Annotated in this window: 57 protein-coding genes, 3 tRNA genes and 1 pseudogene (1 of these 61 cut by a window edge); 55 read left to right on the top strand and 6 right to left on the bottom strand. The window is 68.5% G+C overall.

What is annotated here, in order from left to right; genetic code table 11:
• Nucleotides 1-140: 140 nt before the first annotated feature.
• Complete coding sequence (locus ACGFI9_RS27930; protein WP_393182489.1) at nucleotides 141-563, bottom strand: GntR family transcriptional regulator; 423 nt, start codon at nucleotides 561-563, stop codon at nucleotides 141-143.
• Nucleotides 564-1187: 624 nt separating this feature from the next.
• Between ACGFI9_RS27930 and ACGFI9_RS27925 the strand changes: the two genes are divergently transcribed.
• The 4 genes from ACGFI9_RS27925 to ACGFI9_RS27910 all read left to right on the top strand — a co-directional run bounded on the left by ACGFI9_RS27925 (nucleotide 1188) and on the right by ACGFI9_RS27910 (nucleotide 3520).
• The gene (locus ACGFI9_RS27925; protein WP_393182487.1) at nucleotides 1188-1445 is read left to right on the top strand and encodes a hypothetical protein; all 258 of its coding nucleotides are present in this window, start codon (nucleotides 1188-1190) and stop codon (nucleotides 1443-1445) included.
• Complete coding sequence (locus ACGFI9_RS27920) at nucleotides 1438-1782, top strand: precorrin-4 C11-methyltransferase (RefSeq protein ID WP_393182485.1); 345 nt, start codon at nucleotides 1438-1440, stop codon at nucleotides 1780-1782. Before ACGFI9_RS27925 ends, ACGFI9_RS27920 begins: the two co-directional genes overlap by 8 nt.
• Nucleotides 1783-1931: 149 nt before the next feature.
• Nucleotides 1932-2753 carry a GntR family transcriptional regulator gene (locus ACGFI9_RS27915; protein WP_393182483.1) on the top strand — a complete coding sequence of 274 codons (822 nt, stop codon included), beginning with the start codon at nucleotides 1932-1934 and terminating at the stop codon, nucleotides 2751-2753.
• Nucleotides 2741-3520 carry a glycosyltransferase family 2 protein gene (locus tag ACGFI9_RS27910; protein WP_393182481.1) on the top strand — a complete coding sequence of 260 codons (780 nt, stop codon included), beginning with the start codon at nucleotides 2741-2743 and terminating at the stop codon, nucleotides 3518-3520. The genes ACGFI9_RS27915 and ACGFI9_RS27910 overlap by 13 nt, the downstream gene beginning before the upstream one ends.
• Here the strand turns inward: ACGFI9_RS27910 and ACGFI9_RS27905 are convergent.
• From ACGFI9_RS27905 to ACGFI9_RS27895, 3 genes are all read right to left on the bottom strand, one after another.
• Complete coding sequence (locus ACGFI9_RS27905; protein WP_393182480.1) at nucleotides 3501-3953, bottom strand: hypothetical protein; 453 nt, start codon at nucleotides 3951-3953, stop codon at nucleotides 3501-3503. The genes ACGFI9_RS27910 and ACGFI9_RS27905 overlap by 20 nt on opposite strands.
• A 74-nt stretch (nucleotides 3954-4027) precedes the next feature.
• Nucleotides 4028-6676 carry a tetratricopeptide repeat protein gene (locus ACGFI9_RS27900; protein WP_393182478.1) on the bottom strand — a complete coding sequence of 883 codons (2649 nt, stop codon included), beginning with the start codon at nucleotides 6674-6676 and terminating at the stop codon, nucleotides 4028-4030.
• Nucleotides 6673-7110, bottom strand: a complete 438-nt coding sequence (locus ACGFI9_RS27895; protein WP_393182476.1) for a hypothetical protein — start codon at nucleotides 7108-7110, stop codon at nucleotides 6673-6675. The genes ACGFI9_RS27900 and ACGFI9_RS27895 overlap by 4 nt, the downstream gene beginning before the upstream one ends.
• Nucleotides 7111-7321: 211 nt before the next feature.
• Between ACGFI9_RS27895 and ACGFI9_RS27890 the strand changes: the two genes are divergently transcribed.
• The 9 genes from ACGFI9_RS27890 (at nucleotide 7322) to ACGFI9_RS27850 (ending at nucleotide 15258) form a co-directional block, all read left to right on the top strand.
• On the top strand, nucleotides 7322-7717 hold the full coding sequence (locus tag ACGFI9_RS27890) for a transcriptional regulator (RefSeq protein WP_209963292.1): 396 nt from the start codon (nucleotides 7322-7324) through the stop codon (nucleotides 7715-7717).
• Nucleotides 7718-7898: 181 nt separating this feature from the next.
• Complete coding sequence (locus ACGFI9_RS27885; RefSeq protein WP_393182474.1) at nucleotides 7899-9494, top strand: FtsK/SpoIIIE domain-containing protein; 1596 nt, start codon at nucleotides 7899-7901, stop codon at nucleotides 9492-9494.
• Entirely contained in the window at nucleotides 9491-9745 is a 255-nt protein-coding gene (locus tag ACGFI9_RS27880) for a hypothetical protein (protein WP_393182473.1), read from the top strand. The genes ACGFI9_RS27885 and ACGFI9_RS27880 overlap by 4 nt, the downstream gene beginning before the upstream one ends.
• Nucleotides 9746-9748: 3 nt before the next feature.
• The gene (locus ACGFI9_RS27875) at nucleotides 9749-9937 is read left to right on the top strand and encodes a hypothetical protein (protein WP_393182471.1); all 189 of its coding nucleotides are present in this window, start codon (nucleotides 9749-9751) and stop codon (nucleotides 9935-9937) included.
• Nucleotides 9934-10473 (top strand): DUF2637 domain-containing protein, encoded by a 540-nt coding sequence (locus ACGFI9_RS27870; protein ID WP_393182469.1) that lies wholly within the window; start codon nucleotides 9934-9936, stop codon nucleotides 10471-10473. Before ACGFI9_RS27875 ends, ACGFI9_RS27870 begins: the two co-directional genes overlap by 4 nt.
• Entirely contained in the window at nucleotides 10470-12239 is a 1770-nt protein-coding gene (locus ACGFI9_RS27865; protein ID WP_393182467.1) for a replication initiator, read from the top strand. The genes ACGFI9_RS27870 and ACGFI9_RS27865 overlap by 4 nt, the downstream gene beginning before the upstream one ends.
• The gene (locus tag ACGFI9_RS27860; RefSeq protein WP_091594889.1) at nucleotides 12236-12421 is read left to right on the top strand and encodes an AlpA family transcriptional regulator; all 186 of its coding nucleotides are present in this window, start codon (nucleotides 12236-12238) and stop codon (nucleotides 12419-12421) included. The genes ACGFI9_RS27865 and ACGFI9_RS27860 overlap by 4 nt, the downstream gene beginning before the upstream one ends.
• Nucleotides 12418-13854 carry a tyrosine-type recombinase/integrase gene (locus ACGFI9_RS27855; RefSeq protein WP_393182465.1) on the top strand — a complete coding sequence of 479 codons (1437 nt, stop codon included), beginning with the start codon at nucleotides 12418-12420 and terminating at the stop codon, nucleotides 13852-13854. Before ACGFI9_RS27860 ends, ACGFI9_RS27855 begins: the two co-directional genes overlap by 4 nt.
• Before the next feature lie 78 nt (nucleotides 13855-13932).
• Nucleotides 13933-15258, top strand: a complete 1326-nt coding sequence (locus ACGFI9_RS27850; protein WP_393182463.1) for a pentapeptide repeat-containing protein — start codon at nucleotides 13933-13935, stop codon at nucleotides 15256-15258.
• 487 nt (nucleotides 15259-15745) lie between these two features.
• Here the strand turns inward: ACGFI9_RS27850 and ACGFI9_RS27845 are convergent, their stop codons facing one another.
• Nucleotides 15746-16243 (bottom strand): DinB family protein, encoded by a 498-nt coding sequence (locus ACGFI9_RS27845; protein ID WP_393182461.1) that lies wholly within the window; start codon nucleotides 16241-16243, stop codon nucleotides 15746-15748.
• A gap of 543 nt (nucleotides 16244-16786) precedes the next feature.
• Entirely contained in the window at nucleotides 16787-17035 is a 249-nt protein-coding gene (locus ACGFI9_RS27840) for a hypothetical protein (RefSeq protein WP_393182459.1), read from the bottom strand.
• Here ACGFI9_RS27840 and ACGFI9_RS27835 point away from each other — a divergent pair.
• The 42 genes and pseudogenes from ACGFI9_RS27835 to rpsH all read left to right on the top strand — a co-directional run.
• Nucleotides 17034-17411 carry a hypothetical protein gene (locus ACGFI9_RS27835; RefSeq protein ID WP_393182457.1) on the top strand — a complete coding sequence of 126 codons (378 nt, stop codon included), beginning with the start codon at nucleotides 17034-17036 and terminating at the stop codon, nucleotides 17409-17411. The two genes, ACGFI9_RS27840 and ACGFI9_RS27835, sit on opposite strands and share 2 nt — an antisense overlap.
• 302 nt (nucleotides 17412-17713) lie before the next feature.
• A complete protein-coding gene (locus tag ACGFI9_RS27830) occupies nucleotides 17714-17860 on the top strand; it encodes a hypothetical protein (protein ID WP_393182456.1) in 147 nt (48 codons plus the stop codon).
• Nucleotides 17861-17895: 35 nt separating this feature from the next.
• Entirely contained in the window at nucleotides 17896-20424 is a 2529-nt protein-coding gene (locus ACGFI9_RS27825; RefSeq protein ID WP_393182454.1) for a putative bifunctional diguanylate cyclase/phosphodiesterase, read from the top strand.
• Nucleotides 20425-20520: 96 nt separating this feature from the next.
• A tRNA-Thr gene (locus ACGFI9_RS27820) sits at nucleotides 20521-20593 on the top strand.
• A gap of 25 nt (nucleotides 20594-20618) precedes the next feature.
• A tRNA-Met gene (locus ACGFI9_RS27815) sits at nucleotides 20619-20691 on the top strand.
• 131 nt (nucleotides 20692-20822) lie between these two features.
• The gene (rpmG, locus tag ACGFI9_RS27810; protein ID WP_013288652.1) at nucleotides 20823-20990 is read left to right on the top strand and encodes a 50S ribosomal protein L33; all 168 of its coding nucleotides are present in this window, start codon (nucleotides 20823-20825) and stop codon (nucleotides 20988-20990) included.
• Nucleotides 20991-21116: 126 nt separating this feature from the next.
• Complete coding sequence (locus ACGFI9_RS27805) at nucleotides 21117-21563, top strand: MaoC family dehydratase N-terminal domain-containing protein (protein ID WP_393182452.1); 447 nt, start codon at nucleotides 21117-21119, stop codon at nucleotides 21561-21563.
• 3 nt (nucleotides 21564-21566) lie between these two features.
• Nucleotides 21567-21959 (top strand): MaoC family dehydratase, encoded by a 393-nt coding sequence (locus ACGFI9_RS27800; RefSeq protein WP_393182450.1) that lies wholly within the window; start codon nucleotides 21567-21569, stop codon nucleotides 21957-21959.
• Between the two features lie 128 nt (nucleotides 21960-22087).
• Nucleotides 22088-22160: transfer RNA gene (locus tag ACGFI9_RS27795), tRNA-Trp, on the top strand.
• Nucleotides 22161-22377: 217 nt separating this feature from the next.
• The gene (gene secE / locus ACGFI9_RS27790) at nucleotides 22378-22773 is read left to right on the top strand and encodes a preprotein translocase subunit SecE (RefSeq protein WP_393182448.1); all 396 of its coding nucleotides are present in this window, start codon (nucleotides 22378-22380) and stop codon (nucleotides 22771-22773) included.
• 35 nt (nucleotides 22774-22808) lie between these two features.
• Nucleotides 22809-23528: a transcription termination/antitermination protein NusG gene (gene nusG / locus ACGFI9_RS27785; protein ID WP_123240595.1), complete on the top strand. Its 720-nt coding sequence runs from the start codon at nucleotides 22809-22811 to the stop codon at nucleotides 23526-23528.
• Between the two features lie 185 nt (nucleotides 23529-23713).
• Nucleotides 23714-24145, top strand: coding sequence for a 50S ribosomal protein L11 (gene rplK / locus ACGFI9_RS27780; protein WP_073828960.1), 432 nt, complete (start codon nucleotides 23714-23716; stop codon nucleotides 24143-24145).
• 82 nt (nucleotides 24146-24227) lie between these two features.
• Nucleotides 24228-24944, top strand: coding sequence for a 50S ribosomal protein L1 (gene rplA, locus ACGFI9_RS27775; protein WP_393182445.1), 717 nt, complete (start codon nucleotides 24228-24230; stop codon nucleotides 24942-24944).
• A gap of 79 nt (nucleotides 24945-25023) precedes the next feature.
• Nucleotides 25024-25932: an ATP-binding cassette domain-containing protein gene (locus tag ACGFI9_RS27770; protein WP_393182443.1), complete on the top strand. Its 909-nt coding sequence runs from the start codon at nucleotides 25024-25026 to the stop codon at nucleotides 25930-25932.
• Nucleotides 25929-26618, top strand: a complete 690-nt coding sequence (locus tag ACGFI9_RS27765; protein ID WP_393182441.1) for a hypothetical protein — start codon at nucleotides 25929-25931, stop codon at nucleotides 26616-26618. Before ACGFI9_RS27770 ends, ACGFI9_RS27765 begins: the two co-directional genes overlap by 4 nt.
• A 527-nt stretch (nucleotides 26619-27145) precedes the next feature.
• On the top strand, nucleotides 27146-27691 hold the full coding sequence (gene rplJ, locus ACGFI9_RS27760; RefSeq protein ID WP_130320445.1) for a 50S ribosomal protein L10: 546 nt from the start codon (nucleotides 27146-27148) through the stop codon (nucleotides 27689-27691).
• Between the two features lie 55 nt (nucleotides 27692-27746).
• A complete protein-coding gene (gene rplL / locus ACGFI9_RS27755) occupies nucleotides 27747-28133 on the top strand; it encodes a 50S ribosomal protein L7/L12 (protein ID WP_393182439.1) in 387 nt (128 codons plus the stop codon).
• A 574-nt stretch (nucleotides 28134-28707) separates the two neighbouring features.
• Complete coding sequence (locus tag ACGFI9_RS27750; RefSeq protein WP_393182437.1) at nucleotides 28708-32139, top strand: DNA-directed RNA polymerase subunit beta; 3432 nt, start codon at nucleotides 28708-28710, stop codon at nucleotides 32137-32139.
• 83 nt (nucleotides 32140-32222) lie between these two features.
• The gene (locus ACGFI9_RS27745; RefSeq protein ID WP_393182435.1) at nucleotides 32223-36110 is read left to right on the top strand and encodes a DNA-directed RNA polymerase subunit beta'; all 3888 of its coding nucleotides are present in this window, start codon (nucleotides 32223-32225) and stop codon (nucleotides 36108-36110) included.
• Nucleotides 36111-36187: 77 nt separating this feature from the next.
• A pseudogene (locus ACGFI9_RS27740) lies at nucleotides 36188-36294 on the top strand (VOC family protein); the annotation flags it as partial.
• 26 nt (nucleotides 36295-36320) lie between these two features.
• Nucleotides 36321-36689 (top strand): hypothetical protein, encoded by a 369-nt coding sequence (locus tag ACGFI9_RS27735; protein ID WP_393182433.1) that lies wholly within the window; start codon nucleotides 36321-36323, stop codon nucleotides 36687-36689.
• 571 nt (nucleotides 36690-37260) lie between these two features.
• Nucleotides 37261-37659, top strand: coding sequence for a hypothetical protein (locus ACGFI9_RS27730; RefSeq protein WP_393182502.1), 399 nt, complete (start codon nucleotides 37261-37263; stop codon nucleotides 37657-37659).
• A 532-nt stretch (nucleotides 37660-38191) separates the two neighbouring features.
• Entirely contained in the window at nucleotides 38192-38566 is a 375-nt protein-coding gene (rpsL, locus tag ACGFI9_RS27725) for a 30S ribosomal protein S12 (RefSeq protein WP_007465318.1), read from the top strand.
• Between the two features lies 1 nt (nucleotide 38567).
• A complete protein-coding gene (gene rpsG, locus ACGFI9_RS27720) occupies nucleotides 38568-39038 on the top strand; it encodes a 30S ribosomal protein S7 (protein WP_358069101.1) in 471 nt (156 codons plus the stop codon).
• Nucleotides 39039-39113: 75 nt separating this feature from the next.
• Complete coding sequence (gene fusA / locus ACGFI9_RS27715; protein WP_393182431.1) at nucleotides 39114-41210, top strand: elongation factor G; 2097 nt, start codon at nucleotides 39114-39116, stop codon at nucleotides 41208-41210.
• Between the two features lie 223 nt (nucleotides 41211-41433).
• A complete protein-coding gene (gene tuf, locus ACGFI9_RS27710) occupies nucleotides 41434-42627 on the top strand; it encodes an elongation factor Tu (RefSeq protein WP_393182429.1) in 1194 nt (397 codons plus the stop codon).
• A 356-nt stretch (nucleotides 42628-42983) separates the two neighbouring features.
• Entirely contained in the window at nucleotides 42984-43292 is a 309-nt protein-coding gene (gene rpsJ, locus ACGFI9_RS27705) for a 30S ribosomal protein S10 (RefSeq protein ID WP_007073037.1), read from the top strand.
• A gap of 11 nt (nucleotides 43293-43303) precedes the next feature.
• Nucleotides 43304-43969: a 50S ribosomal protein L3 gene (rplC, locus tag ACGFI9_RS27700; RefSeq protein ID WP_393182428.1), complete on the top strand. Its 666-nt coding sequence runs from the start codon at nucleotides 43304-43306 to the stop codon at nucleotides 43967-43969.
• Entirely contained in the window at nucleotides 43966-44616 is a 651-nt protein-coding gene (gene rplD, locus ACGFI9_RS27695; RefSeq protein WP_393182426.1) for a 50S ribosomal protein L4, read from the top strand. Before rplC ends, rplD begins: the two co-directional genes overlap by 4 nt.
• Entirely contained in the window at nucleotides 44613-44915 is a 303-nt protein-coding gene (gene rplW / locus ACGFI9_RS27690; protein ID WP_393182424.1) for a 50S ribosomal protein L23, read from the top strand. Before rplD ends, rplW begins: the two co-directional genes overlap by 4 nt.
• A gap of 12 nt (nucleotides 44916-44927) precedes the next feature.
• Nucleotides 44928-45767, top strand: coding sequence for a 50S ribosomal protein L2 (gene rplB / locus ACGFI9_RS27685; protein WP_393182422.1), 840 nt, complete (start codon nucleotides 44928-44930; stop codon nucleotides 45765-45767).
• A 12-nt stretch (nucleotides 45768-45779) separates the two neighbouring features.
• Nucleotides 45780-46061 (top strand): 30S ribosomal protein S19, encoded by a 282-nt coding sequence (gene rpsS / locus ACGFI9_RS27680; protein WP_091290357.1) that lies wholly within the window; start codon nucleotides 45780-45782, stop codon nucleotides 46059-46061.
• A gap of 40 nt (nucleotides 46062-46101) precedes the next feature.
• Entirely contained in the window at nucleotides 46102-46557 is a 456-nt protein-coding gene (gene rplV, locus ACGFI9_RS27675) for a 50S ribosomal protein L22 (protein ID WP_357438197.1), read from the top strand.
• A complete protein-coding gene (gene rpsC, locus ACGFI9_RS27670; RefSeq protein WP_393182420.1) occupies nucleotides 46557-47429 on the top strand; it encodes a 30S ribosomal protein S3 in 873 nt (290 codons plus the stop codon). Before rplV ends, rpsC begins: the two co-directional genes overlap by 1 nt.
• A 3-nt stretch (nucleotides 47430-47432) precedes the next feature.
• On the top strand, nucleotides 47433-47858 hold the full coding sequence (gene rplP / locus ACGFI9_RS27665; protein ID WP_073834927.1) for a 50S ribosomal protein L16: 426 nt from the start codon (nucleotides 47433-47435) through the stop codon (nucleotides 47856-47858).
• Nucleotides 47858-48094, top strand: a complete 237-nt coding sequence (rpmC, locus tag ACGFI9_RS27660; RefSeq protein ID WP_007073028.1) for a 50S ribosomal protein L29 — start codon at nucleotides 47858-47860, stop codon at nucleotides 48092-48094. Before rplP ends, rpmC begins: the two co-directional genes overlap by 1 nt.
• Nucleotides 48091-48366 (top strand): 30S ribosomal protein S17, encoded by a 276-nt coding sequence (rpsQ, locus tag ACGFI9_RS27655; RefSeq protein WP_091262798.1) that lies wholly within the window; start codon nucleotides 48091-48093, stop codon nucleotides 48364-48366. Before rpmC ends, rpsQ begins: the two co-directional genes overlap by 4 nt.
• Before the next feature lie 98 nt (nucleotides 48367-48464).
• Nucleotides 48465-48833, top strand: coding sequence for a 50S ribosomal protein L14 (gene rplN, locus ACGFI9_RS27650; protein ID WP_020520472.1), 369 nt, complete (start codon nucleotides 48465-48467; stop codon nucleotides 48831-48833).
• Nucleotides 48830-49150, top strand: a complete 321-nt coding sequence (rplX, locus tag ACGFI9_RS27645; RefSeq protein ID WP_172896341.1) for a 50S ribosomal protein L24 — start codon at nucleotides 48830-48832, stop codon at nucleotides 49148-49150. The genes rplN and rplX overlap by 4 nt, the downstream gene beginning before the upstream one ends.
• Nucleotides 49150-49719 (top strand): 50S ribosomal protein L5, encoded by a 570-nt coding sequence (gene rplE / locus ACGFI9_RS27640; RefSeq protein WP_393182418.1) that lies wholly within the window; start codon nucleotides 49150-49152, stop codon nucleotides 49717-49719. Before rplX ends, rplE begins: the two co-directional genes overlap by 1 nt.
• A 1-nt stretch (nucleotide 49720) precedes the next feature.
• Nucleotides 49721-49906, top strand: coding sequence for a type Z 30S ribosomal protein S14 (locus ACGFI9_RS27635; RefSeq protein ID WP_007465272.1), 186 nt, complete (start codon nucleotides 49721-49723; stop codon nucleotides 49904-49906).
• A gap of 96 nt (nucleotides 49907-50002) precedes the next feature.
• Nucleotides 50003-50281: the 5' portion of a 30S ribosomal protein S8 gene (gene rpsH / locus ACGFI9_RS27630; protein WP_013288624.1), read on the top strand. 129 nt of this gene lie beyond the right edge of the window; only the first 279 of its 408 coding nucleotides appear in the window; the start codon lies at nucleotides 50003-50005; its stop codon lies off the right edge, out of view.

Raw genomic sequence — 50281 nt, 5'->3', positions numbered from 1 at the left:
GCAGCACCGCCCACTGAGCGTCGGTCAGGTCGAACCGCCTCGTCACCGTTAAGGTGGCCACGAGGTCTCCGGTGTTCAGGTTCTTCTTGGTCGATAAACCCTCTACCGGAGACCTCGCCATCTATCGACCACCGACACACCTACTTCGAGACACGCCCTAGTCGGTAGGTTCTGACGACTGTTCTGACGACTCCATTGGTTCGGTCGACCCGCTGTTGTTCGATAAGAACCGCGCCTACATCGACATCGAAGAGGGCTGCAAGCTCGGGGTCCGCGGGGATCTGCCGTTTTCGTGTTTCCGAGGCGGACCCCTCTTCTAGTCCGCTCTCGTGCCGTCGGGCACTCGCGTAGGTGCCGCGGCCGTGTTCGGTGGCCACCAAGCCTGCCTCGCGTAGTACGGCTATGGCCTGACGAATCGTGCCGCGGGCTGCCCGGAATTCGGCGGTGAGGGTGCTCTCGGTCGGCAAGAGGGTGCCCGGCGGGATCAGGCCGCTCTCGATGCGTTCCCTCAGCTCGTCGGCGATCACGCGGTAGCGGGGCTGTCCGTAGTGCGGGGTGGGCACCTGCTCACCGTACCTGGCACTTGTCTTACCAAGTGCCAACCAAGCGATCCACTTCGACGTCTAGACAACTCATCCACTTGTAGATACGTTTCCTTTGGTGCGGCCAGGGTGACGGTTCGTATCAGGGGTGGTGCCGCGCCGGCCCTGGTTGCACCTGACGCGCGGCGTCCTGTCGGACCGGTTGCGGTAGCCGCGCGGACAAGTTGGCTCGGCGATACCCGACCCGTCTGCGTCGGACGGTGCGCCGTGCCTCATCCGGGCCGGTGGCCGGCCGCATTCCCCCGTGGTCGGCCACCGGTCCCCTTCTACCTGTGGAGGTGCGATGTCTGGCTCTCATCGTCGGCACCGGTGGTTCTCGTTCTGGTGGTCCCGGAAGCGCCCGGCGGCCCGGACGGCCAGCAGCAACGCTCTGCCGGGTCCACGCCCGGCGTCCGTCCCGCCGTTGCCCTGGTGGTCGGTAGGGCCGACGCGGGAGTTGCCAGCGCTGCGGTGCGCGCCGCTGATGACGCTGGCTCAGAACTATCGGGGCAATGGTGGGCGGTGGCCGCGGTGACGCGTACGAGCAAGCCGGCCAGTGTCACGAGCCACCCGGACTGGTGCGCCCCGGACCGCTGTGGTCACCTGGTGCCGCCGCTGATGACGCACATGGCCCGCCGCCATCGCGGCCCGATGTACCGGTTCGGCGACGCCAGGGCAGGTGGCATGGTCGTCGCGTACCTCATCGGTGTCGACGCCCGGACGCCGCTGATCGCGGTGCACGCGATCAGCCGGGCCGGGAACGCCTGGGCAGAGTTGTCGCTGACTCAAGCTGCCCAACTGGCCGAGCGTCTTCGCGGTCTGCTGGCCCAGGCCGGTGGCGGAGCCGGGAGCGACGATGACTGAGCACGTGAGCGCGGCCGAGAGCAAGCAGAAGTCATCCACCCCGGCTGTCGCGTGCCCGGGGTGGTGCCGGGGCTGCGGGCCGAACGATCCGATGCATCGGGGCTTCATCGCCACCATCGGGCGGGAGCGCACCGGCTGGATCAGCGTCCAACTGCTCGTCGACCGCTTCGCGCGTCGGGACCTGGCCCTCAAGCTCGACGCGAGCCGCTACGGCGCCACCCAAACCGTGCTCCTCTCGGCGGCGCAACTGGACCGGCTCATCGGCGAACTGACCCAGGCCCGCCAGGCAATGCGGGCGCCGGATGATCGGTGCGGACGGGCGGAGGAGACGCGGTGAACACCGGCGGCCGTCGGGGCATGACTACGCCTCGCACTCCAGGCCCGCGCCGCGCGCCGTCATCGCGAGCGGCGGTAACGGTCCCTCCGGTGCCGGAGCGGCCGGCCGGGGGGACCACCTGGCAGACGTTGGAACGTCTAGGGGGTACGGTGACCGGTGTGCATGCCCGGGACTGGCGCCCTCGCTACCTGCAACTCGCGGAGGAGTTGCGGGCGAAGATCATGCGCGGTGAACTGGCCCCCGGCACGCTGATGCCGAGCGAGACCGAGTTGGCCGACTCATCCGGCCTGTCCCGCACCAGCGTCCGCAACGCCATCCGACAGCTCCGGGAATGGGGCCTGGTCCGGGCCGAGCAGGGGCGCGGCACCTACGTGCGAGCGCCCCGGCAGCGGGTACGCCGTCGCAACGCCGAGCGGTACCAGTGGGAGAAGGACCGGGTCCTGCTCGACGAGGCCGAGCGGTTAAAGACCGGCGCCACCGAGCACGACACCGGCCTGACCGTCGATGACCTCAAGTTCCATGCCGAGTACACCCGCGTGGAAGCGGACGAGGACATGGCGGCGGCTCTTCGGGTCGAGCCGGGTACGCCGCTGCTGCGCCGGGTGTACTGGACGTCCTCTCGGCATGAGAACGCGCCGCTGACCATGTCGTACTCGTATCTGCCTTACGACCTGGTGGCCGCGAACCCGGACCTGCTCGACGAGAGCAAGGAGCCCTGGCCGGGCGGCACTCAGCATCAGCTTCACACGCTCGGCGTCGAGGTGGACCGGATCGACGACGAGATCCGTGCCCGCCCGCCGTCGCCGGACGAGGCCGAACTGTTGGACATCGACCCGGGCGTCTCGGTGCTCACCGTCCGCAAGACCTCGATCGACACCACGGGCCGCGTTGTTGAGGTCGCCGACGTGGTGATGCCGGGTGACCGGACCGAGCTTGTCTACTCCCACAAACTCCAGCGGTGGAAAACTTGACGCAGATCGTCTCGGTCATCACGCCCGTCCATGCGCCCAGCATCGAGCACCTCGCTGGCGCTTACACGTCGTTGGCCAAGCAGGAGATGCCCGACGGGTGGGACTGGCAATGGCTGGTCCAAGAGGACGGCCAGAGCGGCGCGCTGGCCGACGCGCTGCCCGACGACCCTCGGATCAGCCTCGGTACGGGCCGTTCTGGTGGGCCTGGTGTCGCTCGTACCTTGGCGCTGTCACGAGTGTCTGGGGACCTCATCAAGGTCCTGGACGCCGACGACCAGTTGACGCCCGGAGCGCTGGCCCGGGACATCGCCGCGTTCGACGCACACCCGCAGATCGGCTGGACCACCTCGCGGGTACTCGATCTGCTGCCCGACGGGTCTACCACCGGCTGGGACAAAGATCCGGCCGGCGGCCTCGTCGCCCGCGGCTCCGTCCTGTCCTTCTGGCAGGCCAACGGCTACCGGGCTTCCGTTCACCCTGCAACGCTGTGCCTGCGGCGTGACCTCGTCTTCGCCCTGGGCGGCTGGATGGCCCTACCCGCCTCCGAGGACACCGGCCTCCTGCTCGCCGCCAACGCGGTCAGCGACGGCTACTTCACCCGGGAATACGGCCTGCTGTACCGGAAGTGGCCCGGCCAGGTGACCAGCCAAGCCGCGCACCGGGAGCCCACCGAGTACCAGGGACGCATGAAAATCATCGAGGCCAGAGCGAAAGCCCTGACTTCGATGCTGCCCAACGGGCTGCCGCTCACGCCTCCGCTGGCGTAGCCTCATGCCCCGGCATGCCGTGGGTGCGGCGCCGCTGCTTCATCTCGGCCTCGTAGATGTGTCGCCGGCCGCCGGCTAGCTTCTCGCGGGCGTCTCGCTCGATCTCCTGGAAGGCGGCGTAGTAGCCATCGTCGAACTCCTCCATGATCTGGAACGTCCAGCGGCCTGGGAGCAAATTCCTTCCCAATAGTTCGTTAGCAACTCGATCGGCTACCTCCGCGTGTCCTGCTGAACGCAGCAAACCCACCACACGGTCGAGTGTCAGGTCCGCGCCTCCTACAAGTTGGTGAGCGGCGTACAGATGCCCCCTTACCCGGTGGATCGTCTCCAAAGCCTTGCTCAGTTCACCCAGAGCTTCGACAGTAGCGTCATCGACTCCGGTCGGACGTGCATGTGTCTCGTCGACTGCCCGGCGTTCATGGTCCATGCTCATCTCTTACCCGGAGCTCGATGGCCCTACCGTCCGACTAGCCTCTGGCGCCACCGCTGTGGATCGACGCACTTCCTCTAGCTTGAAATGTTCGCCTTCAGGAAAGCTATCATTTGCTCTGTGTCGCGCGGAATCGGATGGTCGTTTCCGTATATTCGCCTTCTGGCGGATAGGATTCGTTCGAGCTCCTCGAATGCTCTGGGCCACTGCTGTCGAAGAACCATATAGTTCACTAAGCGTACGCGAGTTGTTAGTGTGCTCGGATGGTCGGCGCCAATTGTGGAGCACTCGTCAATCAGCACATTCAAAAACTCTTCCTCTGCGTTCTTCAAGTCGCCGGACTCTTCGAGTAGTACGGCTAACTGGAAGCGAGTGGCAAGGGTGTGCGGGTGACGCTCGCCAAGCACCTTTGAGCGGCGTTTGAGCGTTGCTCGGTAATGTGCCTGCGCCTCTTCACGTTCTCCCGCCTCTTGGAGAGCAAGAGCGAACTGATGTCTAGTGGCTAGCGTTTCAGGGTGATCGCTTCCTTGCATCTTGCTTCTGGCTAGGAAGACCGAGCGCAAAACATGACATGCAGCAGCCGCATCGCCGCTTTCTTGTAGCGCGACGCCTAACTCATGTTTCGTCGATAGTGTGATAGGGTGACTTTCACCTAAGGTTGCGCTGTGATGATCGGCCACTTCGCGAAACTCTGATATTGCCTCGTCAAATCTTGCCTGAGCTTTACGGATCCGAGCTCGAACAAAACGGGCCTGAGCGATCGCCGTGCCGCCAACTCCCTTTGTCTCCGCGTCATGGACAAATCCGTCTATCTCGGCAACCGCTTCGGGCAGCTTGCCCTGTTCCATAAGCACTTGATACAAGTTGTTTCTAGTGCCTAGCACGTTCCGATACGATGGACCTCGATCCTTGACTGAGAGGATCAGCCGATATTCACCCTCGGCGCGCGCTAGCTCGCCTAGCTGCCATAGTACGTCTGCATGTGCATGAATTGTTGCTAGGGTCTCCGGTGAAGTTGGGCCAAAGATTCTGCTTTTTTGTTCTTGAACAGTGCGTAATTCGAGTTCGGCTTCAGACAACCGTCCGAGCCGGCCAAGAGAGACAGCAAGGTCGTGGCGCACTGTTAGAGAATTCGGGTGTCCCTCCTTCCCGATCCTACGCAACGCCTCTAGAACTCGAATCTGTTCGATCTGGGCGCGCTCAAACTCTCCCCGACTCATCAAAAAGCGTGCTGACTGGTAGGCGCCGAAAGCTGCGGCATCAATGACGTCGGCCCGGCCATCAGTTGCTTGTAGAGCTTCAGAGAGTAGGTAGAAAGCGTGGTTCGACAGAGCTTCCCATCTTGGCCATGATGTCCAGTCATCCTGCGGGGCTTTGCTGGTCCCGTTCGCAACCATAACGGTCGCCGCCGCAAGATAGATAGATTGGGGCTTTCGAAGTCGTCCTGGATATCGCCCCACATCGCGCACAAGTGGATGGATGGCAAGTGAAGCTGCAGGAGCTTCTGCTTGGTCCGGCAAATGCTGAGGGATGCGAATGTCAATCAGGCCGAGATCGGACAGTGCTTCTATGCTTGCACGAAGGCTCCTCTTAGTAGGTGCCTCGAAAACCCCGAAATGATCGAGAACCTGCGGCTCTAGAAGGTCGACTGGTACCGGGCTATCTGCAAAGTGCGAAAGCATTTGTAGGAGTCGGCGAGCTTGCGATATGCCGCGCTTCTCGAGCGCTGAGAGCGATAATTCCCAAGTGCACCCTACAAGCTCGCGTGCCTGCCGGTCACCGAACGTCGAACTATCTTCGTCAAGTTCTGGAAAGAGTTCGGCAATTTCGGCCTCTAGTGCCCTGAGGTATCCGGCGTATGAAGTGATGGCGTCAGGCCACGGTACTTTAGTATTGGCCTCAATATGCGTGCCGGCGAGGCGCAGGGCCAAGGGCAAGCACCCGAGACGAGTTGCCAGCTTCTCGGCTTCTGGGCGACTGCCCGCAAGACCTCCGGCATAATCCATTAAGACAGTAGCTGAATCTGCTGGGGATAGCATGTTGACCGGTTGGAGGTTGCACCAAGGTGCCCATCTTCGGGCATTATTATCGCGCGTCGTTACGACTATCGAGCCCTGGCTCTGGAGTGGCGGCCTAATCCATCCGTTGCCATCACTCAATGGTGCATTGTCTGCTGCTAGCATCAATGGATCGTCGGCCCCGTCGACGACGAGTAACCACTTCTTCTCGTGACGGTTTAGTAGTTCCCAAAGCAGGTCTGTCGCGCTTTCTTGACCACTCCACGCGCGTATCAATCTTCCTTGAGGTGCTCCTAGTGCGCTGCTCAACTGGCGCATGCCGTCGTGCAGAGTGTTCCTGCTGGCCGCTGAAATCCACCACACGTCCATGCCTCGCCTCCTGGCTTGGTCGGAGAGAAGCATGGCTATTGTTGATTTGCCGCAGCCGCCGAGGCCGAATAAGACCTTCACATCGCCAGGCTTGTCGTCGTCGTCAACGGATCTAAGCAGCTCGCTCAATAGCTCATGGCGCCCGTGAATGGGGCGGCCGAGATGGTCAGTTGGCGGCACGATCGATAGATTGCCGGGATTTGTCAAATCTGCCGCTGGCCAGTCGGCATGGATTGACACATCGCCGCTAGTTCCAGAAATCTGGAAAACGTGCCCCGAGACGGTGCTATCTGAGATGGACTGGTTTTCGTAGGAGCCTTGGCTCCAGCGCCACTTCATCCGTCTACCTCGACGTCACCGCCGACTTCATTCAACTGTCTTACAGGGCCGCGGACATCAGAGTCTCGCACAGTCTGGCCGTCCATCTTGAGGTGGCCATTGTTCGATCCGTAGGGTGGGATGTTGCCCTCGGAAATACCTCTTCTACTCGGTCCTGAGTTGAGTTTAATGCTGCCAGATACGTTGCTTGCCTGAAAGACATCTCCACTAATCCGAGACGATACTACGGATTGCTTTCTGGTGGCGTCCTTAGCGGAGCGAGAGGCGGCGATTGCGTTATAGACAGAGATTCCAAGGCCGACAATCCCGATGAACAGACCTGCCACGCTTGCGGCCTTGTCGGCTTTATCAAGGCCGAGCCTAAAGAAGTAGTAGCCAAGGCCGCCAACGACTAGTCCGCCGGCAAGCCAGACGTAAACACGGAGTAGCCTCATCGCCACAGTATCCACGGTGGAGGGTCGAAGGACGAGTTCCCACCTCACTGTGGACCGGTCGTCGACATCGAGACCTCTAGGCCGAGCCGTCCTTGTAGTCGGTCGGGCGTGGCTGCACCTGCGGTCGCGCCAGCTTGTTGACTTGTCTGCCAAGTGCCGTCTACCTTGGACCGCAACTTGGCAGACAAGTTAACAAGCTGGAGGTTGAGCGATGGCTCTGCGAGGCGGCACGCGGTTCGCCGTGCGGTTCGAGGACGTGTTCCCGGCGGGGTGCGCGTTGGTGCCCGAGTCCATGGGAGAGGTCGAGGACTACGACGAGAAGACCGGCCGGCGTAGCCCGGCGAAGGACAAGGTGACCGGCCAGCGGGTGTGGCAGGTCCGGGTGATGGACCTTGACCCCGAGCTGGGGAAGCGGTCCCGGGAGACGACGGTGAAGATCTCCGCCGACTACCAGCCGGTGCCGCCGACGGGTGCGCCCTTCGAGGCGGTGGAGTTCGACGGCATGACGGTCACGCCGTACGTGAGCAACAACGGCCGGATGGCGTACTCGCTGCGTGCGACCGGGCTGCGGGCGCCGGCGGGCGTGACCAAGAAGGCGGCGGCGTAGCCGCTTCGGGTGGGGGCGGGGCTGTCAGGTCTTGGCGGACGGCAGCCCCGCCCTCTGTCTCTTCCCCCTGCTCTGGCGAGAGAGGTAGTGACATGTCCAAGGGTATGCCTGCCTTCGGGTGGGTGCTGGTGGCGGTCGTGCGGGGTGCCCGATGATCCGTCGGCCGCGTGGTGAGGTCGTGATGACCACGGCCGGGGACCTGATGGTGATCCGGCCCCGCCGTCTGGAGTTGCCGGTCTGGCTGATCGCGCTGGGCCTGGTGCTGCGGTGGCTGTGGCGCGGTCTGTGGTGGTGCCTTCGCCACCCGGTCTCCGTCGGCCTGGTGGTGGCCGCGGTACTGCTCTATCGGGAGTTCGGCCGCTCCGGGCTGATCGTGCCGCTGGTCCTGGCGGGCTTCGTGTCGGCGGTGTGGCGGTGGAAGCACGAGGCGTCCTGGTGGGCCTGGTGCGCCGGCCCGGTGCTGGGTCGCATCCGTCAGGTCTTCGTCTACCGGCGGGCGTGGCGGGAGGCCATGACGCTGTGCGGGTTGACCCGCACGTACGACCATCGGGTCGTCCTGCCGCAGTTGCTGCGGGTGCGGTCGGATCAGGCGCTCGATGTGCTGACCATCCGCATGGTGCGGGGCCAGACGCCGGAGGAGTTCCAGCGGGTCACCGCGAATCTGGCGTACGCGTTCGGCCGACGGCATGCCCGGGTCTACTCCGAGCGTCCGGGGGAGCCGCCGGTCCGTACCGGCTACTGGTCGCTCGTGCTGTCGGCGGTGGACCGGCTTCGGTACCGGGACCGGCCCTCGCTGGTCTACCTGGTGGTGGTCCGCACGGATGCGCTGCGGACCGTCGTGAAGCCGTTCGACGTGCCGTCGGTGCCGGACTTCACTGCGTTGCCGCTGGCCCGCCGCGAGGATCTGCGGCATTGGTGCCTGCACCTGCTCGCCACCCACGTGCTGATCGGCGGCGCCACCCGCTCCGGCAAGGGCTCGGTGCTGTGGTCGCTGGTTCGGGCCCTCGCCGGCGGGATCACCTCCGGTCTGGTGCGGCTGTGGGTGATCGACCCCAAGGGCGGCATGGAATTCGCCATGGGTCGGCCGCTGTTCGCCCGGTTCGCCTGCAAGTCCTTCGAGGCCATGGCGGACCTCCTCGACGAGGCCGTGAAGGTGATGCGGGAGCGGCAAACCCGGCTGGCCGGCGCGGTGCGGGTGCGCACCCCGACCGAGGCTGACCCCCTGGTCGTGGTCGTCATCGACGAGATGGCGGCGCTGACCGCGTACCTGCAGGACGTCGACCTGCGCAAGCGCATCGCGTCCTCGCTGGGGCTGCTGCTGTCGCAGGGGGCCGGCGTCGGCGTCCTGGTGGTGGCCGCCTTGCAGGACCCGCGCAAGGAGGTGCTGCCGTTCCGCGACCTCTTCCCAACCCGGATCGCGCTCGGCCTGACCGAGGCGGCTCAGGTCGACCTGGTGTTGGGCGACGGCGCCCGCAACCGGGGTGCTCTGGCCGACCAGATGCCCCGCTGGGCCAAGGGCGTCGGGTACGTGATCCTCGACGGCACCCCGGAGCCGGCGCGCGTGCGGTTCTCGTACATCACTGACGACCACATCCGCGAACTGGCCACCGAGTATGCGGCCCCGGTCGACGCGGCGGACATCCTCGCCCAGGTCGGTCGGGAGACCGCCGACGAGCCAACCCGCCCGGCGATGCCTCGGCCGCGTCGCGGGCCGCTGCTGCCTGATTCGCTGCTGAATTTCCTCGACCGGGACGCCGACGGTGGTGAGCCGCGGTGACCGCCCCGACCTTCTACCGGCTCCGCGCCCCGAACCCGGACGGCGCGACCAGCACCGCCGTGTCCGTCCGCGTCGACCCGGAACGGCCGGACCCGTACCCGGTCTATCTCGCAGTGGGCGGCGGCCGGCGCCGCATGTACCTGACCCCCGACGAGGCATGGGCGCTGTGGCGCTGCCTCTCCGAAGCGGTCGCCTCCCTCGGCGAACCGCCCGACCACATCCGTACCCGCGTCGCCCCGGCCCGGAGGTAACCGATGTCCCTCAAGCGCTTCTTCCTCGGCACCCACCGGCTCAAGCCGCTGCACATCGACCTGAACGGCTCCCCGGACCGGCTCGCCGCCGCCCTGCACGGACTGGCGCACATGGTCAACCGTCGCCGCGACCTTGACGGGCAGCGCATCCGCATCACCATCGTCGTCCGCAACCCCGGGAGCGGCCGATGATCCGCGCCCGCGCCGAGTCCGGCGCGCGATTGCTGATCCTGCTCGCCGTCGGCATCATGGCCGGCGCCGCCGCCTTCACCCACGTCCATGACCTGACCGTCGCGCACGGGCAGCCCGACTGGATCGGCTGGGCCAACGCGGTGGCGGTCGAGCTGATGGCGATCTACCTCGGGCTGGAGATCCGCGCCCGGCGTCGCGTCGGCCGGCCGGTCGGCATGGTCGGCGTGCTCCTGGTCGCGTTCGCGCTGCTGTCGCTCGCCGCCCAGGTGGCGGAAGCCGAACCGTCCGTCTGGGGCTGGATCGTCGCGGCCGTGCCGTCGCTGGCCTTCCTCGCCCTGGTCAAGGTCGTCCTGTCCAGCGTGCCCGCCGCACCGCCGGCCGCTGAGCCGGACCAGCCGCAGGCCGACTGGTACGACGAGCCGCAGCAGGTCGAGCCGGCCCCGCCGGCTCCGGTGATGCCGCCGGCATCGGCCGCGGTGCTGCCTCCGCTCGGCGTCCAGCACAACCGGCCCCAGGTCGTGGGGATCATCCGATGACCGCTCCGACCCTGCCCGGCCTCGCCCCCGTCGCCCCGACCCCGGCTGCTGCTCCTCGGCCGGGGTCACGGGCGGCCCGCATGGCGCTGCCCCGCTCGGTCGACGTCCTCAAACAGATCGCGATCGAGTACGGCGTCTGCATCCGACCGCTTGCCATGCGCCGCACCGACCTCGACACCGGGCTGACCGAGGTTATCGACCTGCCTTGCGGGGCGACTCGCGAGGACAAGTGCCCGCCGTGCGCCAAGAAGAACCGCCGGCTGCGGCAGGCCCAGATCCGCGAGGGCTGGCACCGCGACGACGAGCCCCTACCCGGCCCGGAACCCGCGACTGAGGCGCAGAAGTCACTGATCCTGTTCCGGGCACACCTGGAGTTCGCCCGCGACGAGGCGGTACGCGCCGCCCAGTGGGACCAGGTCGCCGACATCGACGAGGCTATCCGCGAGGTGGAAGAGGCCATCGCGGCTGAGGGCCTGCGCGGGCACGTCGGGCCACCCCACGCGGGCGTCGATGACGACCAGGACGATGAGCCCGGCCGCCGGCGCAAGCGTTCCACTAAGCGGCGTCAGGATGCCCCCGACTTGCCCCGGCGCAAGGTCGAGCGGCGCACCGTCGGCAAGACCTACACTGCCCCGGACGGCTCCACCTACCGACCGTCCATGTGGCTCACGCTCACACTCGACTCGTACGGCCCGGTCCGCCCGGACGGTACCCCGGTCAACCCCAGCCGGTACGACTACCGCCGCGCCGCCTGGGACGCCGTGCACTTCCCTCGACTGCTAGACCGGTTCTGGCAGAACCTGCGCCGCTGCGAGGGCTGGAACGTCCAGTACGCCGGCTGCGTCGAGCCGCAACGTCGACTTGCCCCACACGCGCACTTCGCCATCCGGGGCACCATCCCCCGCGACGTGCTCCGCACCGTGGCAGCGGCGACCTATCACCAGGTGTGGTGGCCCACGGTCGACGTCCAGCGGTACACGCTCGACCGGCTCCCCGTCTGGGACGAGCAGGCGGCGACCTGGGTCGACCCCGACACCCGCGAGCCGCTGACCACCTGGACGGAAGCCCTCGACGCCATCGACGACGACCCGTACGCCGAACCCGTGCACGTCGTCCGCTTCGGCGCCCAGGTCGACGCCCGCGGCGTCATGCCCGGCACCGAGGACGCCGAGCGGACCATCCGGTACGTCACGAAGTACATCACCAAGCACACCGGCGACTGCCACAAGCTCACCACCGACCGGCAACGCGCCCACCTCGACCGGCTCTGGCAGGAACTCCGGATCACTCCGTGCACCGACCGGTGCGCTAACTGGCTGCTCTACGGCGTCCAGCCGAAGAAGGCACACCCCAAGCTCAAGCCCGGCCGCTGCAAAGGCAAGGTCCACCAGCGCGACACCCTCGGCATCGGCGGCCGGCGCATCCTCATCTCCCGCGACTGGTCCGGCAAGACCCTCGCCGACCACAAGCACGACGTACGGGCCTGGGTCCGCGCGCTGCTCGGCGCCACCACCGACAGCGCCACCGCAGGGCAGCTCGTCGACGACCAGGGTGACATCGCCGAACGGGTCCGGCACGCCTGGGAACTCGCTCGGCCCGACGACCCGGACGTGGGGCCGATGGCCCACCGGCTCATGCGCTCGATCAGCGAACGCGCCCGATGGCGGACGGAACTCCTGGCTGCCAAGGACCGGGCCGCCCAGGGGCCGCCAGATCTTTCGGCAAGTCAGCACGACACGCAGGACATGGGGGAGGAGTCGCATTGAACGAGGAGCTGTTGACCGTGCCGGAAGTGCTCGCCGAGCTGCGGGTGTCGCGCTCGACCTGGTTCTACTGGCGGCAGACCGGCAAGGGCCCGCGGGTGATCAAGCTCCCGAACGGGCAGCTTCGGGTCCGCCGGTCCGCCCTCGGACGGTGGCTCGGTGAGCTGGAGCAGGACGCGGCATGAAGAGCTACGAGGTCCAGATCTGGGAGATCGGTAAGCGCGCCGACCGGAAGGCTCGGCCCTGGCGGGTCCGCTGGGCGGTGGCCGGCCGGCGCTTCGAGGAGATGTTCCGTACCAAGGCTCTGGCGCACTCGTTCCGCGCCGAGCTGGTCCAGGCGGCCAACGCGGGGGAGCCCTTCGACCCGGCCACCGGCCGCCCGGTCTCCGAGGCCAGAACCAAGAACCCCACCACCTGGTACGCGCACAGCCGCGCGTACGTCGAGATGAAGTGGCCCCGGGCGGCGGCCAAGACCCGGCGCTCGATCGTCGAGGCGCTGACCTCCATCACGGTGACCCTGACCCGGCCGACCAAGCGGGGCCGACCGGATGACGCCCTGCTTCGTGAGGCGCTGTACCTCTATGGCCTCAACCCGCGTCGCTGGTCGGAGGAGGTCCCGGCCGAACACGCGGCGGCGCTGGCCTGGCTGGAAACCGCGTCCCTGCCGGTGGTCGAGCTGGACTCGCCCGCGATGGTGCGCCGGGTCCTCGACAGCCTCTGCGTACGCCTCGACGGCAAGCCCGCGGCTGCCTCCACCGTCCAGCGGAAGCGGGCCACCTTCTACAACGCCCTCGGGTACGCCGTCGAGCTGGAGCTGATCGACTCCAACCCGGTCGACCGAGTGCAGTGGACCGCTCCGGAGGTGGCGCAGTCCATCGACCGGCGGGTGGTGGCGAACCCGGCCCAGGTCGCCACGCTGCTGGAGGCGGTGAAATCTCTCGGCAAACGGGCCGACAAGGTCACGGCTTTCTTCGGCTGCCTCTACTACGCGGGCATGCGGCCCTCAGAAGCGGCCGACCTGCGGCGGGAGGACTGCGACCTTCCCGGCCGGTGCGTCGACTGCGGCGCCGACTTCGACGACCTGGCGGCGGTGAAGCCCTCCGCGTCGTGCGATCACGAGAAGATCGAATATCGCTGGGGCCGCCTGGTGCTCGCCGGCACCTCGCCGCGGGCCGGGTCGCACTGGACCGACGATGGCGGCTCGCACGAGCGGCGTGGGCTGAAGCACCGCGCGCGGCAGGAAACCCGGACCGTCCCGATCCCGCCCCGGCTGGTCGAGCTCTTACGCACACACGTCGAGAATCACGGCGTTGGTCCAGATGGTCGCTTCTTCCGTGGCCTGCACGGCGGGCCGCTGTCGGAGTCGGTGTACGACCGGTGGTGGAAGCTCGCGCGGGAGCGGGCACTGACCGAGGCTCAGGTTCCCTCGCCGCTGGCGCGGCGCCCTTACGACCTGCGTCACGCTGCGGCCTCGCTCTGGCTGAACGCCGGCGTCCCGCCGACCGAGGTTGCCCGGCGCCTGGGCCACGGCGTCGCTGTGCTGCTCCGGGTCTACGCGAACTGCATCGACGGGGGAGACGACACCATGAACGACAAGATCGGCGACGCACTAGCGTGAGGTGCTGCCAGCCTGGGCGATGTTCGGGGTGTCGGGCTGTGCGTGGGGGGTGTGGACGAGGTGCGCTAAAAGGAGAGGGTGAAGTTGCCCGCGTCGCAAGACTCGATTCGGCCTGAGGTTCATGTCGCGGTTGGTCCTATTCCAGCCGTTAATGGCCCCGTTCCGGAGCTGCGGCTCTGGGGCATCCGCCGGTCAATCGCTCTGGCTGTCGCGGCTGCGTTGCTGCTGATCGGGGGCTTGGTCGCTGCGGCGTTCTGGTATGCCGGTTGGCCTGGCCTTCGGCGAGATGGAACGGTCACAGCAGGCACGCTGTTCGACCTCTTGAAGCTTGTCTTCGCCGTTGTGGCGGGCATCGGCGGTGTCGTAGCTTTGGTGGTCGCTTATCGGCGGCAGCGCGTAGCAGAGCACGCAAACGCCTTGGCAGAACTCGATCAAAAACTGGCACACGCTGCTGATCTACGTGCCGAAGTGACCAAAGCTCTTGCTGTGGCGGCCGACGAGCGGGCGAAGATCGAAATTGATCGCAACGGCGTCCGGCTGTTCAACGAACGCTTCACCAAGGCATCCGAGCAGCTCGGGTCGGAGAAGGCAGCCGTCCGTCTGGCGGGCGTCTATGCCATGGCCGGCCTTGCTGATGACTGGCGGGAGGGGCGACAGACCTGCATTGACGTCCTCTGCGCATACCTCCGCATGCCCTACACCTCGCCCCCGGACGCTTCGAACGAAGCGCTGGCGCAGGCCGACAACCAGGTGCCGATCGTGGACGCGGACACGGCCCGAGCCGCTCGCGAGGAGCGGGAGGTGCGTCATACCGTCATTCGCCTCGTCAGCAGGCGCTTACGCCTGACTGAAGACGATGCGGCCTCATGGCGTGGCTATGACTTCGACTTCACCGGCGCAGTCTTCGACGGCGGGGACTTCTCGGATGCAAGGTTCACTGGTGGGCAGGTGTCCTTCGCTGGGGCGTTGTTCAGTGGTGGGCAGGTGTCTTTCGTTGGGGCGGTGTTCGCTGGAGGCCGGGTGTCCTTCGACAGGGCGATGTTTACAGGCGCGGAGGTGGACTTCGTCGGGGCGCTGTTCAGCGGTGGACGGGTGTCTTTCGTCAGAGCGGTGTTCGGTAGCGGGGCGGTGTCCTTCGACGGGGCGGAGTTCACCGGGGGGCGGGTGCACTTTTCCAGGGCGGTGTTCAGTGGCGGAGCGGTGTCCTTCGACGGGGCGGAGTTCAGTGGCGGAGCGGTGCACTTTTCCAGGGCGGTACTCAGTGGCGGGGCAATGTCCTTCGGCGGATCGGTGTTCAGTGGCGGGCGGGTGTCCTTCCTGGGGGCAGCGTTCGACGTCCGGCCCACGTTCGACGATTGGCCCGGCGGGCGTCCTCCGGATGGTCTGGTCCTGCCAGGAGCCTGAGTATCTGTGGGCGTGGGCAGATAGTGGGCGGCCGGCCGTTCGGAGCTTGGATCGGGAAGAGAAACAGCAGCTCAGCGCGGCTGACTCGTACAAGATCGCGGATGCCCTGTAAATCCGTCGCGAAAGCTACAGAGGTTCGAATCCTCTACCCGCCACCAGGTGCGAAGACGGCCCCTGACCAGCAGGAATGCTGATCCGGGGCCGTTGTCGTTTGTCTCGCGGGTCCGGCTGGGTCCAACCCCTCCGTACGGCCTAGTCATGATCCTGCTCGGCCTACTCGGGGGCGGCGTTCCGGCGGCAGTCGATGGCTCTCCGCCCCGGCACCGCCCCGCGCCGCGCGGAGCGGCGGCACCTTGATCAGAACACCTCAATTCGGCAGGGCAGCCGGCTCACCATTTGTACTCCGTCGACTGATGCGCGGCACGCGTCCGCCGACTGATCTACGACACCCTCAGCGGGCTGACCGCCATGAGCGGACGTCCGCGCACTACTCGTTGATGAGCTGCTCTCGAAGAATGTCTGCGTGCCCACAGTGCTGGGCGAGCTCGCGAAGCACGTGGAGATACACCCACCGCAGCGGGAGCGGGCCCCGCCGGTGCCCGTGAAGGATGTCATCCAGACCCAGGGATGACGTCGCACGGCGTGATGCTTCGCAGGCTTCGCGGTGTGCGTGCTGGACGGTGGCGATCGTGTCGTCGTCATCGAGGATGAACGACTCCTCTGACGTCGCAGGGATGCCGATCTCAGCGCGCGACCGGCACGTGACGGCTTCGTCAAACCAGACCTTCTCGACGAAAGTCGCGTGCTTCACGAGACCCAGCAGCGTGGTCCGGGAGGCCACCAAGGATCTGCGCGCCTGTTCCTCTGTCAGCCCGTCCAAGCAGCGATTGAGCGCGTCGCGGTGCTCGTCGAGGAACGCCTCGAACTGGGCACGGGCTGGTTGTGCGACGACCTGGTCGGCGAAGGTAGGCGGGTAGGAAGGCATGGGCGAAGCATTCCAGACCGTCGCCCAGGAGCAACCAGCGGACATCGACACGAGAGGACCTGCGACGGCGGCCATCCTGTCGCCCCTAGCTTGCCGGATCTGTCGCACATCACCTGGCAGAGCTGCGTCGCACATCAGCTGTCGGATCACAATCACAGAGGCTGCGTCCGAGTCGACCTGGCTGGCACGAACCCAGCGCCAGCCCGGCCGTCGTCGTCCGGTGTCGCCTCGGGTTCGCTGTGGCTCATCTGCGTGTGACGCCGGCGGCCTTGGCCGACGCCCTCACCGCCGAGCACGTCGATCGGCTCGTGGCCGAGCTCTCCCCGCCGGCATCCTGGTCGCCGCCCGCCGGCTGGGTCACTCCAACGCCAGCGTCACGACTCGCTACTACGCCCCAGCAGCGGATGGCCGGGACGCCGAGGTCGCCGCCTTCCTCGGCGCGCGCGGAACGGCGGAGAGGCTTCCAATCTGGCCTGCGGCAGCCACGGGGGTAAGACCAAGCCCTCCGGTGAGTCGCCGCAGGAATCCTGATCGGGGTTCGGACTACTCCTCCTCGCCCTGGCGTCCCTCGCGCCAGAGTTCGTGTTCCCTGAGCACCCATGCCAGCCAGTAGAGGCCGAACGAGACGACAAAGATGGCGAAGAACAGCGCCGCCACCAGCGTGACGCCATACAGGAAGTTCCTGTTCGCGCTGGACTGCGCAGCGCACACGAACACCACGCCGAGGAAGAGGGAGGTCAGCATCAGCGACCGGAAGACCGGTTGTTCGACTGGATGTTTGGGTGCTGCCATGAATGCTCCCCTCCGTGGTCCGCTCATCGTCACGGCCGGGGGCAACCCCTGCAAGGCGTTGATCATCGGGTGCGATCCGGTACACCCTTCCGCTGCATCTCGCACCCGGGTACGCGCGATCTTCAGCCAGCCCGGCCCCGACGCCGTCCACGCCCTTCGCGGCCCGGTCCGCGGCCTTCACCTGCCCGGGTCGGCAACCGATCACGGGCCGTCCGGGACGAAATTCACTTACGGTGAGGAGCGGGTCTGGCGCTGTGCGCTCGGACGCGGCATGCTGATGGTGATGAATTCCTCGCGATCCCGTGGCGTGCTGGTCGCCGAGCGGCCGTCGCCGGAAGTGATGTCCTCCTCGGAGGCCACCGCGCGTTCGCCGTGACCCCTGCCGCGCGGCCGGACAGAGCGTCCGATCCGCGTCCGATGTCCTGACTGGCGCTCTGTCGGGCAATAGTCCCGGCTCGCGGCAGACGCGGGGAATGTGGCTAAGGGCTGAACCTGCAGCATGTGCCTGCCGGTCGTATCCCTCACCCCCCGCCGACTGGCGACTTGCCGTGGCTGATCGGTTCCCACTGCGGGGACCGCCGCCCGATCAGCCGTCCGTCTGCTTTGCGGCTCCCCAGGGTTGTGGCACGATCGTGGAACCCCCACCATCCCTGTGACATTTCCCCGACAGGAGCAAAGATGTCTGGTCGAAGGCTGGGCCGGCTGCTTGGCTCACTACTGGCATTCGCGGCCGTTCTCAGCGGCTTCCTCGTCGGCGAGGGCGGCGTGGACCTGGGGAACGCGCAAACCGCGGACATCATCTGGAACATGCCCGCTCCTCGCTGACGGCGCATCGTCCAGTCCGAGGCGGGAGGCGACGCATGGCGGGACCGGGTCGCAAGAGCGTCCGTTCCACGGACCACGCCTGGCTGATCACCGCCCCACTCATCCTCTTCGCCGTCGTCTGCTCCACACTCACCAGCCTGGTGGCCGAGCGGCCGTTCGGTGACTGGCCGCTGGCCATCGTGCTGCTGCTCGCGATGGTGGCCGCCGGCCTGCCGGTCCTCAACTTCACCGTTCGGCGGCAGTCGGTCGGTGTGACGCTCACCGAGATCCCGCTCGTCCTCGCTTTCTACCTGACCCCACCGCTCACGGTGGTCGTCACGTACACCGTGGCCGCGGTGCTCACCCACCTGTGGCACCGGATGGGCAACACCAAGCTGTGGTTCAACGTCGCCCGGGCGGCCGCCGGGTCGTCCCTGGCAGTCCTGGTGCTCCAACTGTTCCCGCCGTTGAGAGGCGTCGGGCCGGGCACGTGGGTCACCCTCTTCACCGCCGCCATCATGGTGAACCTGGTCAGCATGACCTCGGTGGCCGGCGTGTACACGCTCCTGCAGGGCTGGCAGACGGGTCGGGAGGCGTTCCGCAAGTCCCCCTCCCTGCTGGTGGCGCCCGCCATCAACATCGTCGCCGGCCTGATCATCCTGATCCTGATCACTTCCACCTGGTGGTCCCTGCTGCTGCTGGCGGCGTTGATCAGTGCCCTGGCCCTGGTCTACCGGGCATATGCCCAGTTCTTCCGGCAGCACCGCACCCTCGCCGACATGTACGAGTTGAGCCGGGCTGTCAGCGGCAGCGGCCAGGACGGCGCGCTGGCCGACGCCCTGCTCGCCCGGGTGCGCACGCTGATGCAGGCGGAGTACGCCACCCTCTGGCTACCCGCGCAGAGCCGACACCCGGAGGTCCTGCTGACCTCCAGGATCGCCGACTCGGGCCTGCTGGACGTGGCCCCGACTCCGGCCGAGCTGCGGGAGCGGGTCCGGGAGAAGGGTCAGACGGTCGTCCTCGGGCGCGGCGCGGTCGGGGATGCGGAGCTGCGGGGCGCCCTGTCGAAGCAGCGGATCAAGGACGTGATCGTGGTCCCGCTGCGGTCCGGCCAGGCGGTGGTCGGCACGCTGGAGGTGGCCAACCGGCTCGGCGCAAGCAACTCCTTCGTGCGTACCGACGTGCCGTTGCTCGAGACGGTCGCCGCGCACGCGGCGGTCGCCCTGGAGAACTCGCGCCTGGTGGACCGGCTGCGGCACGACGCGGACCACGACGCCCTCACCAAGCTGCCCAACCGCCGGCGGCTCACCGCCGCGGTGGCCGAGGCGGTCAAGATCAGGGCGCCGGGCGAGGTGGTCGCCCTGCTGCTGTTCGATGTCGACCGGCTGCGCCAGGTCAACGAGTCGCTCGGCCACGCGGCCGGCGACAAGGTCCTCGTCGAGGTCGCCGAGCGGCTGCGTACCTGCGCGCCCTCCTCGGCGCTGGTCGGGCGGGCCGGTGGCGACGAGTTCCTGGTCACCCTGCGCCTGGAGAGCGCCGAGGCGGCGCTGGAGCTGGCCGGGCAGCTACGCGAGCAGATCCGCGACGAGATGCTCTTCGACGCGCTCACCCTGGACGTCGACACCGCCGTCGGGGTGGCGGTGCACCCGGATCACGGCAGCGACGCGGTGACCCTGCTCCAGCGGGTGGACCTGGCGGCGACGGCGGCCAAGTCCGTCCCGGGCAACGTCCAGCTCTACAGCCCGGCGCTGGAGTCCAGGTCGCTGCGCCGGCTGGGCCTCGCCGGGGACCTGCGCCGCGCCCTCGACGACGGCGGGCTGCAGGTCTACTTCCAGCCCAAGGTGACCCTCCGGGACCGCCGCCTGGTCGGCGTGGAGTGCCTGGCCCGCTGGGAGCACCCGGCGCACGGCACGGTGGCCCCGGACGACTTCGTCGCGGTGGCCGAGCACACCGGCCAGCTGGGTCGGCTCACCGAGTTCGTGCTCCGGGAGAGCCTGCGGCGCAGCCGGGACTGGCAGCACGGCGAGCAGCCGCTGGCCGTCTCGGTCAACCTGGCCGCGCGTACCCTCACCGATCAGCACTTCCCCGCGCTGGTCCGGGAGCTGCTCGACGAGTACGGCGTGCCGCCGCAGCGGCTCACGCTGGAGATCACCGAGGCCGGGGTGCTGGACGGCACCGAACGTCCCATTCCGACCCTGCGGCGCCTGCGCGACCTCGGTGTCCGGCTCTCGGTGGACGACTTCGGCACCGGCAACTCGTCCCTGGCCCAACTGCGGCGGCTGCCGGTGCACGAGGTGAAGGTCGATCGCTCCTTCGTCCAGGGGATGGCGACCGATCCCGGCGATCTGGCGATCGTGAACGCGGTGGTGACCCTCTCCCAGCAGTTCGGCCTGGCCGTGGTGGCCGAGGGGGTGGAGAGCGAACTGACCCTGGAGCTGCTCCAGGACATCGGCTGCGAGATCGGCCAGGGCTTCCTGTTCAGCCGGCCGCTGCCGTACGAGCGGCTGGAGGCGTGGTTCGCCGCCCAGGTCGACCCGGAGGCGGTCCCCGCCGGCGAGCTGCCTCGCCTGCGGGTGGTTCCCTGAGCTGCGCGGACGCGGCAACGGGGGATCCGATTTCACCTCGGCGGCGGGGTCGTGTACTGTTTCCTCTGCGCGGCACCCCACGGGGTGATCGAGCAGGCCCCCTTAGCTCAGTCGGCAGAGCGTCTCCATGGTAAGGAGAAGGTCTACGGTTCGATTCCGTAAGGGGGCTCAAAGGGTCCGGCTGGACCCGCCACGGCGGTGTAGCTCAGATGGCAGAGCAAGCGGCTCATAATCGCTGTGTCGCCGGTTCAAGTCCGGCCACCGCTACTCTCGTCCTCCGGATCTTCCCGGTGGTCGGTGGGATGGGCGCCACAGGCGCCCACTTTGCATGTCCGCGCCATCAGCGCGTAGGCTCATGCGCCGTAGTTGTTACCCGTTAGCGAGGAAGGCACTCCGCCGTGGCGAAGGCGACCGATGTCCGGCCGAAGATCACTTTGGCGTGTGTGGAGTGCAAGGAGCGCAACTACATCACGCGCAAGAACCGTCGTAACGACCCGGACCGCATCGAGCTGAAGAAGTTCTGCCCCCGGGACGGCAAGCACACGGTCCACCGCGAGACCCGCTGACCCACGGCCGGCCCTGCCGGCCCGGTCCCACAGGCTTCACCGAACGCCGATCCGCACGGACGGCGGCCTCCGCGCCGCCCGTCCCGCCCGGATCGGCGTTCGCGTTTTACGTGTAGGTTCGCGGGCATGTCCCTGGACCCGTCCTTCGTCGGCCGGACCTATCCGCCGACCGCCCCCTACCAGGTGGGCCGAGAAAAGATCCGCGAGTTCGCCACCGCCATCGGCGCCACCGACCCGGCGCACCACGACCCGGAGGCGGCCCGGGCGCTCGGGCACCGCGACGTGGTCGCCCCGCCGACCTTCCCGGTGGTCGTCACCATGGCCGCCAGCCGGCAGATCATCGAGGACCCGGCGCTCGGCGTGGACTACAGCCGGGTGGTGCACGGCGACCAGCGCTTCGCGTACACCCGGCCGGTGACCGCCGGTGACGAGCTGGTCTGCGTCAACACCATCGAGGAGGTCACCAACCGGGGCGGCCACGGCTTCCTGACCACCCGCACCGACGTGAGCACCGCCGCCGGCGAGCCGGTGGTCGCCGTCTGGTCCAAGATCGTCGTACGCGGGGAGGCCTGACCCATGGAACTGCCCACCCAGACGTTCCGGGTGACCCGCGCGGATCTGGTCCGCTACGCGGGCGCCTCGGGCGACTTCAACCCGATCCACTGGAGCGACCGGACCGCCACCAAGGTCGGCCTGCCGGGGGTCATCGCCCACGGCATGTTCACCATGGCGCTGGTCGGCCGGGCGGTCACCACCTGGGCCGGCGCCCCGGACGCGGTGGTCGACTTCGGGGTCCGGTTCACCCGTCCGGTGGTCGTCCCGGACACCGACGAGGGCACCGAGATCGAGGTCGCCGCGGTGGTCAAGGAGGTGACCGAGGACGGCCTGACCAGGCTCGACGTGACCGCGACCTGCCTCGGCGAGAAGGTGCTGTCGCAGGCCCGGGCGACGATCCGGACGCCTCGCTGAGCAACCTGTCGACGCGCGAGGGGTAGACCGGTTGGGAAAGTCGCACGACTACCCGTACACTGGTCCGCCGTGGGGCAAGTGACCCCTGCCCGGCACCGCGTGCTCGGGTGGGGTGATCGTCGCCGCACAGGGGTGTAGCTCAATTGGCAGAGCAGCGGTCTCCAAAACCGCAGGCTGCAGGTTCAAGTCCTGTCACCCCTGCGCCTCAGGCCTGACCGTTCCCGTGGGTCGCGCCGCCCGTACGGCGGCGTCCGGCCCGTGGTGGTGGCACCGGCGGGGTGGTTCCGAGGCATTCGGGGCCCTTCCGACCGGTCCGCCGGCCGCGGCCCGTCGCGGGACGGTTGGTCCGGCCGGCGTGACCACACGCCGCGCACGCCAACCATCGGCGTGCGACCCGATATCCCGCACGGAGGGCGAAGTGGCCGAGAGCAAGCGGCGCGGCGAGGACGCCGGCGACGAGCGTCTGGAAGAGGACGCGATCGTCGACGACGTGGCCGACGACGACGCCACCAACGCGGAGGACGAGCCGGTTTCCCGGGGCGGCACCGCCACGCGCAAGCGCGCCCGCGCCGAGTCGACCGAGGGCCGCAAGACCCGGAAGGACACCGAGCGGATCGGGCTCTTCGCCCGCATCGCGCGGTTCTTCCGCGAGGTCGTGGCCGAACTGCGTAAGGTCATCTGGCCGACCCGCAAGGAGCTGCTGACCTACACGGCCGTGGTGGTCACCTTCGTCGCGGTGATGCTGGCGATCGTGGCCGGCCTGGACTACGGCTTCGCGAAGGCGGTGCTGTTCGTCTTCGGCAACGCCAGCTGACGGGCCAACAGCGATAGTGACGGAAGTGAGCGAGCGTGCCTGAGTACGACGAGACCGCCGAGACGCCGGACGAGCAGTCCACGGTGGCGACGGCGGCCAACGAGGAGTCGGTCGAGGCCGCCAGCGAGCCGGAATTCCCGACCACCGAGCCCGCGGACGAGGAGTTCGACCCGGTCGCCGAGCTGCGCCAGAAGCTGCGCTACGCCCCCGGCGACTGGTACGTGGTGCACTCGTACGCCGGCTACGAGAACAAGGTCAAGACCAACCTCGAGACCCGGATCACCTCCCTCGACATGGAGGACTTCATCTACCAGGTCGAGGTGCCGACCCGGGAAGAGGTCGAGGTCAAGAACGGCAAGCGGTCGCAGGTCCAGGCGAAGGTCTTCCCGGGCTACATCCTGGTCCGGATGGAGCTGACCGCCGAGTCCTACTCCTGCGTCCGGAACACCCCGGGCGTCACCGGCTTCGTCGGGGCGACCGACCGGGCCGACCGCCCGGCCCCGCTGAGCCTCGACGAGGTGCTGAAGTGGCTGGCCCCGGCGGTCGAGGCCGTCGAGAAGAAGGCCAAGCCCGAGGTCAAGGTCCTCGACTTCGAGGTCGGCGACTCGGTCACCGTCACCGACGGCGCCTTCGCCTCGCTGCCGGCGACGATCAGCGAGATCAACGCCGACCAGCAGAAGCTCAAGGTGCTGGTGTCGATCTTCGGCCGGGAGACGCCGGTCGAGCTCAACTTCAACCAGGTCGCCAAGATCTGACGTACGCCTCCGCCGGTGGTGGGCCGCCCGGCCCGCCGCCGGCGCGTCGTTTCGGCGCCCGCCTGACCTCGGCGGCGGAGGCCACGGAAGGCTGCGCTACCCTAGAACGTCGGCTGTCCGCGCCGCGCTGACCGTGCGCGCCCGCGGACCGGCGAAAATCCCAGTTCCAAGCCCCAGGAAGAGACATGCCTCCGAAGAAGAAGCTCGTCAAGACGTTCACGCTTCAGCTGCCGGCGGGCCAGGCCACCCCGGCGCCGCCGGTCGGCCCCGCGCTCGGTCAGCACGGCGTGAACATCATGGAGTTCTGCAAGTCCTACAACGCGCAGACCGAGTCGCAGCGGGGCGACATCGTCCCCGCCGAGATCAGCGTCTACGAGGACCGCACCTTCACCTTCGTCCTGAAGACCCCGCCCGCCGCCCGGCTGCTGATCAAGGCCGCCGGCGTGCAGAAGGGCTCCGGCGTCCCGCACAAGGAGAAGGTCGGCTCGGTGACCCGCGCCCAGCTGCGCGAGATCGCCGAGAAGAAGATGGCGGACCTCAACGCCAACGACATCGAGCAGGCGGAGAAGATCATCGCCGGCACCGCCCGGTCGATGGGCCTGACCGTCGCCGACTGACCTCGGTCACCGCTCACCCGATCAGTTCGTGGGAGGGCCGCGGACGTCGCGGGCCCGCCAGAGACCACAGGAGTAACGAGAAATGCAGCGCAGCAAGAGCTACCGCAAGGCCGCCGAGGTCATCGACCGGTCGAAGCTCTACTCTCCCGCCGAGGCCGTCAAGCTGGCCAAGGAGACCACCTCCGTCAAGTTCGACGCCACGGTCGAGGTCGCGATGCGCCTCGGCGTCGACCCCCGCAAGGCGGACCAGATGGTCCGTGGCACGGTCAACCTGCCGCACGGCACCGGTAAGACCGCCCGCGTGATCGTCTTCGCCGCCGGCGCGAAGGCCGAGGAGGCCGCCGCCGCCGGTGCCGACGAGGTGGGCACCGACGAGCTGGTCGCCCGTATCCAGGGCGGTTGGCTGGACTTCGACGCGGCGATCGCCACCCCGGACCAGATGGCCAAGATCGGCCGGATCGCGCGGATCCTGGGCCCGCGCGGCCTGATGCCGAACCCGAAGACCGGCACGGTGACCATGGACGTCGCCAAGGCCGTCTCGGACATCAAGGGCGGTAAGATCACCTTCCGGGTGGACAAGCACTCCAACCTCCACCTGATCATCGGCAAGGCCTCGTTCTCCGAGTCCCAGCTGATCGACAACTACGCGGCGGTGCTGGACGAGGTCCTGCGCTCGAAGCCGTCCGCGGCCAAGGGCACGTACCTCAAGAAGGTCACCCTCACCACCACCATGGGCCCGGGCGTCCCGGTCGACCCGAAGCTGGTGAAGAACCTGCAGGAGGCTCCGGCCGAGGCCTGAGCAGCAGCGCGCTGACGGGGCCCCGCCACCACCCGGTGGCGGGGCCCCGTTCGTCTGTCCGGTGTGGCAGGCTCGGCGCATGCGGCTGGAGGGGGTCTGGCTGCGGTACCACCGGCGCGCGCCGTGGGTGCTGCGGGAGACCGACGTACGGATCGGTCCGGGTGAGGTGGCGGTGGTGCTCGGCCGCAACGGCGTGGGCAAGTCCACCCTGCTCCAGCTCGCGGCGGGCGTGCTCCGACCGAGCCGGGGCCGGGTGATCGACCGGCCCGCGGTGGTCGGCTGGGTGCCGGAGCGGTTCCCCGCCGACCAGCCGTTCACCGTAAGCGCCTACCTCGGCGCGATGGGCCGGGTCGCCGGGCTCTCCGGCCCCGAGGCGGACCGGGCGGTGCGGCACTGGATCGACCGGCTCGGCCTGGCCCGGTTCCACTCGGTCCGGCTGCCGCAGCTGTCCAAGGGCACCGCTCAGAAGGTCGGCCTGGCCCAGGCCCTGCTGCGCCCACCCGGCCTGCTCGTCCTCGACGAGCCCTGGGAGGGGCTGGACGCCGCCGCCCGCGAGCTGGTCCCGGAGGTGGTCGACGAGGTGCTGGCCGACGGCGGGACGGTGCTGGTCAGCGACCACCGCGGCGAGACGGTCCGGCTGCCCGGCGCCCGACACTGGACGGTCGCCGACGGCACGGTGACCGAGGAGGCGCCGTCCGGGGAGGCGGCCGTCGCGGTGGTCGAGCTGGCGGTCCCGGCCGCCGAGGTCGCCGCCGCCGTCGCCCGGTTGCGCGCCGCAGGCCACCACGTCCTGCGGGTACGCGACCACGCCGCCCCGCCCCCCGCCACGCGACCCGATGCCGGCACGGACCCGGACCTTGGCGGGCGGACCGCCGACGGTGCCGTCACCGGCCCGGAGAGCGCGGTCGAACCCGCCGGGGAGCCGTCCGCCGGCGGGGCGGGAGCCGAGCGGGACCTGACCGGGCCGGCTGCGGAGGTGGCTCGGTGACCGCGCTGGTCCGGCTGCGGCTGGCCGGCTTCCTGCGTACCGGCCGGGCGCTGGCCCCGGTCCTGGCCGGCCTGCTCGCCCTCGGCGTCCTCTACGGCGGCGGCCGGGCGCAGCCGGCGGAGGCGTACGGCGTCTCCGCCGTGGTGCTCTTCCCGGTGCTGGCCTGGCAGACGAAGATCCTGCTGGACGTGGAGCCGGACGTGCAGCGGCGGCTCGCCCACGTGATGCTCGGCCCGGCCCGGGAGCGGGCCGCCGGCCTGCTCGCCGCGGTGGTGGCCGGGCTCGGCACGGTGGCCGTCGCGCTGGTCTTCCCGTGGCTGGTCGGCGGGGTGACCGGCCCGACCGGGCCGGGGGACCGGTCGGTGGCCGCCGGCGTGGCCCTCGGCCTCTGGGCTCACCTGCTCGCCCTGCCCGGCGCGGTGGCCCTGGGCGCCCTGGCCAGCCGGGCGGTCACCCGCAGCGCCGGGTACGGCGTCGCCGTGCTCGCGGTGGGTGCGGTGGGGGTGCTGGTGCTGGGCCTCTCCGGCTCGGCGGTGCCCTGGCTGGCGCCACCGCTGATGCCGGCCGCCCGGACGTTGGCCGGCCACCTGGAGCCGGCCACCGGGCTGCTGCTGACCGCCTGGGCCGTGGCCTGGGCGGCCGTGGCACTGGCCGGGTACGCCTGGGCCCGGCGCACCCGCGCCTGAACCCCCGGCCTGGCCCGCGCGCCTGACCCGCCGGCCTGGCCCCCAGCCTGGCCCGCCATCCGCTGTGCGCTGTCCGCCGCCCGGTCCCCGGCCACCGCCGCCCGGCGTGGTCGGCCCGCCGCCTTGATCCACTCCGGTTGCGGCAGGTCGGGACTTCCCGGCGTCATGCCGGCCCGGGTTGCCGCGGCCGGAGTCGATCAACCGGCCGAGCAGGGTGACCGGGGGCACTCCGGGGGCGATTTGGAGATACCGGGACACGTCGCGTAACCTTGTGCCGTAGTTCCACCCAGAGACCGCTGGTCACCGTGCCCCGGCACGGTCGAAGGTCCCGCGATGACGGGCGACCCGCGCAGGGCGGCAAGCGAAAATCGGTGCTGTGCGTGGTCCGCCGACTGCGCCCGTCGTGCCGGCCCTCGCCCCGTGCGCCCTGCGCCGGGGCTTTTCTCGTTGTCGTGATGCCTCCGCCGCCGTCGCGAGCCTCCGCTCGTCGCCGGCGTACCAGCTCCGAGCAACGAGAGAGGAGGGACATGGCGGACAAGCCGATCCGGGCCGACAAGGCCACGGCCGTCGCCGAGCTGACCGAGAGCTTCCGCAACGCGGGGGCCACCGTGCTGACCGAGTACCGCGGGCTCACGGTTTCGCAGCTCACCCAGCTGCGGCGCTCGCTCGGCAAGGAGACCAGCTACACGGTCGCGAAGAACACGCTGGCCAAGCGTGCCGCGGCCGATGCGGGCATCTCCGGCCTCGACGAGCTGTTCACCGGTCCTACCGCGCTGACTTTCGTTTCGGGCGACGTCGTCGAGGCGGCGAAGGGGCTTCGCGACTTCGCGAAGGCCAACCCGAAGCTCGTCATCAAGGGCGGTGTCTTCGAGGGCAAGGCCATTTCCGCGGCCGAGGTCACGAAGCTCGCCGACCTGGAGTCCCGCGAGGTGCTGCTGGCGAAGCTGGCCGGCGCCATGAAGGGCAACCTGAGCAAGGCCGCGGCCCTGTTCCAGGCTCCGCTCGCCAAGACCGCGCGTCTGGCGGCCGCTCTGCAGGACAAGCGCGAGAAGGAGGGCGCCGAGGCGGCCTGAGGCCCCGCGGCGCACCCACGTTCTTAGTTAAACCATTCAGGAAAGGACGCCAGACATGGCGAAGCTCAGCACCGAAGAGCTGCTCGACGCGTTCAAGGAGATGACGCTGATCGAGCTCTCCGAGTTCGTGAAGCAGTTCGAGGAGACCTTCGAGGTCACCGCCGCCGCTCCGGTCGCCGTCGCCGGCGCCGCCGTCCCGGGTGCCCCGGCCGCCGAGGCCGAGCCGGAGAAGGACGAGTTCGACGTCATCCTCGACGCCGACGGTGGCAAGAAGATCCAGGTCATCAAGGTCGTGCGTGAGCTGACCGGCCTGGGCCTGAAGGAGGCCAAGGACCTGGTCGAGGCCGCGCCGAAGCCGGTCCTGGAGAAGGTCAACAAGGAGACCGCCGACAAGGCCAAGGCCAAGCTCGAGGGCGAGGGCGCCAAGGTCACCCTCAAGTGACCTTGCGTTGACCTGACGCGCGTCCGGCTCACGTGAGCCGGGGCACACACCGCGTCGCGGCGGGCGGTGATCCGGGAACGGATCGCCGCCCGCTGTGGTTGGTGGTCCCGGTGGCAGCGGCGTGAGCAGGGCGTTCAGGATCCTCGCACCGGCTTCACAGCGCTGTCTGTCGGTAGCCCGTCGGTGGGAAAGACACCCCGAGCGGTAACCGGCCCTTGACGCGGCCCCGGGCTGACAGGCACGCTGACACCAGCAAGACCTTCCGCGCTTGCAACGGCCACCACTTGGGTAATACCAGCGGCAGCAGCACCGCCGCGACGCCCGAGCGGACCGGCAGGAGCGTCGCGTTCCGAGCGGCCCGGTAGACCCGGTTTTCCGGGGTCCCGAGGCAAGTTCCGCGACGACCTGCGGGGTGGGCTGGACAGCGGTTAGCCTCTCGGCTACACTGCTAGTTTGCGCTGCCTTCCGACTTGACCCCTGCTCGGAAATGTCCGTTTACGGATATTTCTGGTGGGGTCATTGGAGTGCACGCGTACCAGCCGTTCTGCAGCACCGGTCCTCGGAAGGACGCATCTTGGCAGCTTCCCGCCCTGCGAAGACCAGTCGTACGTCGAGCGCTTTCGCGCCCCGCCGAGTTTCTTTCGGTCGGATCACCGAACACCTCGAGGTCCCCAACCTCCTCGCCATCCAGAACGAGTCCTTCGACTGGCTCGTCGGCAACGAGGCTTGGCAGGGCCGGTCGTCGGACGACCCGCACGCACGCTCGGGTCTCGCGGAGATCCTCGACGAGATCAGTCCCATTGAGGACTTCTCCGGCACCATGTCGCTCTCCTTCTCGGCTCCGCGCTTCGACGAGGTCAAGGCCTCGATCGAGGAGTGCAAGGAGAAGGACCTGACCTACTGCGCCCCGCTGTTCGTGACCGCGGAGTTCACCAACAACACCACTGGCGAGATCAAGAGCCAGACGGTGTTCATGGGTGACTTCCCGATGATGACGCCCAAGGGCACCTTCATCATCAACGGCACCGAGCGCGTCGTGGTCAGCCAGCTCGTCCGCTCGCCGGGCGTCTACTTCGACAAGCAGCCGGACAAGACCTCCGACCGCGACCTCTCCAGCGTCAAGGTCATCCCGAGCCGGGGTGCCTGGCTGGAGTTCGACATCGACAAGCGCGACACGGTCGGCGTGCGCATCGACCGCAAGCGCCGGCAGGCCGTCACCGTCCTGCTCAAGGCCATCGGGTGGTCCGCGGAGCAGATCCGCGAGAAGTTCGGCTGGTCCGAGCTGATGATGACCACCCTGGAGAAGGACCACATCGCCGGCCAGGACGAGGCGCTGCTGGACATCTACCGAAAGCTCCGTCCGGGCGAGCCGCCGACCCGCGAGAACGCCCAGACCCTGCTGGACAACCTCTTCTTCAACCCGAAGCGGTACGACCTGGCCAAGGTCGGTCGGTACAAGTTCAACAAGAAGCTCGAGATCGACGTCCCGATCACCACCGGGACGCTGACCGAGGACGACATCGTCGCCACCGTCGAGTACCTCTGCCGGCTGCACGCCGGTGAGGACGGCTACGAGGCCGACGACATCGACCACTTCGGCAACCGTCGCCTGCGTACCGTGGGCGAGCTGATCCAGAACCAGGTCCGGGTCGGCCTCTCCCGCATGGAGCGGGTCGTCCGGGAGCGGATGACCACCCAGGACGTCGAGGCGATCACCCCGCAGACCCTGATCAACATCCGCCCGGTGGTGGCGGCGATCAAGGAGTTCTTCGGTACGTCGCAGCTGTCCCAGTTCATGGACCAGACCAACCCGCTGGCGGGCCTGACCCACCGGCGCCGGCTGAGCGCGCTCGGCCCGGGTGGTCTGTCCCGGGAGCGGGCCGGCTTCGAGGTCCGCGACGTGCACCCGTCCCACTACGGCCGGATGTGCCCGATCGAGACGCCGGAAGGCCCGAACATCGGTCTGATCGGCGCGCTCTCCACCTTCGCCCGGGTCAACCCGTTCGGCTTCATCGAGACGCCGTACCGGAAGGTCGTCAACGGTCGGGTCACCGACCAGATCGACTACCTGACCGCGGACGAGGAGGACCGGTACGTCAAGGCGCAGGCCAACGCCCCGCTGAAGTCCGACGGGTCGTTCGCCGAGGACCGCGTCCTGGTCCGCCGTAAGGGCGGCGAGACCGAGGACGTGCCGCCGGAGGCCGTGGACTACATGGACGTCTCGCCGCGGCAGATGACCTCCGTCGCGACCGCGATGATCCCGTTCCTCGAGCACGACGACGCCAACCGCGCGCTCATGGGCGCGAACATGCAGCGCCAGGCGGTGCCGCTGGTCAAGGCCGAGTCGCCGCTGGTCGGCACGGGCATGGAGTACCGCGCGGCCGTGGACGCCGGTGACGTGGTCGTCGCCGAGGTCGGCGGTGTGATCGAGGACCTGTGCGCGGACTACATCACCGTCCACCAGGACGACGGCCACCGCCGGACGTACCTGCTGCACAAGTTCCGCCGCTCCAACGCCGGCTCCTGCGTCAACCAGAAGCCGGTCGTCTTCGAGGGCGACCGCGTCGAGGCCGGCCAGGTCATCGCCGACGGTCCGTGCACCGACGAGGGCGAGATGGCGCTCGGGCGCAACCTGCTCGTGGCGTTCATGACCTGGGAGGGCCACAACTACGAGGACGCGATCATCCTGTCGCAGCGCCTCGTGCAGCAGGACGTGCTCACCTCGATCCACATCGAGGAGCACGAGGTCGACGCCCGGGACACCAAGCTCGGCCCGGAGGAGATCACCCGCGACATCCCGAACGTCAGCGAGGAGATGCTCGCCGACCTCGACGAGCGCGGCATCATCCGGATCGGCGCCGAGGTCGTCCCCGGCGACATCCTGGTCGGCAAGGTCACGCCGAAGGGCGAGACCGAGCTGACCCCGGAGGAGCGGCTGCTCCGCGCGATCTTCGGCGAGAAGGCGCGCGAGGTCCGGGACACCTCGCTGAAGGTGCCGCACGGTGAGACCGGCACGGTCATCGGCGTGCGTACCTTCTCCCGCGAGGACGGCGACGAGCTGCCCCCGGGCGTGAACGAGCTGGTCCGGGTCTACGTGGCCCAGAAGCGCAAGATCCAGGACGGTGACAAGCTCGCGGGCCGCCACGGCAACAAGGGCGTCATCTCCAAGATCCTGCCGATCGAGGACATGCCGTTCCTGGAGGACGGCACCCCGGTCGACATCGTGCTGAACCCGCTCGGTGTGCCGTCCCGGATGAACATCGGCCAGGTCCTGGAGACCCACCTCGGGTGGGTGGCCAAGACCGGCTGGAGCGTGGATGGCGACGACACCGAGTGGAAGCGCCAGCTCCGCTCGATCAACGCGCACGAGTCCGAGCCCGACACCAACGTGGCCACGCCGGTCTTCGACGGTGCCCGGGAGGAGGAGATCTCCGGTCTGCTCGCGTCGACCCTGCCCAACCGGGACGGCAAGCAGCTGATCGGCTCCTCCGGCAAGGCGCAGCTGTTCGACGGTCGCTCCGGTGAGCCGCTGCCGGACCCGATCGCGGTCGGCTACATCTACATCCTGAAGCTCAACCACCTGGTCGACGACAAGATCCACGCCCGGTCGACCGGCCCGTACTCGATGATCACGCAGCAGCCGCTGGGTGGTAAGGCGCAGTTCGGTGGCCAGCGCTTCGGTGAGATGGAGTGCTGGGCGATGCAGGCGTACGGCGCTGCCTACGCCCTGCAGGAGCTGCTGACGATCAAGTCCGACGACGTCCTCGGCCGGGTCAAGGTCTACGAGGCGATCGTCAAGGGCGAGAACATCCCGGAGCCGGGCATCCCGGAGTCGTTCAAGGTGCTGCTCAAGGAGCTGCAGTCGCTGTGCCTCAACGTCGAGGTGCTCTCCAGCGACGGTGTGGCCCTGGAGATGCGCGAGACCGACGACGAGGTGTTCCGGGCCGCGGAGGAGCTGGGCATCGACCTGTCCCGGCGCGAGCCGAGCTCGGTCGAAGAGGTCTGAGGCTGGTGGTTCGGGGGCCGGCCCGCCGGCCCCCGAACCCCGCCCGTTAGCTAGGCAGTACAGACGACGACATAGGGGACATAGTGCTCGACGTCAACTTCTTCGACGAGCTGCGCATCGGCCTCGCCACCGCCGACGACATCCGTCAGTGGTCCCACGGCGAGGTCAAGAAGCCCGAGACCATCAACTACCGCACCCTCAAGCCGGAGAAGGACGGGCTCTTCTGCGAGAAGATCTTCGGTCCGCAGCGGGACTGGGAGTGCTACTGCGGTAAGTACAAGCGGGTCCGCTTCAAGGGCATCATCTGCGAGCGCTGCGGCGTCGAGGTGACCCGCTCCAAGGTCCGCCGGGAGCGGATGGGTCACATCGAGCTGGCCGCTCCGGTGACCCACATCTGGTACTTCAAGGGCGTGCCGAGCCGGCTGGGTTACCTGCTGGACCTCGCCCCGAAGGACCTCGAGAAGATCATCTACTTCGCCTCGTACGTCGTGACGAGCGTGGACGCCGAGGCGCGTCACCGTGACCTCTCGACCATCGAGAACGAGATCCTGGCCGAGAAGCGGCAGGCGGAGAACAGCCGCGACTCGGAGATCGAGAAGCGGGCCGCCAAGCTCGAGGCCGACCTGGCCGAGCTGGAGGCCGAGGGCGCGAAGGCGGACGTCCGGCGCAAGGTCAAGGAGGGCGGAGAGCGCGAGATGCGCCAGATCCGCGACCGGGCCCAGCGCGAGATCGACCGCCTCGACGAGGTCCTCGACACCTTCCGCAAGCTCGAGCCGAAGCAGCTGGTCACCGACGAGCTGCTCTACCGCGAGCTGCGCGACCGCTTCGGCGAGTACTTCACCGGTGGCATGGGCGCCGAGGCCATCAAGGCACTGGTCCAGAACATGGACCTGGACGCCGAGGCCGAGAGCCTGCGCGAGACCATCCGCTCCGGCAAGGGCCAGCGGAAGATCCGGGCGCTCAAGCGGCTGAAGGTCGTCGCGGCGTTCCAGAACACCCGCAACTCGCCGCTCGGCATGGTGCTCGACTGCGTCCCGGTCATCCCGCCGGACCTGCGTCCGATGGTGCAGCTGGACGGTGGCCGCTTCGCGACCTCCGACCTGAACGACCTGTACCGCCGCGTGATCAACCGGAACAACCGCCTCAAGCGGCTGATCGACCTCGGCGCGCCCGAGATCATCGTCAACAACGAGAAGCGGATGCTCCAGGAGGCCGTCGACGCGCTGTTCGACAACGGCCGCCGCGGTCGTCCGGTCACCGGCCCGGGCAACCGGCCGCTGAAGTCGCTCTCCGACATGCTCAAGGGCAAGCAGGGCCGGTTCCGCCAGAACCTGCTGGGCAAGCGCGTCGACTACTCCGGCCGTTCGGTCATCGTGGTCGGCCCGAAGCTCAAGCTGCACCAGTGCGGCCTGCCCAAGCAGATGGCGCTGGAGCTGTTCAAGCCGTTCGTGATGAAGCGGCTGGTCGACCTCAACCACGCGCAGAACATCAAGTCCGCCAAGCGGATGGTCGAGCGGCAGCGGCCCGTCGTGTGGGACGTGCTCGAGGAGGTCATCGGTGAGCACCCGGTTCTGCTGAACCGCGCGCCCACCCTGCACCGCCTGGGCATCCAGGCCTTCGAACCGCAGCTGGTCGAGGGCAAGGCCATCCAGATCCACCCGCTGGTCTGCACCGCGTTCAACGCCGACTTCGACGGTGACCAGATGGCGGTCCACGTGCCGCTGTCCGCCGAGGCCCAGGCCGAGGCGCGGATCCTGATGCTGTCGTCGAACAACATCCTCAAGCCGGCCGACGGCAAGCCGGTCACCATGCCCACCCAGGACATGGTCATCGGTCTCTACCACCTCACCCACCTCACTCCGGGGGGCAAGGGCGAGGGCCGGGCGTTCAGCTCGGACGCCGAGGCGCGGATGGCGTTCGACAACGGCGAGCTGCACCTGCAGGCTCCGGTCAAGATCCGCCTGCGGGGCATCGTCGGGGTCGACAACGGCGCCGGCGCCGAGCCGTGGGTCGCGCCGGAGGGCTGGGTCGAGGGCGAGCCGGTGACCGTGGAGACCACGCTCGGCCGGGTCCTGTTCAACGAGACGCTGCCGCAGGGCTACCGCTTCGTGAACTACGAGATCCGCAAGGGCCAGCTCTCCGCGATCGTCAACGACCTCGCCGAGCGCTTCCCGAAGGTGGCCCTGGCGGCCACCCTGGACGGGCTCAAGGAGGCCGGTTTCCACTGGGCCACCTGGTCCGGCGTCACCATCGGCATGGAGGACGTCATCGCTCCGCCGCGCAAGCGGGAGATCCTGGAGCGGTACGAGAAGGAAGCCGACCGGATCGACAAGCAGTACCAGCGTGGTCTGATGACCGCCGAGGAGCGCCGCGGCGAGCTCATCGAGATCTGGACCAAGGCGACCAACGAGGTCGCCAAGGAGATGGACACCGCGCTGCCGCAGGAGAACCCGCTGTGGAAGATGATCAACTCGGGTGCCCGCGGTAACCTGCTCCAGCTCCGGCAGATCGCGGCGATCCGTGGTCTGGTGGCCAACCCGAAGGGTGAGATCATCCCGCGGCCCATCAAGGCGTCGTACCGGGAGGGTCTCTCCGTGCTGGAGTACTTCATCTCCACGCACGGTGCCCGTAAGGGTCTCGCCGACACCGCGCTGCGTACCGCCGACTCGGGTTACCTGACCCGTCGTCTGGTGGACGTCTCGCAGGACGTCATCATCCGCGAGGAGGACTGCGGCACCGACCGCGCCATCCCGATGCAGATCGGCGAGCGGCTGGACGGCAAGCTGGTCGTGCACACGCACGCCGAGACCAGCGTGCACGCCCGTACCCTGGCCGACGACATCAAGGGGCCGGACGGCACCGTGGTCGCCGAGCGGGGTCAGGACATCAACTCGATCCTGGTCGACAAGATCGTCGCGGCCGGGGTGGAGACCGTCCGGGTGCGCAGCGTGCTCACCTGCGAGTCGAAGCTGGGCGTCTGCGCGGCCTGCTACGGCCGCTCGCTGCCGACCGGCAAGTCGGTCGACATCGGTGAGGCCGTCGGCATCATCGCCGCCCAGTCCATCGGTGAGCCGGGTACGCAGCTGACGATGCGTACCTTCCACACCGGTGGTGTCGCGGGTGAGGACATCACCCAGGGTCTGCCCCGTGTCCAGGAGATCTTCGAGGCCCGGGTCCCGAAGGGTAAGGCGCCCATCGCCGACACCCCGGGCCGGATCCGGATCGAGGACGGCGAGCGGTCGCGGAAGATCATCGTGATCCCGGACGACGGCAGCGACGAGATCGTGTACGACAAGATCTCGAAGCGGGTCAAGCTCCGGGCCCACGACGGCGACCACGTCGAGGTCGGCGAGAAGCTCACCGAGGGCACCATCGACCCGCACGAGCTGCTGCGCATCCTCGGCCCGCGCGCGGTCCAGGTCCACCTGACCCAGGAGGTCCAGGAGGTCTACCGCTCGCAGGGTGTGCTCATCCACGACAAGCACATCGAGATCATCATCCGCCAGATGCTCAAGCGGGTGACGGTCATCGACTCCGGCTCGACCGAGTTCCTGCCGGGCGTGCTGGTCGACCGGGCGCTCTTCGAGTCGGAGAACCGCCGACTCGTCTCCGAGGGCGGCGAGCCCGCCGCGGGTCGCCCGGTGCTGATGGGTATCACCAAGGCCTCGCTGGCCACGGACTCCTGGCTGTCGGCGGCCTCCTTCCAGGAGACCACCCGGGTGCTGACGGACGCGGCGATCCACGCCCGCAGCGACTCGCTGATCGGCCTCAAGGAGAACGTGATCATCGGTAAGCTCATCCCGGCCGGTACGGGCATCAGCAAGTACCGCAACGTCCGGGTGGAGCCGACCGAGGAGGCGAAGGCCAAGGTCTACTCGATGACCGGCTACCCGGAGACCGACTACGGCTTCGGGCCGGCCAGCGGCCAGGCGGTGCCGCTGGACGACTTCGACTTCGGGTCGTACCGCTAAGCAGTAGGAACGACGAGGCCCCCGGCGGATGCCGGGGGCCTCGTCGTGTGCCGGGACCTGTCGCACATCGTGGTGCTGAACGCGGCGCCGAGGTCGGCGAGCTCAACCGTGCGCCGACCAGCCGGTCACCTGGTTCTGGTTCCGCGACCTCCTCGGCAACCGCCTGGAGGTCTGCTCCTACTGAGCTTCGGTCGGGGCATGATGGGGGGCATGACGACCCTGCCCGGGCAGGCGCCTGTCGCCCCGCAGGCGCCGCGCCATCCGCTCGATCCTGAGCCGGTCCGCTCGACCAAGGCCCGCGCGGTCTTCGCCCTTGGCCTGATCGGGGCGCTCACCGGGTTCTTCGTCGGCGGGGTGGTGCCGTCGACCCTCGCTCTCCTGCTCTCCCGGCAGGCCCGCCGGGAGGCGTACGCCTCGGGCGGCTTCCTCACCGGCGGCGACTGGCTGCGCCGGGGGGAGCGGCTGGCCTGGGCCGGGCTGGTGCTGGCCGCCGTCGCGGTGGTGGCGGCGGTGGTGATCGGGGTGGTCCGGCTGGCCGACGCCCCCTACGGCCACGACTACGCCCCGAACATCGACTGACCGGGCGGGGGAGCGCCCCGCGCCCGACCCCGCCGGCGAGCCGCGCGACGGTAGCCTGGCCGGTGTCCGCCGCGCGGCGGGCGCGCCACGTCGACAGGAGGATCCCGTGACGGAACCGGCCCCCTCGCCGGGCAGCGACCCGACCCGGTCCGTCACCGGGCCGGACGCCACCGGATCCGCGCCCGGCGCCGAGCCCGCCAGTCCGTGGGCGGCGCCGGGGGCCGGGCCCGACGAGGGGCCGAGCGCACCGCCGGAGGTCGCCAGCGTGGGGTACGCCCCGCCGCCGGTCGTCCCGCCGGCCGCGCCGGGCGGGCCCTGGTCGCCGGTCGGCCCGTATCCCCCCGCCGGGCCGTCGGGGCAGGTCGGTCCGGGTGGGCCGGTCGGGGCGTACCCGGGGCAACAGCCGTCGCCGCCCGGCGTCTGGCCGGGGTCGTACCCGGGGAACGGGCCGGTGCCCGGCGGCGGGTGGGCGGCCCCCGGAAGCGTGCCGCCCGGCGGCGCCTGGGGCCCGGTGCCGCCGGCGGTCGGTCCCCGGCCGGGGCCGGCGGTGCCGCCTCCCCCGCGCGAGGCCGTGCGCCCGCCGAAGCGGGTCGACCCGGTCCCCGGCACGCCGTTCGGCGTGGTCCACCTGGACGTGCCCCCGGTGACCTCGGGGCTGGCCATCGGGTCGCTGGTCACCGGAATCGCCTCGATCCTGGTCTCGCTGCTGGTGTTCTGCTTCGGCATCGCCGGACCGGACTACGGCGGCGCCTGGGCGGCCGGGGCGTTCACCGTGCTCGGTGCGATCGCAGGGACCGCCGCCATTGTCGCCGGCCTGTTGTCCCGCCGGCAGATCCGCCGGCCGGCACCCCCGCCGGCGGTCCGGTTCACCGGGCGGGGCCTGGCCGTGGCGGGCCTCAGCTGCGGGGGAGTGGGGCTCCTCCTCAGCCTGCTCGGGCTCGCGGTGGCCCTGGTGGTGCAGATCACGTGAGCGGCCGTCCTGGCCGCTGACCGGGGCGAACGGCCGCGACGTCCGTCCCGGGCCGTCCGGTACGCGGGCGGAACCGGGGCCGCCCGGCCGGTCGCGGCCGTAGCCGGTACACTGGTAGCCGTAGGTGCCCATCACGGGCGGGTAGGCACGATGCGACCGGCCGGCGGACTGCGACTCAGTTCTCCCGGACCGCTCCGTTTTGACCTGCGCGGCTGTGGTAGGTACTCTTTCCCCTTGTGCCCGGGCCAGCCCGGGCAATGCGTGCGTGCGCTGGAACCGGTCAGCCGGTGATCGCGCGGACACGCGACCAAAGCCCAAGATCTGGCGTTTGGGACCTCCCTGCGCCGGTGACAGAAACCCGGTACGGCGCGTGAGCGACGCACCGGGACCGTGATCGGGGCGACACGCCCGACCGCGGGTGCTGGGACCCCGTCAGGTGGCCCTGGTTGGAATGTAGGAGAGCCGTCCATCAGGCCGGCTAGAGCAGACGGCGCGGTCGCCTCGCAGCGGCCGAAGGGAGCGGAGAAACCCGGTGCCCACCATTCAGCAGCTGGTCCGAAAGGGCCGCCAGGCCAAGACGACCAAGACCAAGACCCCGGCGCTGAAGGGGTCCCCCCAGCGTCGCGGCGTGTGCACCCGCGTGTACACCACCACCCCGAAGAAGCCGAACTCGGCGCTGCGCAAGGTCGCTCGTGTCAAGCTCAGCAGCCAGATCGAGGTGACCGCCTACATCCCGGGCGTCGGCCACAACCTGCAGGAGCACTCGATCGTGCTCGTTCGCGGTGGTCGTGTGAAGGACCTCCCCGGCGTGCGGTACAAGATCGTTCGCGGCTCGCTGGACACCCAGGGTGTCCGCAACCGCAAGCAGGCGCGCAGCCGTTACGGCGCGAAGAAGGAGAAGAGCTGACATGCCGCGTAAGGGACCCGCTCCGCGGAAGGCGCTGGTCGCTGACCCGGTGTACAACTCGCCGCTGGTCACCCAGCTCGTGAACAAGATCCTGCTGCGCGGCAAGCGTCAGCTCGCCGAGCGCATCGTGTACGCCGCCCTCGAGGGCTGCCGCGAGAAGTCCGGCACGGACCCCGTCGTCACCCTGAAGCGGGCGATGGACAACGTGAAGCCGACCCTCGAGGTCCGCAGCCGTCGCGTCGGTGGCGCCACCTACCAGGTGCCGGTCGAGGTCCGGCCGGCCCGCGCGACCACCCTCGGTCTGCGCTGGCTGGTGACCTACTCCCGCGCCCGGCGCGAGAAGACCATGGTCGAGCGGCTGATGAACGAGCTGCTGGACGCGAGCAACGGCCTCGGTGCCGCCGTCAAGCGGCGCGAGGACACCCACAAGATGGCCGAGTCCAACAAGGCCTTCGCGCACTACCGCTGGTAACACCCTGGTTCCGGCGCCCACGAGGCGCCGGAACCGCCACCAGTTGTGTCGAGACGACGATAAGTAGGGATTGAAGTGGCCGCCGCAGACGCGCTCGCCAACGTACGCAACATCGGCATCATGGCGCACATCGATGCCGGTAAGACCACTACCACCGAGCGGATCCTGTTCTACACCGGTATCACGTACAAGATCGGTGAGGTCCACGAGGGCGCTGCCGTCATGGACTGGATGGAGCAGGAGCAGGAGCGCGGTATCACCATCACTTCCGCCGCCACCAAGTGCGAGTGGAAGGGCCACACGATCCAGATCATCGACACGCCCGGCCACGTCGACTTCACGGTCGAGGTCGAGCGGTCGCTGCGGGTGCTGGACGGTGCGGTCGCGGTCTACGACGGTGTCGCCGGCGTGGAGCCGCAGACGGAGAACGTCTGGCGGCAGGCGGACAAGTACAACGTCCCCCGGATGTGCTTCGTCAACAAGCTCGACCGGACCGGTGCCGACTTCTTCCGCTGCGTGCAGATGATGATCGACCGGCTCAACGCCACCCCGCTGGTGCTCCAGATCCCGATCGGGCTCGAGGCCGACCACATCGGCGTCGTCGACCTGATCGGCATGCGCGCCCTCACCTGGCGCGGGGAGACCCAGAAGGGTGAGGACTACGCGATCGAGGAGATCCCGGCCGACCTGGCCGACTCCGCGGCCGAGTGGCGCGAGAAGCTGATGGAGACCCTGGCCGACGTCGACGACTCGGTGATGGAGAAGTACCTGGAGGGCGAGGAGATCTCCGTCGAGGAGATCAAGGCCGCCATCCGTCGGGCCACCATCGCCGGCAAGGCCAACCCGGTGCTCTGCGGCTCCGCGTTCAAGAACAAGGGCGTCCAGCCGATGCTCGACGCCGTGGTCGACTACCTGCCGTCGCCGCTGGACATCCCGGCGATCGAGGGCACCGCGACCGACGGCGAGACCCCGATGCAGCGGAAGCCGTCCGTCTCGGAGCCGTTCTCGGGCCTGGCCTTCAAGATCCAGACCGACAAGCACCTCGGCAAGCTCACCTACGTCCGGGTCTACTCCGGCGTGGTCGAGTCCGGGTCCCAGGTGGTCAACTCCACCAAGGACCGCAAGGAGCGGATCGGCAAGATCTACCAGATGCACGCCAACAAGCGGGAGGAGCGCAGCTCCGCCAAGGCTGGCGACATCATCGCGGTCCAGGGTCTGAAGCAGACCACCACCGGTGACACCCTGTGCGACCCGGCGAACCCGGTCATCCTCGAGTCGATGACCTTCCCGGAGCCGGTCATCGAGGTGGCCATCGAGCCGAAGACCAAGGCCGACCAGGAGAAGCTCAGCACCGCCATCCAGCGGCTGGCCGAGGAGGACCCGACCTTCCGCGTCAAGCTGGACGAGGAGACCGGCCAGACGGTCATCTCCGGCATGGGCGAGCTGCACTTGGACATCCTGGTCGACCGGATGCGCCGCGAGTTCAACGTCGAGGCGAACATCGGTAAGCCGCAGGTGGCGTACCGCGAGACCATCCGCCGCGCGGTGGAGAAGGTCGAGTACACCCACAAGAAGCAGACCGGTGGTTCCGGCCAGTACGCCCGGGTCATCATCAGCCTGGAGCCGCTGCCGCTGGACAACGACTCGCCGACCTACGAGTTCGCGAACGCCGTCACCGGTGGCCGTATCCCCCGGGAGTTCATCCCGTCGGTGGACGCGGGCGCCCAGGACGCCATGCAGTACGGCATCCTCGCCGGCTTCCCGCTGGTGGGTGTCAAGCTGACCCTGGTGGACGGCCAGTACCACGAGGTCGACTCGTCCGAGATGGCGTTCAAGATCGCCGGTTCGATGGCGCTGAAGGAGGCGGCCCGCAAGGCCGACCCGGCGCTGCTCGAGCCGATGATGGCCGTTGAGGTCACCACTCCTGAGGAGAACATGGGTGACGTCATCGGCGACCTCAACTCCCGTCGTGGCATCATCCAGGCGATGGAGGAGCGCGGCGGTGCCCGCGTCGTCCGGGCCCTGGTGCCGCTGTCGGAGATGTTCGGCTACGTCGGCGACCTGCGGTCGAAGACCCAGGGCCGGGCTAGCTACAGCATGCAGTTCGACTCCTACGCCGAGGTTCCGGCCTCGGTGGCCAAGGAGATCATCGCCAAGGCGACCGGCGAGTGACCCTCGCCTGAGCCGATCCGATGAGCCGGGGACGGTCGCGGGAGGGATCTCCCGCCCGCGACCACCTCGGTCGGGTTGTGTGAATCCGGGCCTGTAGGCTTCATCGCCGCAGAACCCACCAAGGCTCTCCGGCCGTCAGGCCGGAAAGGCTGTCGACAGAGTCCTAAGCGCCGAACCTGGCGCACCGGGGCGAACGAACCAAGAAGTCCACAGGAGGACACCAGTGGCGAAGGCGAAGTTCGAGCGGACTAAGCCGCACGTCAACATCGGCACCATTGGTCACATCGACCACGGTAAGACGACGCTGACGGCGGCCATCACCAAGGTCCTGCACGACGAGTTCCCGGAGCTCAACCCGTACACCCCGTTCGACGAGATCGACAAGGCGCCGGAGGAGAAGGCCCGCGGCATCACGATCTCGATCGCGCACGTCGAGTACCAGACCGCCAACCGGCACTACGCGCACGTCGACTGCCCGGGTCACGCGGACTACATCAAGAACATGATCACCGGTGCCGCCCAGATGGACGGCGCGATCCTGGTGGTCGCCGCGACCGACGGCCCGATGCCGCAGACCCGCGAGCACGTGCTGCTGGCCCGCCAGGTCGGCGTGCCGTACATCGTCGTGGCGCTCAACAAGAGCGACATGGTCGACGACGAGGAGCTCCTGGAGCTCGTCGAGCTCGAGGTCCGCGAGCTGCTCTCCTCGCAGGAGTACCCGGGTGACGACCTGCCGGTCGTCCGGGTCTCGGCGCTGAAGGCCCTCGAGGGCGACCCGGAGTGGACCGCCAAGCTCCTGGACCTGATGAACGCCGTCGACACCGCGATCCCGCAGCCGGAGCGCGAGACCGACAAGCCGTTCCTGATGCCGATCGAGGACGTCTTCACGATCACCGGTCGTGGCACCGTCGTCACCGGTCGCGCCGAGCGCGGCATCCTCAAGCCGAACGAGGAGGTGGAGATCGTCGGCATCCGCGAGAAGTCGATGAAGACCACCTGCACTGGCATCGAGATGTTCCGCAAGCTGCTCGACGAGGCCCGGGCCGGCGAGAACGTCGGTCTGCTCCTCCGCGGCATCAAGCGCGAGGACGTCGAGCGCGGCATGGTCGTCATCAAGCCGGGCACCACGACCCCGCACACGGAGTTCGAGGCGACGGTCTACATCCTCTCCAAGGAGGAGGGTGGCCGCCACACCCCGTTCTTCCAGAACTACCGCCCGCAGTTCTACTTCCGGACCACGGACGTCACCGGCGTCGTCACGCTGCCCGAGGGCACCGAGATGGTCATGCCGGGCGACAACACCACCATGACGGTGAAGCTGATCCAGCCCATCGCCATGGAGGAGAACCTCAAGTTCGCGATCCGCGAGGGTGGTCGTACGGTCGGCGCGGGTCGCGTCACCAAGATCATCAAGTGAGCTGGGTAACCCCGATTAGCGCTGCCGTGCGGTAGTACGGCATACTGGTCAGGTTGCGTAACGACGGTTAGTCGCCTGCGTCCGGTGCATGCTGGACCTCCGGGCGGACCAACAGTCGCGCGTAGGGTGGTTGATCGCCCCTGGCGGTCAACCACCCTCGCACGGCGTCCAGGTCGCGGTAACGCGATCGGCGCCATGACCCACCGCGTGGTCAGAGAATCGCTCCGGAGGCCCGGGGCGGAGCCTGGCCCTCGGGCGCGACACGCCCGACCGCGGGGGTCGGCGGAAGTGGGCCTGTACCAGCCGGTACAGGCGCCCGCAACACAGCGGCATCGAGAGAAGGAACAGAAGCCACCATGGCGGGACAGAAGATCCGCATCCGGCTCAAGGCCTATGACCACGAGGTCGTCGACTCCTCGGCTCGGAAGATCGTCGAGACGGTGACGCGTACCGGGGCGCAGGTCGCTGGCCCGGTGCCGCTGCCCACGGAGATCAACCGTTTCTGCGTTATCCGCTCGCCGCACAAGTACAAGGACTCGCGCGAGCACTTCGAGATGCGCACGCACAAGCGTCTGATCGACATCATCGACCCGACCCCGAAGACGGTCGACTCGCTCATGCGCCTCGACCTGCCGGCTGGCGTCGACATCGAGATCAAGCTGTAGGGACCGGACAAATGGACAGGCAAGTCAAGGGGATCCTGGGCGCAAAGCTCGGCATGACCCAGGTCTGGGACAACAACAAGGTTGTCCCGGTGACCGTGGTTCAGGCCGGCCCCTGCGTCATCAGCCAGGTTCGTAGCGCCGAGAAGGACGGTTACTCCGCGGTCCAGCTGGCGTACGGCACCATCGACCCGCGCAAGGTCAAGAAGCCGGTCGCCGGGCACTACGCGAAGGCGGACGTCGCCCCGCGCCGGCACATCGTCGAGCTGCGGACCACGGACGCCGCGGACTACTCGCCGGGCCAGGAGGTCACGGTCGAGGAGTTCCCCGCCGGCGTCACCGTCGACGTGACCGGCAAGACCAAGGGCAAGGGCTACGCCGGCCCGATGAAGCGGCACGGCTTCCACGGTCTGCGCGCCAGCCACGGTGTGGAGCGCAAGCACCGCTCGCCGGGCTCCATCGGCGCCTGCGCGACCCCGGGTCGCGTCTTCAAGGGCACCCGGATGGCGGGTCGGATGGGTGGCGTGCGCTACACCGTTCAGAACCTGACGGTCCAGGCGATCGACACCGAGAACAACCTCCTGCTCGTCCGCGGCGCCATCCCCGGCCCCAAGGGCGCGCTGGTCCTGGTCCGTACCGCGGCCAAGGCCAAGGTGAAGAAGGGCGGTGCGGCCAAGTGACCACCGTTGACGTCCTCAACGTCGAAGGCACCAAGAGCGGCTCGGTCGAGCTGCCGGCCGACATCTTCGACGTCCAGGCCAACATCGCGCTGATGCACCAGGTCGTGGTGGCTCAGCTCGCGGCGGCCCGGCAGGGCACGCACAAGGCCAAGACCCGCGGCGAGGTCTCCGGTGGAGGCAAGAAGCCGTACAAGCAGAAGGGCACCGGTCGTGCCCGCCAGGGCTCGACCCGCGCGCCGCAGTTCGCCGGCGGTGGCGTGGTCCACGGCCCGGTGCCGCGCGACTACAGCCAGCGCACCCCGAAGAAGATGAAGGCCGCCGCCCTGCGTGGCGCCCTCTCGGACCGGGCCCGCGCCGGCCAGGTGCACGTCGTCGAGGCGTTCGTCTCGGGCGAGAAGCCGTCGACCAAGGCCGCGCTGGCCACGCTGGCGAAGCTGACCGACGCGCGTCGCGTCCTGGTCGTGCTGAGCAGCACCGACGAGCTGAACTGGGTGTCGCTGCGCAACGAGCCGCGGGTGCACCTGATCGAGGCCGGCCAGCTCAACACGTACGACGTGCTGGTGGCCGACGACGTGGTCTTCACCAAGGAGGCCCTGGACGAGTTCCTGGGCGTTCCCGCCGAGACCACCGAGGAGGGTGGCAAGTGAGCACGATCGCCGATCCGCGTGACGTCATCGTCGCGCCGGTCGTCTCGGAGAAGAGCTACAGCGAGCTGAACCGCAACTGGTACACCTTCCTGGTGCACCCGGACGCGAACAAGACCGAGATCAAGATCGCTGTCCAGCAGATCTTCAACGTCCGCGTTCTGTCGGTCAACACGCTCAACCGCGAGGGCAAGCGCAAGCGGACCCGTAGCGGGTTCGGGAAGCGCAAGGACACCAAGCGGGCGATGGTGAAGCTGGCTGACGGTGACCGCATCGAGGCCTTCGGCGGCCCGGTCAGCTGAGGGGTGTAGACAATGGCTATCCGTAAGTACAAGCCGACGACGCCGGGCCGGCGTGGCTCGAGCGTCGCCGACTTCGCCGAGATCACCCGGTCGACGCCCGAGAAGTCGCTGCTGGCTCCGCTGCCGAAGAAGGGCGGTCGCAACGCCCACGGCCGGATCACCACGCGGCACCAGGGTGGCGGGCACAAGCGCCAGTACCGTCTGATCGACTTCAAGCGGGTCGACAAGGACGGCGTGCCGGCGAAGGTCGCCCACATCGAGTACGACCCGAACCGCACCGCGCGCATCGCGCTGCTGCACTACGCCGACGGCGAGAAGCGTTACATCATCGCGCCGAAGGACCTGAAGCAGGGCGACACCGTGGAGTCGGGTCCGGGCGCCGACATCAAGCCGGGCAACAACCTGCCGCTGCGGAACATCCCGGTCGGTACCACCATCCACAACGTGGAGCTGCGCCCGGGCGGCGGTGCCAAGCTGGCCCGCTCGGCCGGCGTCGGCATCCAGCTGCTCGGCCGTGAGGGCGCGTACGCGACCCTCCGCATGCCGTCCGGTGAGATCCGGCGCGTCGACGTGCGCTGCCGCGCCAGCGTCGGCGAGATCGGCAACGCCGACCAGTCGAACATCAACTGGGGTAAGGCCGGCCGTATGCGGTGGAAGGGCAAGCGCCCGACCGTCCGTGGTGTCGCGATGAACCCGGTCGACCACCCGCACGGTGGTGGTGAGGGTAAGACCTCCGGTGGTCGCCACCCGGTGAACCCGCAGGGTAAGCCCGAGGGCCGCACCCGTCGTAAGGGCCAGCCGAGCGACCGGCTGATCGTCCGCCGCCGCTACGCCACGCGTAAGCGCGGCTGAGGGAGATAAGACATGCCTCGCAGCCTGAAGAAGGGCCCGTTCGTCGACGACCACCTGCTCAAGAAGGTGGAGACGCAGAACGAGAAGGGCTCCAAGAACGTCATCAAGACCTGGTCGCGGCGCTCGACCATCATCCCCGAGATGCTGGGGCACACGATCGCCGTGCACGACGGGCGCAAGCACGTCCCGGTCTTCGTGACTGAGGCCATGGTCGGGCACAAGCTCGGCGAGTTCGCGCTGACCCGCACGTTCAAGGGTCACGAGAAGGACGACCGGAAGAGCCGCCGGCGCTGACGCCGCGGGCATACGGATAGAGGAACAAGGGGTTACAGCGATGCCAGGAAAGGGCGACGCTCCGGTGCTTCCGGGCGCGCGGGCGGTTGCGCGGCACGTGCGCATCTCGCCGATGAAGGCGCGCCGGGTGGTCAACCTCGTCCGCGGCCTGCCCGCGAAGGAGGCGCTCACGGTGCTGCAGTTCGCGCCGCAGGCTGCGAGCGAGCAGGTGTACAAGGTGCTCGCGAGCGCGATCGCCAACGCGGAGAACAACGAGCGGCTGGACCCCGACGCGCTGCTCGTCAGCGAGGCGTTCGTCGACGAGGGCCCGACGATGAAGCGGTTCCGGCCGCGGGCGCAGGGCCGGGCGTACCGGATCCGCAAGCGGACCTGCCACATCACCGTGGCGGTCGAGGCGGTGGCGCCGGCCGCGCCGAAGAAGTCGGCGAAGAAGGCCGCCCCGGCCAAGCAGGCCGCGGCCGCCGAGGGGCAGAGCACGACGGAGGGTGCCGAGTAATGGGTCAGAAGGTTCACCCCACTGGGTTCCGGCTCGGCATCTCGACCGACTGGAAGTCCCGCTGGTTCGCGGACAAGCTCTACAAGGACTACATCGGCGAGGACGTCAAGATCCGCCGGATGATGTCCAAGGGCCTGGAGCGCGCCGGCATCTCCAAGGTCGACATCGAGCGCACCCGGGACCGGGTCCGCGTCGACATCCACACCGCCCGGCCGGGCATCGTCATCGGCCGTAAGGGTGCGGAGGCCGACCGGATTCGGGGCGAGCTGGAGAAGCTCACCGGCAAGCAGGTTCAGCTGAACATCATCGAGGTGAAGAGCCCCGAGTCGGACGCGCAGCTGGTCGCCCAGGGCGTCGCCGAGCAGCTGTCCAGCCGGGTCAGCTTCCGTCGGGCCATGCGCAAGGCGATGCAGTCCGCGATGAAGAACCCGGTCTGCAAGGGCATCCGGGTGCAGGTCTCGGGCCGTCTCGGCGGCGCCGAGATGAGCCGGACCGAGTTCTACCGCGAGGGCCGGGTTCCGCTGCACACGCTGCGGGCCAACATCGAGTACGGCTTCTTCGAGGCCCGTACCACCTTCGGCCGGATCGGCGTGAAGGTCTGGATCTACAAGGGCGACGCCGTCCCGGGCCGCGAGGCCCCGGCCGAGGCCGCCCCGTCGCGCGGCCCGCGCCGCGACCGTGGCGACCGGCCCGAGCGGCCGCGCCGTGGCCGGTCGGGTTCGTCGGGTACGACCGCCGGTGGCACCGAGGCCGGCCGGGCTGCCGCGACCACCATCGCGCAGCAGGCCGAGACGCCGAGCGGCGAGCCGGTTGACACCGGTGCCGTCGCCGCGGCCGCCACTCAGCCGGCAGAAACGCAGCAGGAGGGCTGACAGATGCTGATGCCGCGCAAGCCCCCGAAGGGCTTCCGCAAGCCGCACCACCCGGACCGCCACGGCGCGTCCAAGGGTGGTAACCGGGTGGTGTTCGGCGAGTTCGGGATCCAGGCTCTCGAGCCGGCGTACGTGACCAACCGCCAGATCGAGTCGGCGCGTATCGCGATGACCCGCCACATCAAGCGTGGTGGCAAGGTCTGGATCACGATCTTCCCGGACCAGGCCCTCACCAAGAAGCCGGCGGAAACCCGGATGGGTTCCGGTAAGGGTTCGCCCGAGTGGTGGGTCGCCAACGTCAAGCCGGGGCGGGTTCTCTTCGAGATGTCCTTCCCCAACGAGCAGATCGCGCGAGAGGCGATGCGTCGCGCGATCCACAAGCTCCCGATGAAGTGCCGCATTGTTACGCGCGAAGTGGGTGAATCCTGATGGCAGCGGGCGTCAAGGCCTCCGAGCTGCGTGAGCTCTCCGAGGAGGAGCTGGTCACGAAGCTGCGCGAGGCGAAGGCGGAGCTGTTCAACCTCCGCGTGCAGGCCGCAACCGGGCAGCTGGACAACAACCGGCGGCTGCAGGTCATCCGTCGGGAGATCGCCCGGATCTACACGATCATGCGTGAGCGTGAGCTGGGTCTCTCGGCCGCGCCGACTGAGGTGACTGCATCATGAGTGAGAACACCACCGCCGCCGCGCGGGCCCGCCGCAAGGTGCGTGAGGGCCTCGTGGTCAGCGACAAGATGGAAAAGACCGTCGTGGTCGAGGTCGAGGACCGGGTCAAGCACGCGCTGTACGGCAAGATCATGCGCCGGACCAGCAAGCTGAAGGTGCACGACGAGCAGAACTCGGCCGGCATCGGCGACCGGGTCCTGATCATGGAGACCCGGCCGCTGTCCGCCACCAAGCGGTGGCGGCTCGTGGAGATCCTCGAGAAGGCCAAGTAGCGAAGGCTCGAGCTCGGCCGGCATCGGTCGGGCGCAGGTTCCGCCAGGCTCCGGCCGCCCCAGGGCGGCCGGAGAACCGGCAGACATAGGAGATAGACGTGATTCAGCAGGAGTCGCGACTGCGCGTCGCCGACAACACGGGTGCCCGGGAGATCCTGTGCATCCGCGTTCTCGGTGGCTCCGGTCGGCGCTACGCGAGCATCGGCGACGTCATCGTGGCCACGGTCAAGGACGCGATCCCCGGTGCCGGTGTGAAGAAGGGCGACGTCGTCAAGGCCGTCGTCGTTCGCACCGTCAAGGAGAAGCGGCGGCCGGACGGCTCGTACATCCGCTTCGACGAGAACGCCGCCGTCATCATCAAGGACGGTGGGGACCCGCGCGGCACCCGTATCTTCGGCCCGGTGGGGCGCGAGCTGCGGGACAAGCGGTTCATGAAGATCATCTCTCTCGCGCCGGAGGTGTTGTGACCGTGAAGGTCAAGAAGGGCGACACGGTCGTCGTCATCGCCGGCAAGGACAAGGGTGCCAAGGGCAAGGTCATCGCGGCCTACCCGCGGCAGGACAAGGTCCTGGTCGAGGGCGTGAACCGGGTCAAGAAGCACACCCGCATCAGCACCACCCAGCGTGGCGCCAAGACCGGTGGCATCGTCACCCAGGAGGCCCCGATCCACGTCTCGAACGTGCAGGTCCTGGACTCCGACGGCAAGCCGACCCGCGTCGGTTACCGGATCGACGAGAACGGCCAGAAGGTCCGCATCGCGCGTAGCACCGGTAAGGACCTGTGATGACCACGGCTACCGAAACCAAGACCATGCCGCGCCTCAAGGAGCGGTACCGCAACGAGATCGTGGCCCAGCTGCGCGAGCAGTACCAGTACGGCAACCCCATGCAGGTTCCGCGGCTGGTCAAGATCGTCGTGAACATGGGTGTCGGCGAGGCCGCTCGGGACGCCAAGCTCATCGACGGCGCGGTCCGCGACCTGGCCACCATCACCGGCCAGAAGCCGCAGGTGCGGCGGGCGACCAAGTCCATCGCGCAGTTCAAGCTGCGGGAGGGCATGCCGATCGGCGCGAAGGTCACCCTGCGCGGCGACCGGATGTGGGAGTTCCTGGACCGGCTGCTGTCCATCGCGCTGCCGCGTATCCGCGACTTCCGCGGCCTGGACGGGCGCAAGCTCGACGGGCACGGCAACTACACGTTCGGTCTGACCGAGCAGTCGGTGTTCCACGAGATCGACCAGGACAAGATCGATCGCCAGCGGGGCATGGACATCACGGTGGTCACGACCGCCACGACCGACGACGAGGGCCGGGCGCTGCTCAAGCTCCTGGGCTTCCCGTTCAAGGAGAACTGAGATGGCCAAGAAGGCGCTGATCATCAAGGCGGCCGCGAAGCCGAAGTTCTCGGTTCGCGCGTACACCCGCTGCCAGCGGTGCGGGCGTCCGAAGGCGGTCTACCGCAAGTTCGGTCTCTGCCGGGTGTGCATCCGGGAGATGGCCCACCGCGGTGAGCTGCCCGGCGTGTCCAAGGCTTCCTGGTAATAGCCCGGCGCGCTTCGCGCGTCAGCTGAACTGTCTCTTCGCCGTAGGCCCCGGGCCTGGCCCGGGGAACCCCGGCGAGAAAGGTTGACGAGTTTCATGACGATGACCGACCCGATCGCAGACATGCTCACGCGTCTGCGCAACGCCAACCAGGCGTACCACGACCGGGTGACGATGCCCTACTCGAAGATCAAGGCGAACATCGCCGAGGTCCTCAAGGCCGAGGGTTACATCGCCACCTGGTCGGTCGAGGAGCCCGAGGAGGGCGCCGTCGGCAAGCGACTGGTCGTCGAGCTGAAGTACGGCCAGAACCGGGAGCGGAGCCTGGCCGGCATCAAGCGCGTGTCCAAGCCCGGTCTGCGGGTTTACGCCAAG

Origin of the sequence: Micromonospora sp. NPDC048930 (assembly GCF_043197935.1) — a bacterium.
Classification (GTDB): domain Bacteria; phylum Actinomycetota; class Actinomycetes; order Mycobacteriales; family Micromonosporaceae; genus Micromonospora.
This window is presented reverse-complemented; position numbering and strand designations above follow the sequence as displayed.

Bases quoted from the DNA above. Each gene is read 5' to 3' on its own strand.
- ACGFI9_RS27830 (WP_393182456.1), top strand. From the start codon at position 17,714: ATGTCTGGTCGAAGGCTGGGCCGGCTGCTTGGCTCACTACTGGCATTC.
- rpsQ (WP_091262798.1), top strand. From the start codon at position 48,091: ATGAGTGAGAACACCACCGCCGCCGCGCGGGCCCGCCGCAAGGTGCGT.
- ACGFI9_RS27805 (WP_393182452.1), top strand. From the start codon at position 21,117: ATGTCCCTGGACCCGTCCTTCGTCGGCCGGACCTATCCGCCGACCGCC.
- rplV (WP_357438197.1), top strand. From the start codon at position 46,102: ATGCCAGGAAAGGGCGACGCTCCGGTGCTTCCGGGCGCGCGGGCGGTT.
- rplE (WP_393182418.1), top strand. From the start codon at position 49,150: ATGACCACGGCTACCGAAACCAAGACCATGCCGCGCCTCAAGGAGCGG.
- ACGFI9_RS27835 (WP_393182457.1), top strand. From the start codon at position 17,034: ATGAATGCTCCCCTCCGTGGTCCGCTCATCGTCACGGCCGGGGGCAAC.
- rplJ (WP_130320445.1), top strand. From the start codon at position 27,146: ATGGCGGACAAGCCGATCCGGGCCGACAAGGCCACGGCCGTCGCCGAG.
- ACGFI9_RS27825 (WP_393182454.1), top strand. From the start codon at position 17,896: ATGGCGGGACCGGGTCGCAAGAGCGTCCGTTCCACGGACCACGCCTGG.
- rplL (WP_393182439.1), top strand. From the start codon at position 27,747: ATGGCGAAGCTCAGCACCGAAGAGCTGCTCGACGCGTTCAAGGAGATG.
- ACGFI9_RS27900 (WP_393182478.1), bottom strand. From the start codon at position 6,676: ATGAAGTGGCGCTGGAGCCAAGGCTCCTACGAAAACCAGTCCATCTCA.
- rplC (WP_393182428.1), top strand. From the start codon at position 43,304: ATGGACAGGCAAGTCAAGGGGATCCTGGGCGCAAAGCTCGGCATGACC.
- ACGFI9_RS27895 (WP_393182476.1), bottom strand. From the start codon at position 7,110: ATGAGGCTACTCCGTGTTTACGTCTGGCTTGCCGGCGGACTAGTCGTT.
- ACGFI9_RS27770 (WP_393182443.1), top strand. From the start codon at position 25,024: ATGCGGCTGGAGGGGGTCTGGCTGCGGTACCACCGGCGCGCGCCGTGG.
- ACGFI9_RS27870 (WP_393182469.1), top strand. From the start codon at position 9,934: ATGATCCGCGCCCGCGCCGAGTCCGGCGCGCGATTGCTGATCCTGCTC.
- rpmC (WP_007073028.1), top strand. From the start codon at position 47,858: ATGGCAGCGGGCGTCAAGGCCTCCGAGCTGCGTGAGCTCTCCGAGGAG.
- rpsG (WP_358069101.1), top strand. From the start codon at position 38,568: ATGCCGCGTAAGGGACCCGCTCCGCGGAAGGCGCTGGTCGCTGACCCG.
- ACGFI9_RS27800 (WP_393182450.1), top strand. From the start codon at position 21,567: ATGGAACTGCCCACCCAGACGTTCCGGGTGACCCGCGCGGATCTGGTC.
- ACGFI9_RS27920 (WP_393182485.1), top strand. From the start codon at position 1,438: ATGACTGAGCACGTGAGCGCGGCCGAGAGCAAGCAGAAGTCATCCACC.
- rplP (WP_073834927.1), top strand. From the start codon at position 47,433: ATGCTGATGCCGCGCAAGCCCCCGAAGGGCTTCCGCAAGCCGCACCAC.
- ACGFI9_RS27905 (WP_393182480.1), bottom strand. From the start codon at position 3,953: ATGAGCATGGACCATGAACGCCGGGCAGTCGACGAGACACATGCACGT.
- ACGFI9_RS27635 (WP_007465272.1), top strand. From the start codon at position 49,721: ATGGCCAAGAAGGCGCTGATCATCAAGGCGGCCGCGAAGCCGAAGTTC.
- rpsS (WP_091290357.1), top strand. From the start codon at position 45,780: ATGCCTCGCAGCCTGAAGAAGGGCCCGTTCGTCGACGACCACCTGCTC.
- ACGFI9_RS27875 (WP_393182471.1), top strand. From the start codon at position 9,749: ATGTCCCTCAAGCGCTTCTTCCTCGGCACCCACCGGCTCAAGCCGCTG.
- ACGFI9_RS27735 (WP_393182433.1), top strand. From the start codon at position 36,321: ATGACGACCCTGCCCGGGCAGGCGCCTGTCGCCCCGCAGGCGCCGCGC.
- rplB (WP_393182422.1), top strand. From the start codon at position 44,928: ATGGCTATCCGTAAGTACAAGCCGACGACGCCGGGCCGGCGTGGCTCG.
- rpsC (WP_393182420.1), top strand. From the start codon at position 46,557: ATGGGTCAGAAGGTTCACCCCACTGGGTTCCGGCTCGGCATCTCGACC.
- ACGFI9_RS27845 (WP_393182461.1), bottom strand. From the start codon at position 16,243: ATGCCTTCCTACCCGCCTACCTTCGCCGACCAGGTCGTCGCACAACCA.
- ACGFI9_RS27890 (WP_209963292.1), top strand. From the start codon at position 7,322: ATGGCTCTGCGAGGCGGCACGCGGTTCGCCGTGCGGTTCGAGGACGTG.
- ACGFI9_RS27840 (WP_393182459.1), bottom strand. From the start codon at position 17,035: ATGGCAGCACCCAAACATCCAGTCGAACAACCGGTCTTCCGGTCGCTG.
- rplA (WP_393182445.1), top strand. From the start codon at position 24,228: ATGCAGCGCAGCAAGAGCTACCGCAAGGCCGCCGAGGTCATCGACCGG.
- rpsJ (WP_007073037.1), top strand. From the start codon at position 42,984: ATGGCGGGACAGAAGATCCGCATCCGGCTCAAGGCCTATGACCACGAG.
- ACGFI9_RS27885 (WP_393182474.1), top strand. From the start codon at position 7,899: ATGACCACGGCCGGGGACCTGATGGTGATCCGGCCCCGCCGTCTGGAG.
- ACGFI9_RS27865 (WP_393182467.1), top strand. From the start codon at position 10,470: ATGACCGCTCCGACCCTGCCCGGCCTCGCCCCCGTCGCCCCGACCCCG.
- rplK (WP_073828960.1), top strand. From the start codon at position 23,714: ATGCCTCCGAAGAAGAAGCTCGTCAAGACGTTCACGCTTCAGCTGCCG.
- ACGFI9_RS27855 (WP_393182465.1), top strand. From the start codon at position 12,418: ATGAAGAGCTACGAGGTCCAGATCTGGGAGATCGGTAAGCGCGCCGAC.